The sequence below is a fragment of the Devosia ginsengisoli genome, assembly GCF_024707105.1.
In the GTDB taxonomy this organism is placed as follows: Bacteria; Pseudomonadota; Alphaproteobacteria; order Rhizobiales; family Devosiaceae; genus Devosia; species Devosia ginsengisoli_A.
This window is the reverse complement of sequence record NZ_JANQAJ010000009.1, coordinates 620,452-674,482: the sequence shown is the minus strand read 5'-3', so window position 1 is coordinate 674,482 and position 54,031 is coordinate 620,452. Positions and strand designations below refer to the sequence as shown.

Genomic DNA, 54,031 nt, shown 5'->3' with positions numbered 1-54,031 from the left:
GCCCAGGATGCCGTGCCGGCGCAGCAGGCTCCTGCCGGCGAAGCCACGCCACCACCGCCCTGCGGCACCCAGCCGATCAGTATTGCCCGCATGAGCTGGCCTTCGGCCGAATTGCTCGCTGAAATCCATGCCCGAATACTGGCGCGCGCCTATGGCTGCGATACGCGGGTCACCCCGGGCGATCTGGCCGCCACGGGTTCCTCCATGGGGTCCACCGGCCAGCCGGCCGTGGCGCCCGAAATGTGGGTCACGCGCATTGCCGATGTGTGGAATTCCGGCATCGACGCGCAGATGCTGCGTCCGGCCGCGCCCACCTATGTCGAAACCGCGTTCGAAGGCTGGTTCATGCCCGACTATCTGGCGGCGGTGCACCCTGAACTGGTCGGTATCGATGGGCTCGCCGCGGCGCTGCCGCTGCTCAATGGCGGGGTGAAGGTGCGGTTCATCTCCTGTCCCGCCGACTGGGCCTGCGCCCTGATCAACCGCAATCTGATCGCCGCTCTGGGATTGGCCGGCATGGTGGACCTGATCGAGCCCGGCAACCGGTTCGAAATGGATACGCTGATCGCCGAGGCGGTGAGCCGGAAGGAACCCATCCTGTTCTATTACTGGCAGCCCAATGCGGTGCTGTCGCAATTCAATTTCGTCTCGCTCGATATGGGCAACTATGACGAGGAAGCTGCCAAGTGCCTGGCCCGGCTGGCCTGCCCGTCGCCGTCGGCCAGCGCTTTTCCTGGCGAAACGGTGGTGGTGGCGCTGGCCGAATGGGTTTTTACCGACATCCCCGCCATCGCGGCCTATTTCCAGCGCAGCAGCATGCCGCTTGCCGATATGAACGGGTTGTTGGCGCAGCTCAACGAGCCCGGCGCCACGGTCGAAGGCGTCGCCGACCGCTTCGTGGCGGAGCGAGAAGATATCTGGCGGGGCTGGGTCGGTACGACGGTGCCATAAGGCGTTGAAAACCGGGCGATTTGACGGCCAAAAGTTGACCGACCAATTTTTTTGTTTTCGTGTCAATTTAATCCCGCATCATTCAGCTCTTGCGTGAGCAAGTTTTGCCAATGTGACAGTTGTTTTGAAGTCATGATTAGTTGATCTCTCAAATCAAGACTGCAGCCAATTACAGTTAGTCATCAAGTATACGTCGATTTGACATGGATGTATTGCGGCATATAGGGTTGCCGCATCACATAAATCCAGGAGACGACCTGATGATATTGAAGTCCGGTGGCATTGCCGCCGCGATGGCCGTTGCGCTATTGTCCGCGATGAGCCTTCCCGCCACTGCCCAGGAAGCCGACGCCGCCGCTTGCGGCACAGATCGAACCATTGATATTGCCGAAATGACGTGGCCGTCAGCGGCTGCTCTGGCCCATATTCACGCCACCATTCTCGAAGCCGGCTTTGGCTGCGATGTCGAGATCGTCACTGGCGATACCGTTCCCACCTCATCCTCCATGCTGACGCGCGGCACCCCTGCGGTTGCCCCGGAGCTGTGGACCAGCGCCATCGAAGAGCCCTGGGCCGAAGGCATTGCGGCCGGTGACGTGGTGAACCTTTCCGACGCCATTACCGACGGTACCGTCGAGGGCTGGTTCATTCCCCGCTATCTCCAGGAAGAGCATCCGGAGCTGACCTCTGCCGAGGCGGTGATCGCCCGGCCCGACCTGTTTGCCGATCCCGAAGAGCCCGACCAGGGGCGCCTTTATTCCTGCCCGCCAGGCTGGGCCTGCGAGCTTTCCACCTCGGCGCTGTTCGAAGCCTTCGACATGGAAGAGACCTGGAACCTGTTCTCCCCCGGTTCGGGTGGTGCGCTCGATGCGTCGATTGCGCGCGCCTTTACCCGCGAAGAGCCGATCCTGTTCTACTATTGGGGTCCCACGGCCATCCTTGGCAAGTATGACGCGGTGCAGCTCGACCTGGGCGAGACCAAGCCGGAAGTCTATGTCTGCAATACCGACCCGGATTGCGACGAGCCGGCCGGTGTGACCGCTTACCCATCCTCGCCGGCAATCGTGGGTGCGGCCGCCTGGGTTCAGGAAGAGGCTCCTGAAGTGGCCGAGTATTTCTCCAAGGTGGGTCTCACCAATGCCGAGATCAGCGAATTGCTGGTCTATGGCGACGAGAACCAGGCCGACGCTGCCGATACTGCGGTGAACTTCCTCAAGACCAAGGAAGACCTGTGGACCAGCTGGGTTTCTCCCGAGGTGGCCGAGAAGGTCAAGGCAAGCCTTAGCTGATCGTTGCCTCACAGCGAAAAGCCGATACGGCCGGGTTTCGACCCGGCCGTTTTCCGCGTGATGCCCGAATGCGATTTGCCCTTTTTTCGTTTCCCGCCGGAAACGCCTCTGGGACCGCCTTCCGGCATCGCGCGCCAAACTTCCAGGAGAAGAATGACGTGTTTCCCGAACTGATCGACACCCGCCCGTTGCGTCGGGCCATCGACGATGGCCTCAACTGGGTCGTGCGCAACTGGGGCGATGAATTCGAGGCGGCGGCCTATCCGCTGCTGATGCTGCTCAAGGCCATCGAAGACCTGCTGATCGCCACGCCATGGTGGCTGATCATGGCAATTCTGGTGGGCATTGCCTGGCTCGCCACGCGCAACTGGAAGCTGCCTGTTGTCGTGCTGGTCTCGCTGCTCTTCCTGGGGATGATGGACCTCTGGAAAGATGCGATGACCACAATGGCGCTGATGATCGCCGCAACGATCACGGCCATCGTCATCTCCATCCCGGTGGGTGTGTGGATGAGCCGGTCGCTCACGGTGCGCAATGTCATCACACCGGTACTCGACCTCATGCAGACGCTGCCGAGCTTCGTCTATCTCATTCCGACGGTCATGATTTTCGGACCGGGCAAGATTCCGGCGCTGATCGCCACCATCGTCTATGCGGCGCCGCCGCTGGTGCGCCTCACCGATCTGGGCCTGCGCTCGGTCGACCCGGCGGTGATGGAGGCCAGCCGTGCCTTCGGCACCAATCCGCGCCAGCGCCTGCTGGGCGTGCAGATTCCCTTGGCCCTGCCGACGATCCTGGCCGGTATCAACCAGACCACGATGATGGCGCTGGCCATGGTGGTCATCGCCTCGATGATCGGTGCGGGCGGGCTGGGCTATCAGGTACTGCAGGGCATCGGGCGGCTCGAGGTCAGTCGCGGGCTGTTTGCCGGGCTGGGCATCGTGGTGCTGGCGATCATCTTCGACCGCATTACCCAATCCTTCGGCAAACAATTGCAGGGCCGTATCGGCCTGGCGGAGGCACGCTCATGAACGCCATCGATATCCAGGCTGATACGCGCAGCGATCTGGCCATTGCCATGCGCGGCGTCACCAAGATTTTCGGCGAGAAGCCGCAGGAGGCGTTGGCTCTGCTGCAATCGGGCCGCTCCAAGGCCGAAGTGCAGGCCGAGACCAATCATGTGGTGGGGCTCGACAATGTGTCGCTCGATATCGCCCGCGGCCAGATTTTCGTGGTCATGGGCCTGTCCGGTTCCGGCAAGTCGACGCTGATCCGCCACGTCAACCGGCTGATCGAGCCGACTGCCGGCGAAATCGTCGTCAATGGCACGGATGTGCTCAAGATGAGCCTCGACGAATTGCGGATCTATCGGCGCACCCAGGTGGCCATGGTGTTCCAGAAGTTCGGCCTGCTGCCGCATCGTTCGGTGATCGACAATGTCGCCTATGGGCTGGAGGTCCGCGGCGTCGGCCGGCAAGAGCGTCTGACCGAGGCGGCCAAGTGGATCGAGACCGTCGGGCTGGCCGGCTACGAGCAAAGCCAGCCGCGCCAGTTGTCGGGCGGCCAGCAACAGCGCGTGGGTCTTGCCCGGGCGCTGGCGCTCGATACCGATATCATCCTGATGGACGAAGCCTTCTCGGCCCTCGATCCGCTGATCCGCTCGGGCATGCAGGACCAGTTGATCGACCTGCAGAAGTCGCTGGGCAAGACCATCCTCTTCATCACCCATGACTTCGATGAAGCGCTCAAGATCGGCGACCGCATCGCGGTGCTCAAGGACGGGGCGGTGCAGCAGGAAGGCAAGCCCGAGGACATCGTGCTGCGGCCGGCCAATGAGCATATCGAGGAATTCGTGCGCGAGGTGAACAAGGCCCGCGCCATCCATGTGCGCTCGATCATGGAAAAGGGCGAGCATGAGCTCTGCGAGCAAGCGGTATCCAAGGACGCGCGCTGCGAGGATGTGCTGCCGCTGTTTGCCGAGCACCAATGGGTGGGTGTCGTGGACGAGAGTGGGCACCAGATCGGTCGGGTCACTGCCAAGCAGGTGATCAAGGCGCTGGCCCGCTATACGCCCGGTGTCGGCTGAACCCATGCCGGCAGGGCTCTGTTAACCCTGCCGGCAACGGTCCGCCGCCGTGTCGTGCCATTGTCATGCGGCAATCATAGGTTTTGCGATCGACCGGAGGCATGGTCGCTCTAACCCAATGTAAAACAACGGATTTCTCCGTTCGTTTACCCTGTGTTCAGACCTTTTCCACGATAGATGGGATACTGCGTCCGGAACTCAACCACCATGCGCCGCGATCCTGATTTTGCTTCTGTTCTCCGCGGCTATCGCCGTGCCGCGCTCGCGGTCGCTGTGCTGGTCATCGCCATCGTGATTGTCCGCTTCCTGGCTTTCTTCAGCCTGCTGGGGGCAGAGGTGCAGGCAGTTCTGCCTGCTATCGCACTGTTCGGCGGCGTCGTGCTCCTGGCCATTCTGGCCTATGGCCACCGCTGGCTGTCGCGGCAGTTGTCGACCATAGCCGAGCAGGCTCGTCAGGCCCGGACCAGGGCCAATCGCGACGCGCTGACCGGCGTGTTCAACCGGGCCTATTTCCTCGAAGCGCTGGCCGATGACGTGTTTCATGGCGCCGAGCGGTCGGTCGGCTACCTGCAGCTCGACATGGACAATCTCAAGGTGCTCAACGACAGCGCAGGCCATGCGGCGGGCGATGCGGCCCTGGTGCATCTGGCCCGCACCATCGAACAGGTCATTCCCGGCGGCATACTGGGCCGGCTGGGCGGTGACGAGTTCGGCATCATTATCCTCGGGCATGACAACAAGCCCGGCCTCCGCCGGCTTGGCGAGGAACTGCTGCGCCAGTTGGAACGCCCGGTCAACATCATGGGCCGCCCGGTGCGGCTTTCTGCCTCCATCGGCGTGGCCCTGGCGCCGCAGGATGCCGTCGATCCGACCGACCTGATCTCCAAGGCCGATCTGGCGCTTTACAAGGGCAAGCGGTCCGGCCGCCATAGCGTGCTCTGCTACGAGCCCGACATGCTGGGCGACGAGCGGCAGCGCCGCTTCGTCGAGCGCGAGCTGCGCGCCGCCCTGATGATGAACGAGCTGGAGCTGCATTATCAGCCGATTTTCGGCGCCGACCTGCAAATCCGCTCGCATGAGGCGCTGGTGCGCTGGCGCCATCAGGTGCGCGGCATGATTTCGCCGGCCCAGTTCATCCCCATCGCCGAAGAGAGCGATCTCATCGATAAATTGGGCGATTGGGTGTTGCGGCGCGTCTGCGCCGACCTCGAAAATCTGGGCGGCAAGCCGGTGGCCATCAATGTATCGCCGATGCAGCTACGCCATGCCGATTTCGCCGGCCGGTTCGCGGCGACCCTGGCAGAGACGGGTACGGACCCACGCCGCATCGTCGTCGAGATCACCGAGACGGTGCCGCTCAATGCCGGCGATGTGGAGCTGGAAAACCTGGCGGCCCTGCGTACGCTGGGCGTGCGCATCGCCATCGACGATTTCGGGGCCGGCCATGCGAGCCTGCAATATCTTCGAGGCTTCGCCTTTGACATCATCAAGATCGACCGGAGCTACGTCGCCAATCTCGGCGCCAGTCGTATCGACGGCATGATCGTCTCGGCCATCTGCGATATCGCCCGCTCGCTGCCGGTGGAGGTGGTGGCCGAGGGCGTCGAGACGCAGGAACAGTTCATGCAGTTGCGGCAGGCAGGCTGCACGGCATTTCAGGGATTCCTGCTCGGGCGGCCCAAGCCGCTGGCCAAGACCAGCGCCGCGGTGGCTGCCTGAATGGCCCGATCCATGACAGGTTCGTGACAGCTATCCTTCCGTCGTAGTTGCGTCGGGTGGGGCCCGGCGCATATAAGGAGACGGGGAAGCCGTCCATGGCAGCGGGAGTAGTGACTTGGATTTGAAGCGGATCAACGATCACGTCAGCGTTTCGGGGCAGATTCAGCCCGAGGACGTCGCAGCGCTCAAAGCCGCCGGTTTCGTCGCCATCGTCAATAATCGCCCGGACGGGGAATCGCCCGACCAGCCGGAGGGCGCCGTCATCGAAGCGGCCGCCAAAGCCGCCGGGCTCGACTATTATGCCATCCCTCTTGGCCGTGAAGGGGTTTCGCCCGACATGGTCGAAAAGACCAAATCCGTGCTCGAGGGGAGCGCGGGTCCGGTCTTCTGCTTCTGCCGTTCGGGGACGCGCTCCACTACTTTGTGGGCGCTGAGCCAGGCGGGAGAGATGGAGGCAAGCGAGATCATTCGTGAGGCGGCCGAGGCCGGCTACGACATGAGCCACCTCGCTGGCCACCTGAGCCGCAGCTAGACTATTTGTTTCGACGGTTGGACGGGCAACCGTCCCCAGCCGTCCGCATACCTGAGCCGGACCCGCCAGGGTCCCAAACCCCTCCTGCTCGGACGGACATTCATGCCCATCAAGAAAATCCTTGTCGCCAACAGAAGCGAAATCGCCATTCGCGTGTTCCGCGCCGCCAATGAGCTGGGACTCAAGACGGTCGCCGCCTATGCCGAAGAAGACAAGCTGGCACTGCACCGGTTCAAGGCCGACGAGGCCTATCTGATCGGCAAGGGCAAGGGTCCGGTCGAAGCCTACCTGCAGATCGATGAATATATCCGCATCGCGCGCATTTCAGGCGCCGATGCCATCCATCCCGGCTATGGGCTGCTGTCGGAAAGCCCGGAATTCGTCGATGCCTGCGAGGATGCCGGCCTGATCTTCATCGGTCCGCGCGCCCAGACCATGCGCGACCTCGGCAACAAGGTTGCCGCACGCAACATGGCGATATCAAGCAATGTGCCTGTCGTGCCGGCGACCGAGGCGCTGCCTGACGATCCCGAGCAGATCAAGCAACTGGCAGCCGGGATCGGCTATCCGCTGATGCTCAAGGCGAGCTGGGGCGGCGGCGGGCGCGGCATGCGCCGCATCATGGATGAGAAGTCGCTGCTGTCGGAAGTTTCCGAAGGCAAGCGCGAGGCCAAGGCAGCCTTCGGCAAGGACGAGATGTATCTCGAAAAGCTGGTCGAGCGGGCGCGCCATGTCGAAGTGCAACTGATCGGCGACGACCACGGCAATCTGGTGCATCTCTATGAACGCGACTGCTCGGTGCAGCGCCGCAACCAGAAGGTGGTGGAGCGCGCCCCAGCACCCTATCTCAGCGACGCCGTGCGCAAGGACCTGACCGATGCCGCCGTACGGCTGGGCAAGGCGGCCAATTATCGCGGCGCCGGTACGGTCGAATTCCTGATGGATGCCGATACCGACAAGTTCTACTTCATCGAAGTGAACCCGCGCATCCAGGTGGAACATACCGTCACCGAAGAGGTGACCGGCATCGATATCGTCAAGGCGCAGATCCACCTGCTCGATGGCGCTGTCATCGGCACGCCCGAATCCGGCGTGCCGAGCCAGGAAAATATCCGGCTCAACGGCAATGCCATCCAGTGCCGGGTAACCACCGAAGATCCCGAGCACAATTTCATTCCCGACTATGGCCGCATCACCGCCTATCGCGGCGCCACCGGCTTCGGCGTGCGGCTCGATGGCGGCACGGCCTATGCCGGCGCCGTCATCACCCGGTTCTACGATCCGCTGCTGGAAAAGGTTACCTGCTGGGCGCCATCGGCCGAGGAAGCCATTGCCCGGATGCATCGCGCCCTGCGTGAATTCCGCATTCGCGGCGTGGCCACCAATCTGGCCTTCCTCGAAAACATCATCACCCACCCGGACTTCGTCGAGAATCGCTATACGACGCGGTTCATCGATACGACGCCGGAACTGTTCAACTTCAAGCCGCGCAAGGATCGCGCGACCAAGCTGCTCAGCTACATCGCCGACGTCACGGTCAATGGGCATCCCGAAGTGCGTGACCGGCCCAGGCCGCCGGCCGAAGCCGCCGCGCCGATCGTGCCGGAATTCCCGGCGCTGGCCACGATTGAGGGCAGCCGGCAGATTCTCGACCGCGATGGTCCGATGGCGCTGGCGCAATGGATGAAGGCGCAGAAGCGGGTGCTGTTCACCGACACGACCATGCGTGACGCGCATCAGTCGCTGCTGGCGACCCGCATGCGCAGCTTCGACATCACCCGCATTGCCCAAGCCTATAGCCGTGGCCTGCCCAACCTGTTCAGTCTCGAATGCTGGGGCGGGGCAACCTTCGACGTTTCCATGCGCTTCCTCAACGAGGATCCGTGGGAGCGTCTGGCCAAGGTGCGCGAGGGTGCGCCCAATATCCTGACACAGATGCTGCTGCGCGGCAGCAATGGCGTCGGCTACACCAATTATGCCGACAATGTCGTCAAGTTCTTCGTGCGCCAGGCCGCGGTCGGCGGCGTCGATATCTTCCGCGTGTTCGATTGCCTGAACTGGGTCGAGAATATGCGTGTGTCGCTCGATGCCGTCATCGAGGAGGGCAAGGTCGCCGAGGGCGTCATCTGTTATACCGGCGACCTGTTCGATCCCGAACGGTCCAAGTATGACCTCAAATATTATGTGGGGCTGGCCAAGGAGCTCGAACAGGCCGGCGCGCATGTGCTGGGCCTCAAGGACATGGCGGGGCTGCTCAAGCCTGCCGCAGCCAGGACGCTCATTGCCACGCTGAAGCAGGAAGTGGGCCTGCCCATCCACCTGCATACCCACGATACGTCAGGCGCGGCTTCAGCCACGGTGCTGGCGGCGGTCGAGGCGGGTGTCGATGCGGTGGATGCGGCCATGGATGCGCTGAGCGGCACGACCAGCCAGCCGACGCTGGGCTCGCTGGTGGCCGCCATTGCCGGCAGCGAACGCGATCCTGAACTCGACGCCAAGGCGATCCGCCAGATCTCGTTCTATTGGGAAGCCGTGCGCACGCAGTATCGCGCCTTCGAGAGCGATCTCAAGGGCGGGGCGTCCGAGGTCTATCTGCATGAAATGCCGGGTGGCCAGTTCACCAATCTCAAGGAACAGGCGCGCTCGCTGGGGCTCGAAACCCGCTGGCACGAAGTCGCCCAGACCTATGCCGACGTCAACCAGATGTTCGGCGATATCGTCAAGGTCACACCCTCATCCAAGGTGGTCGGTGACATGGCCCTGGCCATGGTCTCGGCCGGCCTCAAGCGGGCCGATGTAGAAAATCCGGACAAGGATATCGCCTTCCCCGATTCCGTTGTCGGCTTCTTCGCCGGCGATCTGGGCCAGCCGCCGGGCGGCTTCCCCAAGGAACTGCAGAAGAAGGTGCTCAAGGGCAAGAAGCCGCTGACCGAGCGGCCGGGCTCCTATCTCAAGCCGGTCGATCTTGAAGCCGAGCGCAAGAAGGTGGCCGACGAGGTCGGGCACGAGATCGACGATTTCAGGCTGGCTTCATATCTCATGTATCCCAAGGTCTATTCGGATTTCGAAAAGACGCAGGATCGCTACGGCCCCACCGAAGTGCTGCCGACCCCGGTCTATTTCTATGGGCTGGATGAAGGCGACGAACTGCTGGTCGATATCGAGAAGGGCAAGACGCTGGTCGTCAACTATCTCGGCCGCGCCCCGACCAATGAAAAGGGCGAAGTGCGGGTGTTCTTCGATCTCAACGGCCAGCCGCGCACCATTGTGGTGCCCGACCGGCTCAAGGCCGGCGAGGTCAAGATACGGGCCAAGGCGGCGCCTGGCGATGCCAAGCAGGTCGGCGCGCCGATGCCGGGTGTTATCTCGACCCTGGCCGTCAAGGAAGGCCAGCATGTCACGGCGGGCGATGTGCTGTGTTCCATTGAAGCGATGAAGATGGAAACGGCGCTCCATGCCGAAGTGGATGGGGTGATCGCCGAATTGCTGATCAAGCCGGGCGATCAGATCGACGCCAAGGACCTGCTGGTGCGGTTCGAATAAACACTAGGCCCGGAGCGATCCGGGCCTTTTTTGCTGCTAGAGCCGACGCGCCTGGCCGTCGACAGTCGGTCCATACTTGCCGGCATAGACCCGTGCGAGCACGGGCAGGCGGCTGACGATCCAGCTCACCATCAGTGGCACCAGGATCATGTCGTCGACCCAGCCAAGCAGGGGGATGACATCGGGGATGATGTCGAGCGGATTGACCAGGTAGAAGGCCACGAACAGCGTTGCGGCCTTGAGGTGGAGCGGGGTCTCGGGCGCCCAGAAAGCCTTCCAGAGCTGGACGACTTCCTTGCGGAAGAGGACGAGGCGGGGGAGGAGCATCTTGAACATGCCCTATAAATGGTTGCTGCCGGGGCCGGTTCAAGATGGCGCCGATCACCTTGCGCTGAATGGTTGGCAGGCCCGCGTCCGTTCGACACAATCGAGAAACATTGCGTCGCTACGCTAGCAGGCTTATTTCTCCCTCAGAACTCCAGAGGTGTTTTTCATGGCTGGCCCGGCAGAGCGCAGGCAATCGGTAGGTGTGGATGTCGGTGGCGTCATGGTCGGCGGCGGCGCGCCTGTTGTCGTGCAGTCGATGACCAATACCGATACCGCCGATATCGACGCCACGGTAAGGCAGGTCATGCAACTGGCCCGTGCCGGTTCGGAAATCGTGCGCATCACCGTGGACCGCGATGAATCCGCCGCTGCGGTGCCTGAAATCCGCGATCGACTGGCCTCCATGGGCTATGACGTGCCGCTGGTGGGCGACTTCCACTATATCGGCCACAAGCTGCTGACCGATCATCCGGCCTGCGCCGAGGCCTTGGCCAAATACCGCATCAATCCGGGTAATGTCGGCTTCAAGGCCAAGCGCGATACGCAATTCTCGACGCTGATCGACATTGCCAACAAATATGACAAGCCCGTCCGCATCGGGGTGAACTGGGGTTCGCTCGACGAGGAATTGCTGACCAAACTGATGGATGAGAACGCGGCCTCCGCGGTGCCGATTTCGGCGGCGGCGGTGCAGCGCGAGGCGATCATCCAGTCGGCCCTGCTTTCGGCCAGACGTGCCGAAGAACTGGGCATGGGCCGGGACAAGATCATCCTCTCGACCAAGGTCAGCGACGTCCAGCATCTGATCGCGGTCTATCAGGAGCTGGCCGCGCGCTGCGACTATGCGCTGCATCTCGGCCTCACCGAAGCCGGCATGGGCTCCAAGGGCATTGTCGCCTCGTCGGCCGCCCTGGGCATCCTGCTGCAGCAGGGCATTGGCGACACGATCCGTATTTCGCTGACGCCGGAGCCGGGCGGCGACCGCACCACCGAAGTCAAGGTAGCGCAGGAATTGCTGCAGACCATGGGCTTCCGCCAGTTCCTGCCCGTCGTGGCGGCCTGCCCCGGCTGCGGCCGCACCACCTCAACCACGTTCCAGACGCTGGCCAAGGATATCCAGGATCATCTCAACATCTCGATGCCGGAATGGCGCGAGCGCTATCCGGGGGTCGAGACGCTGTCGGTGGCTGTCATGGGCTGTATCGTCAACGGACCGGGCGAGAGCAAGCATGCCAATATCGGCATTTCGCTGCCGGGTACGGGGGAAACCCCGGCCGCGCCGGTTTTCGTCGATGGCGAGAAGGTCGCTACTTTGCGCGGGGCCGACGTAGCCGACCAGTTCAAGGTAATGGTGGCCGACTATATCGAACGCAAGTTCGGCACCGGGCAGAAGACGGCGGCGGAATGAAAGAGTTTTTCCGCCGGTTGTTCACGCCCTTCCAATCCTCGCCCCGCCGCTGGTTCTGGGTCGGCATGCTGCTGCTGGTTCTGGCGGCGCTGGCGCTGACCGGGAACCTCGCATGACCGGTTGGGAGATTGCCGGGCTTGTCGTGCCGGTAGTGCTGCTGGTGGCGCTGGTCACCGGGCTCATCTGGCATCGACAATGGAAGCGCGATCCCGAGCGGTTCAAGGCCGGGTTCAGGAACCTGACCCGCGGCTTTCATAATTCGGGCAGCGGGCGCCGCTAGGCGTCGACGGGCGGCACGCAGGCATCGGCCCATTTGTTGCCGCAGAGCTCGGCGAGCCGATCGACCGTCAGCCTGACCGAGGCATGGGTGGAGCCGCCGGCCGGGATCACCAGGTCATAGACCTTGAGTGAGACATCGAGATAGATCGGCAGCGGGGCCGGCAGGCCGAAGGGGCAGACGCCGCCCACCTGATGGCTGGTGAGGCGTAGCACGTCCTCGGCGCCCAACATGCGCGGGCGGCCGCCAAAGGCGGATTTGGATTTCTGGTTGTCCAGCCGCGCATCGCCCCGCGTCACCAGAAGGAATTCCTCGTCCTTGACGCGGATGCACAGCGTCTTGGCGATCTGGCCCGGCTCGACGCCATGGACCTCGGCCGCCAGTTGCACGGTGGCGGTCGAGGCATCGGTGACGATGACGGCAAGATCGGGGGCGCGGGTGGCGAGGTCGGCTTGGACGGAAGCAAGGCTCATGAAAAACTCGTTAGAACAGTCTGGCCAGTTTCTCTTCGAAATCGGCGCGCATCTTGTAGTGGACGGGTGCCAGGAGGGCACGGCGGAGAATGGCGGGGTCGGGCTCGCGCATGCCGTCGAGTGCCATCAATTCGGCGACCGTTATGCGCTCGCCGGCGAAGCGCGTGTAGCGCACCGGCTGGCCGGCATGCAGCATGCCCTCGGTGATCACCCGGCAATAGGCGCCGGGGCGTCCGGCCTTGTGGAAGCGGCGGATGAATTTCGGGTCGCCCATGCGCAGGGCAAAGACGTTGCAGGGCGTGCGGTGGGAGGTGACTTCGAGCACGAGCTTGTCGATGGTGAAGCGGTCGCCCACCGCGATCTGGCGCCCCTCGACGCCGCCAATGGTCAGGTTCTCGCCGAAAGTGCCGGGCGCGATCTCACGCCCCAGTTCGTTCGACCACCAGAGATAGTCGTCACTGAAATAGAGATAGACCGCCTGGTCCCGGCCGCCGTGATGCTTGCTGTCCATCACCGCATCGCCAGCCACGCCCTCGCGCGTGACGGCCACATCGCCCTCCACCGGGGTCTTGTAGATGCCGGTCTTGCCGCTCTTGCCGGGAATAGGCTGTGGCTTGCCGATATTGACGCTGGCGAGAATGGCCAAGCTCAGTACTCCCGGCTGGCAAAATAACGCACGGTGGCGCGCAGGCCGTCGGCCTTGCGGCCGAAGGTCCGCAGGGTGGACAATGCTTCGGTGACGGTCTGGTTCAATCTGGCGCGGGCGCCATCGAGCCCGAGGGTCGCCACCAGCGTCTGCTTGCCAAGCGCCGCATCCTTGCCGGTGGCCTTGCCCATGGCCTCCGGCGTGGCGGTGACGTCGAGAATGTCGTCGGCCAGTTGGAAGGCGCGGCCGGCCAGCTCGGCGTAGAGCGTCAGCACCGACAGCGCCCGCGCGTCGGCCCCGCCCAGCATGGCGCCCATGCGAACGCTGGCGCGGATCAGCGCGCCGGTCTTCATCGCCTGCATGGTGGAAATCTCGTCGGGGGAAAGGCCGCCGGCCTCGCCCTCGATATCGCGCATCTGCCCGCCCACCATGCCGCCGGCGCCGGACCCGGTGGCCAATTCGGCCACCAGCGCGACCCGCACTGCCGCATCGGGGTGACAAGCCGGGTCGGCGAGCAGCCCGAAAGCGTGGGTGAGGAGTGAGTCACCAGCCAGGATAGCCGTGGCGTCGTCATATTCCTTGTGCACGGTGGGCCGGCCACGGCGCAGGTCGTCATTGTCCATGGCGGGCAGGTCGTCATGAACAAGCGAATAGCAGTGGATCATTTCCACGGCGAGACCGGCTGTCAGCGCCTGCGCGGCGGGAATATTGAAGATCGCTGCGGCCTGCCGCACCAGCAATGGGCGCAGGCGCTTGCCACCGGCGAGGCTGCCATGGCGCATGGCCTGGATCAGCCTTGCGGGGGCCGGGCCCGGCCCGGACAGCGGCGCCGCATCGAGCTGCCGCGCCAGCGCTGCTTCCACGGCTTTGGCGCAATCGGCAATGTCGGCGGAGAAGTCGTACATGGCATGTTGCTAGCCGTTTGCCGATGCGGCGGCAAGGGGACGCGGCGCCGCGCCGGGGCTGGATGAACGGTCCCGCGGCGGTTATGGAGAGACATGGCAAGACGACGCAAATCCAAGGGCATTTGGCGCATCCTGCGCTGGCTGGGCCTTGCCGCGGCCGTGCTCGTCGCCATTCCCGTACTGTTGACACCGGTCTATCTCTTCGTCGATCCCGTCTCGGTTCCCATGCTGGAGCGCTACCTCACCGGCAGGCCGGTCGATCGCGAATGGCGCGATATCGGCGATATTTCCGACCGTCTCAAGGCCTCGGTCATTCTCTCCGAAGATGGCCAGTTCTGCCGCCACTGGGGCGTCGATCTGGGGGCGCTGCGCGACGAGGTCGATAATTTCATGGCTGGCAAGGATGCGCGGGGCGCTTCGACCATCACCATGCAGGTGGCGCGGAACCTGTTCCTGTGGAACGAGCAGAGCGTGGTGCGCAAGGCACTGGAAGTGCCGCTGGCCTTCTATATCGACCTCGTCCTGCCCAAACGGCGGATCATGGAAATCTATCTCAACATTGCCGAATGGGGTCCGGAAGGGCAGTTCGGCGTCGCGGCGGGGGCGCGAAGGGCCTTCGGCATCGCGCCGCAAAATCTCGATTGGCGGACGGCGACGCTGCTGGTGACGGCTCTGCCCAACCCCATGCTGCGGCAACCGGGGAGGCCGTCTCCGGGCATGTTGCGCATTGCCGGGATCATCGAAGCCCGCGTCATCGAATATGGCGACCGCGCCAGTTGCGTCGGCGAGAATGGGCGGCTGGCACTTTAGGCGGCGGTGGCGTCCTCGTGGGCCAGCAGGTCGGCCAGCGCCATCAACTGCCGGTCGCGAATGCCGAGCTCGCGCAGATGGCGGGCGGTATTGAGCACATAGTCGACATTGCGACCGGACAGGCCTACCCCTGATCGTACCATGGCCAGTTGCTGGTCGAGGCTCAGCCGGCCGGCAAATTGTTCGTGGTGCTCATCCACGAGAAAGGCCAGCGCACCGACCATGCGGCCATCGGCGAGATGCACCGGACGGGTGACATCGCGATAGACCGAGGTCACCTGTTCGCGCTCCTGCAGATAGGCATAGACCTGCGCCCAATCGGCATCGGCCACTTCGAACACCATGCCGCGGCAGGAGCCGCCGCGCGTCAGCCCGAAGACCAGGCCAGGCTGCTCCACCGTGCCACGATGGTGATGGGACACAATGGAAAGGCTGCGATGCGCGCCCTTGAGCAGGCCCTGTTGCGCCGAGACATGGGCAAATCCCGGATTCCAGATCAGGGAACCGTAGCCGAAGACCCAGTGGGTCGCTGTATTGTCCGTACCGTGCATCGCCATAACCTGAACAGAAACCTAGGCAAGCTTGCCGCGCGAGGCAATTGCGCAGTCTCGATAGAAGCCATGCAATCCTATGGCGACCCGGATTTACCGCCGATGAACGCCGGAGGTTGCGAAGGTGCTTCAGTCCGCCGGCCCGCGCAGGTAAGAGTGCCGCCATGAAGAAGCGAATCATCATTCTTGGCAGTGTCGTGGTGGCGGTCATTGTGCTGTGGAGCGCGGCATGGCTGGTGCTGGCTGGCGTCGTGAAGCAGAATGTCGATGCGCTGGCATTGACCGATGGCGTGACGGAACCCAATCTCACCTGCGGCACGCTGGACGTCGGCGGCTTCCCCTTCCGTTTCGACGTCGATTGCGAAACCGCCCGTATCGTCAGCGGCGATATCGTCGTCGATGTCCCCGGCATCCGCGCCAGTATTCGCGTCTATGCGCCGTTCCATGTGCTGGCCTCGGCAAAGGGGCCGCTGCAGTTGAGCGACAACTTTACCGGCACGCGCAATGGCGTGGCCTGGTCCAGCCTTGAAGCCAGCGTGCGGCTCGACAATTGGCGCATTGCCCGCGCCTCGCTATCGGGCAAGGACCTGGTCTGGTCGGACACGCTGTTCGGCGATGCGGTGATCGCGCAGAGCCCGCTCACCGAAATTCACCTGTTCGACATTCCCGAGCAATATGACGCCGAGCGGCATGTGGCGGCTTTGGCGCTTTATGCCCGGGCCGACAATCTCGCCTGGCCCGGCCTGACGCTGACCGACACCAATGCCGAAGTGCAGCTCGAGCTTTCAGGCCTGCCCGACGACGTGCGCAACTGGGGCGACCCGATGCTGCTGCCTTCCATGCAGCAGGCCGGCGGTGCGCTCAAGATCGTCGCCATTCACGCCACCGATGCGGCTTCAGTGCTCGATGCCGAGGGCCAACTCGGGCTCGACGAGCAGGGCATGGTCGACGGTCAGATCGCCATCACCTCGACCGGTGTTGCCGAGCGTATCGGACCCCTGTTGCAGGAGCCCTGGCGCACGCTGGTGCTGGGCACACCGGGTGCCGATGGCGCACATGTCAACCAGATCAATTTCCGTGCCGGCGGCATCTTCTCCGGCCTGGTGCCGATCGCCAGCCTGCCGCCTCTGTTCTAGGCGTCGTCTCCGCCGCCGTGTTCGCGGATGAACGGCACTTCGGGTGCCGGTGGGGCTTCGTGCTGGCGGCCGAAGTCCGGTGCGGCCGTTTCCTGCCCGGCCGAGATGATCGAACGGCGGATGGCGCGGGTGCGGGTGAAGAGGGCCTCCAAAGCCGGACCATCGCCCATGCGCACCGAGCGCTGCAAAGCCGACAGGTCTTCAAGGAAGCGGCCAAGCATTTCCAGCACCGCATCGCGATTGGTCAGGAACACGTCGCGCCACATGACCGGGTCGGAGGCGGCGATGCGGGTGAAATCGCGGAAGCCCGAGGCCGAGAACTTGATGACTTCGGACTGGGTGGCCGCCTCGAGGTCAGCCACCGTGCCCACGATATTGTAGGCGACCAGGTGGGGGATGTGGCTGGTAATGGCCAGCACCATATCGTGGTGGGCGGCGTCCATGCTCTCGACCTGGCTGCCCATGGCCCGCCAGAAACCGGCGAGCTTTTCGGTCTTGATCGGGTCGACTTCCGGGCCGGGGGTCAGTACGCACCAGCGCCCGGCGAACAATTCGGCAAAGCCGGCTGCCGGGCCGGAATGTTCGGTGCCGGCCAGCGGATGGCCGGGAATGAAGCTCACGCCATCAGGAATCAGTGGCGCCAAAGTCTTGACGACATGGCCTTTGACCGAACCGACATCGGAGAGAATCGCGCCCGGCTCCAGCGCCGGGGCGATGGCCTCCATCACGCTTTCATAGGCGCCTACGGGCGTGCAGATGATGACCAGATCGGCGCCGCGCACGGCTTCGGCCGCATCGAGCGTATAGATGTCGCCCAGCCCGAGTTCACGGGCTTCGTCCAGCGTTTCCTGCTTGCGGGTGGCAATGGAGATGACTTCGACCAGCCCCTGCCGCCGCGCCGCCAGCGCGATGGAGGAGCCGATCAGACCGATGCCGATCAAGGCGAGTTTGCGGAAGTGAACGCTCATGAGATCTTGACCAATGCCTTGAGAATGCCGGCGACGCCGATCATGGCCTGCTCGGAGCCGATGGAAATGCGCAAGCCGTTGGGAATGCCGTAGGAAGGGCCGATTTCGCGCACGATCAAGCCGCGCTCGCGCAGGGTCTCGAAGGCCTTGGCGGCGAATTCGGCGTCGGGAAACAGCACCATGATGAAATTGGCCTGGCTGGGCACGACGCGCATATAATTGGAATGCAGCTCCGCCGTCAGCCAGTCACGCCACCTGGCGTTGTGTTCCCTAAGGCGGGCGTTGAATTCCACGTCGCGCGTCGCCGCGGCCCCGGCCAGTTGCGCCGGCAGGTTGACGTTGAACGGGCCGCGGATGCGGTTGATGGCGTCGACCACATGTGCCGGCCCCACCATCCAGCCGATACGGGCAGCGGCCAGTCCCATCTTGGAGAAGGTACGGACCATGACGACATTGCTCGCCTCGCCCACCAGCTCAAGGCCCACCGAATAGTCGGCTGCGGTGACATATTCGGCATAGGCGCTGTCGATGACGAGCAGGATATCGGGGCGCAGCCCGGCATGCAGCCGCCGCACCTCGGCATCGCTGAGATAGGTGCCGGTCGGATTGTTGGGATTGGCCAGCCAGATGACCTTGGTCTTTTCGGTCACGGCGGCCAGCAGGGCGTCCACGTCTGCCGTGTAGTCGGTCTCCTCGACCATGACGATGCTGGCGCCGGCGGCCTTGGTGATGATCGGATAGACCGAGAAGCCATAGCGGTTCATCACCGCCTCGTCGCCTTCGCCGAGATAGGTCTGGGCCAGCAGGTGCAGCAGATCGTCCGAGCCATTGCCGCAGACGATCCTGTCCGGATCTATCCCATGCACTTCGGCCAAGGCCGTGCGCAGGATTTTCGAAGAGCCTTCGGGGTAGAGTTCCAGATGCTCCGCCGCGGCGCGAAAGGCTTCCATGGCCTTGGGGCTGGCGCCCAGCGGGCTTTCATTGGCCGAGAGCTTGATGGCATTGCTGCCCGGCGCGCCGGACTTGCCGGGCAGGTAGGGCGCAATGTCGAGAATGCCGGGCTGCGGAACGGGTCGGATAGTGTCGTCGGACATGATGCCAATCTGGGGCGGAAAAACCGCGCGGACCATAGTCAAAGCAGGCCCGGAAGGCAAAGGCTAGTCGTCGTCTTCCCGACCGAACAGGGTGCGCAATTCGTCCTTGGCATCCTCCAGCACCTTTTTCTGCTTATCGGGCAGGTTCTTGCCGGCGCGGTTGATATAGAAGGTCAGCATGGACATGGCCGAGCGGTAGGGCTCAGACTTGCGGCGATGGCTGGCCTCCGCCGAGCGCTTCAGGGACTTGGCGATTTCCCTGGAGTCATGGGATTCGAAGATATGCTCTTCGAGGTCCAGCGCATCGCTGTGTTCGGTAACGTCCTGCGACCATTTCCTTGCATTGGCCATGGCGGTTTTCCTTTTCCGGCTAACCGTCGAGACACCGCCTGCGTTGCATCACCCTTGTCGTGCCGTGGCCGTATTCAGTCCCGGCACGCGCACGAAGCGTTCCTCGCGTTTGCGGCGCGGCACGGCGGGAAAGGCTTCCTTGCGGGCGCGGACGCAGATGACTCCGCTCATGGCCGGACCTAACAGGCGGCCCACCCGCTCGAAGAGCCGGGTCGATTTCAACACCAGCGAAGACTGGAAGGGCGGCAGGAAGAGGCCATCGCGCCAGGCTTCGGGCACGAAACTGTGGTCGCGCAACAGCTTGTCGATCTGTCCGCCGGAATAGGGATTGCCCGAGCCGAAGGGCGTGTTGTCGCGCTGCGCCCAGATGCCCCTGCGGCGCGGCACGACGAGGAGCAGGTGCCCGTTGGGCGCGGTGATGCGCCAGAGTTCGCGCATCAGCTCCTCGGCATCGGCCACATGCTCCAGCGCGTGGATGGCGATGGTCAGGTCGATCGCCGCATCGGTCAGCGGCATTTCCAGCGGATCGCAGAGCACCGTGTGCGACGGGCCTTCGCGGGGCCAGGCCGAAGCGCCCTGGCGGGCCGGCATGAAGGCCAGCACGCGTTCGGCCTTGTCGAGTGTGAAGCGCATATAGGGCGTGGCGAAGCCCAGCCCCAGCACGCGCTTGCCGGTCACGTCCTCGGCCAACCCGGTCACCTGTTCGCGCACCAAGGCGCGCGAAATGCGCCCCAGTGGGGACTTGTAATAGGCGATGAGGCGGGTCACATCGGCGGTCATGCGCGCAACTCTGCCGCTTTCCCAAGGACTTGTCCAACGGACCGGTTGTCATGTGGCGCCGGTATCCCTAGCTTTCAGGTTTCCCTGCTTCGGAGTGCTGCCATGAGTCTGATCGTCGATGTGTTTCCCGCCCGGAGCGACAATTTCGGCTATCTGGTGCATGACACGGCCAGCGGCCGCACCGCGGCCATCGACGCGCCGGAAGCCGCGGCGATCCGCAACGCGCTGGTGCATCGCGGCTGGACGCTGACCGATATCTTCATCACCCACCACCATATTGACCATGTCGAAGCCATTCCCGAGCTCAAGGCAGCCTTTGGCACCCGGGTCGTGGGCCCGCGCGGCGAGGCCGACAAGATTGCCGATCTCGATGAGCTGGTAGGCGGCGGCGACACCCTGGCGCTGGGCGAGACCGTGTTCCACGTCTATGACGCGCCGGGGCATACGCTGGGCCACATCGTTTTTCACGACAAGGCGGGCAAGCATCTCTTCACCGCCGATGCGCTGTTCTCGCTCGGCGTCGGCCGCATGTTCGAGGGCACGCCGGGGCCGATGTGGGAAGGGGTCAGGGCCCTGCGCGAATTGCCTGACGATACGCTGGTCTATTGCGGCCACGAATATACCGCCAGCAACGCCAAATTCGCCCTCTCCATCGATCCGGACAATGCGGCGCTGCAGAAGCGGGCGGCCGAGGTGAAGGCCTTGCAGGCGTCCGGGCGGGCGACCATTCCGTTCCTGCTCGGCGAGGACAAGGCAGCCAATCCCTTCCTGCGGGCCGATGACCCGGTTCTGGCCAGGCATTATGGCCTCGAAGGGGCCGATCCGGCCGAGGTTTTTGCCGCGATCCGCAAGGGCAGGGACAATTTCTGACCATGGCGGCCAAGCTGACATTCAAGCCGGTGACCACGGCTAATGTCGGCGACTTCGAAACGCTGTTCGGCGCGCCCGGTGCGCCGAAATATTGCTGGTGCATGGCCTGGCGCGCCACCAGCGAAGAGCTCAAGGATACCAAGAGCGCCAGCCGCCACCGGCAGATGCTGGGGCGCATCGCGGACAAGGTGCAGGTGGGCCTGCTGGCCTATCGGGACGGAGCGCCGGTGGGCTGGGTGTCGGTGGCGCCCAAGGCGAATTTCCGCGGGCTTGGCGGCCCCGAAGATGACGAAGGGCCGGTGTGGTCGCTGACCTGCATGTTCGTCGCCAAGGCGCAGCGCAAGACGGGGCTCAGCGCCGAGCTGATCGGCGCCGCAGCCTCCCATGCACGGCAGGCAGGCGCGACGGTGCTCGAGGCCTATCCGGTCGATCCGGATTCGCCCAGCTATCGCTTCATGGGCTTCGTTCCGGCCTTCGAACGCCTCGGTTTCAAGGCAGTCGGGCGGGAGGGCAAGAGGCGGCATGTCATGCACCTGCCGCTTTAACCATCCTTCGCTTTAGCAGCGGAAATCGTTAACAGACTGTTAGCATTTGGCACGCCGATTGCGTTTAGTACCGCATAGGGCCAGATGCGTTGTGTCAATTCGAGACAGGCTGGCCCGCTTTGAGACAAGCGAGGCAAAATTGGCCAGTTCTGACACAAAGCAAGCCGGACTTCCGATGCTGATCGGTGCGCCGCGTCCGCGCCCGTCGCTGCGCCGCAGCGAAACCACTGCCGCCTTTGTCAGCCAGCTGCTGGCGGCGCGCGCGAACCTGGTGCCGCAACGCGCCCGCCGGCGCGGCAATGCGGACGGCGCCATCGGGGCTTATGCCGATGGCGCCAGTGTTGCCGTGAAGCGCATGCCGATGGGCTACCGGACGAGCATCGTCGCCTAGTGGGCCCCCATGCTCATGTCGCGCGTGGCTGATGTGATGGACATGGTGAAACCGGCCACGACATCGATCAGCGACATGACAAGCAGGATGAAGAAGACCGAGCTCGACGCCGCGCCGATCAGCAGGAACTCGACCAGAATCACCACGAAGACGATCATCGACAGCATGTGCTCGAGGATGGAGACCGTGCCGATGCGGGTGGATTTCAGCAGTTCGAAAAATAACAGGATCAGCGAACCGACGACCAGCAGGTCGCCGATGGAGACGGCCCATGGCACGCCCGAGACCATGGGAATGGAAAAGGCGGTATTGCTCCAGCCCGCTGGGTTGCCGCCCAGGAAGATGAAGACGACCAGGTTGTAGACCAGGAACGGTATGATCAGCAGAGGCGGAATGAACGGGCCGGTGCGGCGCGGTGCGGCACCGGTCGGTGGCACATAGACATGTTCGACCAAGTTGGCTCTCCTTGTTCCCTCGGCGGACCATGCCAGATTGGCGGTCCGCCGCAAAGAGTGCCTAATGGGTCGCAGATGAATGCAGGCTGAGTGGGGTGGCGGTTAACCGGGTATCGGGCTAAACACCCCCACCCTCATTCCCTCCCCACAAGGGGGAGGGAAGCCCGGACGGTGGATGAGAGAACTATTAGACCACTGACGCCGCCCATGCGCCTCCCTCCCCTTGATGGGGAGGGATTGAGGGTGGGGTGACGTCGCGAGCTGGGAGGTCGAAGTGGACATTCCCACCGAGTATCGAGCGGATCTCAGCGCTTCAGCTTGAGCGGGCCGACCATCTGTTCGGGCTTAACTTCGGCGTCGAATTCCTCGCCTGACAGCAGGCCCAGCTTGACCGCTTCCTCGCGCAGGGTGGTGCCGTTCTTGTGGGCGGTCTTGGCGATCTTGGCGGCATTGTCGTAGCCGATCCGGCGGTTGAGGGCGGTGACCAGCATCAGCGACTGGTCGACCAGTTGTTTGATGCGTTTGCGGTCGGGCTCGATGCCGACGGCGCAATTGTCGTTGAAGCTCTTGGCGCTGTCGGCCAGCAGCCGAACGGCCTGCAGGAAATTGTAGGCGATGACGGGCTTGAAGACGTTGAGTTCGAAATTGCCCTGGCTGGCAGCGAAACCAATCGCGGCGTCATTGCCCATGACATGGGCGACGACCATGGTCATGGCTTCGGACTGGGTCGGGTTGACCTTGCCCGGCATGATGGAGGAGCCGGGCTCGTTTTCCGGAATGGTGATCTCGCCCAGGCCCGAGCGGGGCCCGGAGGCCAGCCAGCGTACGTCATTGGCGATCTTCATGAAGGCGACGGCGAGTTGCTTGAGGGCGCCCGAGGTGCCGACAAAGGCGTCGTGGCCGGCCAGCAGAGCGAACTTGTTCGGCCCGGTGACGAAGCCATGGCCGGTCAGGGTGGCGATTTCCCTGGCGACGGCCACGGCATAATCGGGATGGGCATTGAGGCCGGTGCCGACGGCGGTGCCGCCCAAAGCCAGTTCCTTGAGCTGGGGCAGGGTGGCCTTGATGGCCGCGACGGCATAGTCGATCTGGGCGACCCAGCCGGAGATTTCCTGGCCCAGGGTCAGGGGCGTCGCATCCTGCAAGTGGGTGCGGCCGATCTTGACTACGTCCATGAACGCCTCGGATTTGGCGTGGAGCGTGTCGCGCAGCAGTTGCACGCGCGGGAAAAGATAGTTTTCCAGCGCCTCGACGGCGGCGATATGCATGGCCGTGGGATAGGTGTCGTTGGACGACTGGCTCATATTGACGTGGTCATTGGGATGCACGGGCTTCTTGGAGCCCATGGTGCCGCCAGCCATTTCGATGGCGCGGTTGGAGATGACCTCGTTGACATTCATGTTGGACTGGGTGCCCGAGCCGGTCTGCCAGACGACGAGCGGGAAATGATCGGCCAGCTTGCCCGCGATCACCTCGTCGGCGGCGGCCACGATCAGGTCGCGGGTGGTTTCATCGAGCAGGCCCAGCTTGTGGTTGGCGAGGGCAGCGGCCTTTTTCAGCACGCCGAAGGCGGTGACGATCTCGGTCGGCATCTTCTCGCCGCCGATGTCGAAGTTCATCAGGCTGCGAGCGGTCTGCGCGCCGTAATACTTGTCGGAGGGGACCTCGATGGTGCCCATCGTATCCGATTCAACGCGCATGCTCATGGCTTAACTCCGAGAAAAGTTGGCCGCTCTTGCTGGCGGCGGAAAAGCAAAACGGCCGACCCCGAGGAGGGCCGGCCGTTGCATAACAGAAACGAGCGCAAGGCGCGCCTCGTCTTTCGTTTACTTCTTGGCGTCGAGAATCTGCCGGCCGCGATACATGCCGGTCTTGAGGTCGACGTGATGCGGACGGCGCAGCTCGCCCGAATCCTTGTCTTCGACATAGGAAGGGGCGGCAAGGGCGTCGGCCGAGCGGCGGAAGCCGCGCTTCATCGGCGAGGTCTTGCGTTTTGGCACTGCCATGGTCGGTACTCCGAATTCAATATCGTTGCGCCGCCAGAGCGGCCCAGAGAGGTCATCTCTGAAAGGGATTGGTCGGCTCTATAGAGCAAGTGTGCGGGCTTGGCTAGGGGGTTTGCGCGGAGTCTTGGGTGGGATTTTGCCGGATGGTTCAGTCGTCTCCCTCCCCCTTGTGGGGAGGGACCAAGGGTGGGGTGATCTCTCAACCATCGCCTATGCGGCGGCATACCCCCACCCTGCTCGATCACGGACTTAGCAAGGGCTAAGTCCTATCTCGCTTCCCTCCCCACAAGGGGGAGGATGGATCCGGTGGGCGTGGCGATGACGTTAAGCCGCCTGCATGCCCTGGGCCGGTTCGGCGCCTTCGAGGTCCCAGATAGTGGTGAGGCGTTCGGCGGCGGCGCCAGGGGTGAGCAGGCGGTAGGCGCGGTCGGCACAATCGAGCGCCAGACGGAAGCGCGTGCGGCTCATCGGATCGGCGACCAGTTCGCCGGTCGAGCCGACCCAAAGCACATGATTGCCCTTGGCGATGAGATAGAGATCGGCATCGGTCATGGCGAAGCGTTCGAGATTTTCGCTGACCAGGCCATAGGCCCGCCCGGACCGGCCGCGCCAGTCGCTCTGCCGGCCGAAGCCGTGGACCACTACCCTGTTCTCGCCATAGCCAGCCATCACGCTATCCCCGCAGCGGGTATCAAACAAGAACAAAAATAGAACAAAATGCAGGGCATGTCAAGCGCCTCTGCATCCGATGACTATATGTATGTGGGTGTTTGCGGATTTCGTCAATATGTAGTGGTCAGGCGCTCGCGCTGCTGTTCTGTCTGATTGCATCGAGGCGTGCACGCAATTCGGGTCCGACGGGGCGGGAGAGGCCGAGGTCATCGGCCTTGAGGATGAGGGCGTTGGATTCCGATTCGATGGCTTTTTTGAGTCGGTCGAGGAAGACGTCTGCCGACAGGCCCGCCTCGATGGGCGGCAGGAATTTCGCCTCGGCCGTGCCCGGCCAGATGACGAGGCTGTTTCGGCCCCAGAACAGCCCTGAATTCAGCGCCACCGGCACGACGGGCACGTTGAGCTCGAGATAGAGCCGCACGATGCCCTGGCGATAGTCGGGCGGCGCCAGCGGCGCCTTGCGGGTGCCCTCGGGAAAGATGACGATGCGGCAGCCGCGGTCGATGGCGGCATGGGCCTGGCGCATCATGGATGGAATGGCCTCGGCGCCGCGCTTGCGGTCGACTTCTATACAGTCGAGCGAACGTGCTGCCCAACCGAAGAAGGGAATGCGCATCAGCTCCTTCTTGACGATATAGGCGGGCCGGCCGGTATGGGGGAAGATCGAGAAGACGTCCCAGTCGCTCTGGTGCTTGGCGGCGATGATGCAGCCGCCGGGCGGGATGTTTTCCATGCCCGTCACCCGGGTTTTCACACCGGTCAGCACGCGGAGATAGGCCAGGTTCGAGCGGCACCAGAATACGGCCAGGTTCCAGCTCAGCGGCGTGCGGCCACTGACCAGGGCAATGGTGCCGATAATGAAGGCGACGATTGCCGTCTGGCCGATAAAGACGAAATAGAACAGCGCGGTGCGCAGGGCCTGGATGATCGTCATGCTGCCTGCCGGCCTCCCGTTACGCGCCGACCCCGACCAGCGCGCGACGCAGGCTTGCCTGCTGGTCGGCCGTCAGGACCCTTTTCGGTATCATCCTATACAGCCGGTCGGACTCGAAGAGAAGGAAAGTACGGTCGTCTTCGGCCCAGCGGATGAAATGGCTCCATGGCATGGCGAAAGCGCCATATTCGCTCTCGACATGCAGACCGGTATCCGTCCAGGCATAGACCAGTTGGCCCTGCAGGGATTTCTGCTGGCGGAACATGCGTCGCGCCGAGATCGGCCCCAGAATCCAGACCAGCAGAAGGATGGCCAGGAAGGGCAGGAGCGAAATCCCGAGCAGCATGGGCCATCGAGCAAGGGCCCGATCCATTCCATTGACGAAAGCCAGAAAGACCAGGAAACCCAGCCAGAGGCAGGTCCAGGCGATCCATACTTTCCTCTGTCTGAGGCCGGTGAGGGAATACAGCCGGCTGCCGGCGACCACGTCATCGACGACAAGGGCGAATGGTTCGGTCCGATCCGCCATGTGTCAGGACGTCTCGGCGAGGAAGCGCCGGACGGTGACGCGCGAGGTGATGGCAGTCAGCGCGGCGATGACCGGCACCACGGCCAGAATGCCGATTATGCCGTCCAGGCCCAGCGCAAAGCGGCCGAACAATACGCCGACCTGGGCGCCGGCTTCGCTCGACAGCATATTGCCGGCCGCCGTGCCGATCAGCGCGAAGAACAGCATGGCCGCGACCGTGCCCAACAGCCCGCCCTGCAGCCCGATGGAGAGGAACCGCCCCTGGAATTCGCCGGCAATGAACTTGTTGGAGGCCCCGATATAGTGGAGCACATCGACGATTTCGCGATTGGTCGCCATGGCGCCGCGGGTGGCGAAGACAATGGCGAGCACGGTGGCGGCGCCGATCAGGATGAGCACGAGCAGGCCCGAGAGCACGATAGTGCCGGCCATGGTGTTGAGCTGCTGCCGCCAGGCGGCATGGGTGTCGAGGCTCGCGCCCTTGACCGCGGCGAGGTTGCGCCCCAGCCCTTCGATATCGGCATCGGTAGGATCGGCCAGTTGCACCACGACGAGGCGAGGGATTTCGATGGCGGTGAGATCGAGCCCGGTGCCGAGCCAAGGCTCGAGCAATTGCTGGCTTTCGGCGATGGTCAGCGCACGGGCCGAGGCGACGCCGGGGGTCGATTCGGCCAGGGATACGGCCGTGCGCAGATTGCTCTCCATCACCTCGCCCTCGACCGGGCGAATCTGGATGGTGACTTCGCGGCCGACATCGGCCGACCAGGCAATGGCCGATTTCTGCACCAGCACCACGCCGCCCAGGGTCACGGCGGAGAGGAAGCTCATGATGGTGATGAGCAGCAGCAGGGTGCGGCCGGCGACGCTCTTTTCGGGAACGATGGGGGCCGCGCCCTTGCGGGAAGGCCAGAAGCGCAGGATGCGTTCAATCATGGATCACCAGCTCGCCCTTGCTGAGCAGCATGCGCGGATAGTTGAACTGATCCAGCAGCGGCAATTCGTGGGTGGCCAGGATGATGGTCATGCCCAAGGTCCGGTTGAGTTCGGCGAAGAGATGCACCAGCCGGCTCGACAGGTCCGGATCGACATTGCCGGTGGGTTCGTCGGCCAGCAGCACCTTTGGCCGCGCGATGACGGCGCGGGCGATGGCGGCGCGCTGCTTTTCGCCGCCCGACAGCAGCGAGGGCAGAGCATTCATGCGCTCGCCCAGGCCGACCCATTCGAGCAGTTCGGTGACATTGGGCCGATATTCGCTTTCCGGCTGGCCCAATACGCGCAAAGGCAAAGCGACATTCTCGAAAGTGGTCAGGTGGTCGAGCAGGCGGAATTCCTGGAACACGATGCCGATATGGCGGCGCATCTGCAGCAGGCGATCCTGGGTGAGATTGCTCACATCCTCGCCGAACATGGTGACGCGGCCCCTGGAGGGCTTGAGCGAAAGCAGCAGCAGGCGGAGCAGGCTGGTCTTGCCGGAACCGGATGGGCCGGTAAGGAAATGGAACGAGCCCGGCTCGACCGAAAAGGTCAGGTCCCGCAGAATCTCGGGACCATTGCCGTAGCGCAGCCCGACATTGGAAAACTCGATCAAGAACAGAGGCTCCGCAATTGGTGCGCAGATCAAGGCGAATCAGGTGTCGGGCGCATCATAACAGCCATGAGTGCCGTATGCGCAGACCAGCGTCCATGCGAGTAGCAAAGCGGCACAAATGTGGTGGATTGCCGAGATATCAGGATTGGTTTGAGGAGTTTTAACCCCCGCCCGCTAGGGTCGGGCTGACTTATTCCGTCCTCCGTTCCGTCTGGCCCGATGATCATCACCTGTCCGCATTGCCAGACCAAGTACCAGGTGACCTACGAGGCCATTGGCTCGGCAGGTCGCAAGGTGCAGTGCGCCCATTGCCGGCGGGACTGGCAGCAGCAGCCGCTGGAGAAGGAAGAGGAAGCCACGCCCGAGCAGAAACAGGCTTTCGCGGTCATGGAGGAAGACGGGCTCGACGAGGTCATGTCGGCCGAGGAACGGGCAGTGGCGGCCGAAGTGGCGCAACGGCTGGAGCTGGAACGGCAGGCCGAGGCCTTGAGCGCCGCCAAGGCCGATGCGGCGATCCTGCGCCGGCGGCAGCGTGCCTTCACGCGCCGGCAGACCGCCATGGCGGCCGACCTGCCGCTGGCCCGGCTGCGGCGGACTTTGCGCATTGCCGGCTTCGTGCTGCTCGGCGCGATCCTCCTCACCGCCTATTTCGGCCGGGTGCAGGTGGTCGAGCGCTTCCCGGCCATGGCCGGCGTCTATGGCGCTGTCGGGCTCGGCGTCAACGTCGTGGGGCTCGATTTTTCCAATGTGTCCAGCCTGCGCACGCTGCGCGACGGCAAGGAAGTGCTTGTTGTCTCGGCCCAGATCGTCGGCAAGCTGCCCGAGCCGGTCACCGTGCCGCCTGTCGTGGTGACACTGGTCGATGAGCAGGGAAACGGCATCTACGAATGGAGCGTCACCCCTTCGGTGCGCGACCTGATGGCCGGCGAGCGCGCGACCTTCGACACCCAGTTGACCCTGCCGCCGGGCGAGGCGGCGCGGGTTCGCCTCAGCTTTGCCGGCGGGCAGAGCACGCCCATCGTCGCGGCCGAAACCAGGGCCGCCGAAACGCCGGCCGCGGCCGGTTCAGACAATTCCATTCTACCGGAGCAGCATTGATGGCCCGCATATTGGTTGCCGAAGACGATCCCTCGGTGCGCGCCTTCGTGGTGAGCGCCCTGACCATGAAGGGGCATGAGGTCGTCGCCGAGGAAGATGGCGGCCTGGCCGCCGAAACGGTCGACAGCGAAGAGGGCCGCTTCGACCTGCTGCTGTCGGATATCAAGATGCCGATCATGGACGGCATCGGGCTGGCTTTGCATGTGGCGGCCAAATATCCCGATATCACCATCGTGCTGATGACCGGCTTTGCCGACCAGCGCGAGCGGGCGCATGGGCTCGAGGCGCTGATCTACGACGTCATCACCAAGCCGTTCACCCTGGCCGACCTGATCCAGAAGGTCGATGACGCGCTTGAAGGCAGGCCGGTGGAAGTGGTGTCGCTGGGCCGGCAGGCGCAGCAGCAGTAGCGACGGAGCCTTTCGCACGAACCATTCGTGGTTTACAGACGGCGCCACCAGCCAGACGAAAGACCGTGCTCGTGACCATCAGACCAGACATATTGCAGCCGGCGCTGCTCCAGGCCGCCCTCCAGGCTGCGCAGAATGTGGGAACGCCTTTCTGGCTCTATGAGGCCGAGCCGATCCGCCAGCGTGTGGCGCAGCTCGCGGCATTCGATTGCGTTCGCTATGCGCAGAAGGCCAACAGCAATACCCATATATTGCGGCTGCTGCGAAGCCTGGGCGTGATGGTCGATGCGGTGTCGCTGGGGGAGATCGAGCGGGCGCTTCATGCGGGCTACCAGCCGGGCACGGCGGATCACGAAATCGTCTTTACCGCCGACATCATCGACGAGGCGACGCTGCGTCGGGTCGTGGAACTCGATATTCCGGTCAATTGCGGCTCGCCCGACATGATCAGGCAGGTGGGCACGGCCCGGCGCGGCCATCCGGTCTGGCTCAGGATCAATCCCGGTTTCGGGCATGGCCATAGCCGCAAGACCAATACGGGCGGTCCTTCCAGCAAGCACGGCATCTGGTATGACGAGCTGGAAGATTGCCTGCGCCTGATCGACGAATTGGGCCTGTCGCTGGTCGGGCTGCATATGCATATCGGCTCGGGCGTGGACTACAAGCACCTGCACCAGGTCTGCGACAGCATGCTCGACTGCGTGCGGCGGGCTAACCGGCCGCTCGCGGCCATTTCGGCCGGTGGTGGCCTCTCCGTGCCGTATCGCGCGGGCGAGCCCGAGATCGACATTGCCGAATATCATGCGGCCTGGGATCAGGCGCGGAAGGAAGCCGAGCGGATCACCGGCGGCAAGATCCGGCTGGAACTCGAACCGGGCCGGTTCCTGGTGGCCAATGCCGGTGTGCTGGTCTCTGAAGTGCGTGCCGTCAAGAAGGTGGCGAACAACCACTTCGTCATCGTGGATGCGGGCTTCAGCGACCTGGCCCGGCCGGCCATGTATGGCAGCCATCACGATATCGTCTTCGTCACCCGAGAGGGCATCCCGGTAACGGGGGATGTCGGGCCGACGGCCGTGGCGGGGCCGCTTTGCGAATCGGGGGATGTGTTCACCCAGGCCGATGGCGGCTATGTCGAATTCCGCGACCTGGCTTTGCCCAACGTGGGCGACCTGGCCATCCTGCGGGATGCCGGCGCCTATGGGGCGAGCATGTCGTCCAACTACAATTCCCGCCCGCTGGCGCCGGAAGTCCTGCTCGATGGCGGGGAATTGAAGGTCATCCGCAAGCGGCAGACGATCGCGGCTCTGCTCGATCTCGAAGCCTAGCCTCTATCGGGCTCATAGGCCGCTTCGATGCGGTCGGCGACAAGCGATTGCAACTGCCAGAGATGGGGATCGTGGATGCCCACATCTTCGAGATGCCGCACGGTGGCGAAGAGATATTCGGCCATGGAGCCACGCGAGCCCACGGCTTTCGATAGCACGTCGGCGATTTCCTCCACGGAGAGACCCGAGACATAGCGGCCGGAATTGCGGTCGATGCAGAAGGTGAGGGCGCGGATCATGCGGTCGCCGCTACGCGCATTGACCCAGCGCGGCGGAAAGGGCGAGGGGAACCAGCCCATTTCGCGCTCCAGCAACTGGGTCATGGCCTCGTCGATCTGGTCCGGCGGCAGGCGGTAGAGCACGCCATTGCAGGCGCCGCCGCGGTCGAGGGCCAGCATGAGGCCGGGATTGGCGTCGCTGCCGCGAAAGCGGTTGTTCCAGCCCAGGCAGAAGGCGCGATGCCAGCCACGGACCAGCCCGGTGCGCATCTCGACGAAGTCGCAGGCCGGTTTCCAGATCAGCGAGCCATAGGCGAAGATCCAGACCTCGTCATGGTCCCGGTCAGGCCCGAGCAGCATGTCGATGGTGCGGGCATGGTCCTCCGGGGTGGCCGCGCGCATGCCCGAGGGCGGTGGCGGCAAATCCTCGGAGGGGTTTTCGGGCTTGAGGTAGCCGACATGGCGCTCGGTGAGGCGCATCTGTCGGGGTGGTTGTGACATACACCGCTCTCCATTCCCCTTCTCCCCTCGTGGGAGAAGGTGGCGCGTAGCGCCGGATGAGGGGGTTGCGATGGTGAAGAGACCCCCTCACCCACCCTTTCGGGCACCCTCTCCCACGAGGGGAGAGGGGGGAACCGTGCCAAATCAACCCCTTAGCCATTCGAGCGTAGCTCTCATGGCCTTCTCACCTAAAATCGCTCCACTGGAGCGATTTTGCCAGAGGCCGGTTCGAAGTTATTCAACCCCGCCATCGCCATGGGTGCCATGCTTCTTCTTGCCAAGCGGGCGAGGGTCATGCGGCTGGCCGGTCAGTTCGGTCTTCCAGCGGGCGGCCTGAACAAGCACATTGGCCGGGGCCGTGCCGCCATAGCTCTGCCGCGCGGCGACCGAGGCCTCGACTGTCAGCACCTTGTGGATGCGGCTGTCGATGCGCTGGTCGATGAACTTGAAGTCCTCGATGGTCAGCCCTTCGAGACCGCAATTCTTCTGCTCGGCCAGAGCCACGATCTGCCCGGTAATATGATGGGCGTCGCGGAAGGGGATGTTCAGCTCGCGTACCAGCCAGTCGGCAATGTCGGTGGCGGTGGAAAAGCCCGCCGAGGCCGAGGCACGCATGCGTTCGCGGTTGGGCACGAGGTCGCCCACCATGCCGGTCATGGCGGCCAGCGACAGGCTGAGCGAGTCGAGCGCGTCGAAGGCGACTTCCTTGTCTTCCTGCATATCCTTGGAATAGGCGAGCGGCAGGCCTTTCATCACCACGAGGAGGCTGGTGAGGGCGCCCAGGATGCGGCCGATCTTGGCGCGGACCAGTTCGGCGGCGTCCGGGTTGCGCTTCTGCGGCATGATAGAGGAGCCGGTAGTGAACTTGTCGCTCAGGCGCACGAAGCCGAACTGGGCAGAACTCCAGATCACCATTTCCTCGGCAAAGCGGGACAGGTGCATGGCGCAGATGGACGCCGCGGCCAGGGTTTCGAGGATGAAATCGCGGTCGGAAACGGCGTCGAGGCTGTTGGCGGTCGGGCGGTCGAAGCCGAGTTCGTCGGCGGTCATGTTCCGGTCGATGGAATAGGGCGTGCCGGCCAAAGCCGCCGAGCCCAGCGGGCTTTCATTGAGGCGCTTGCGCGCGTCCAGCAGCCGCCCGGCATCGCGGCCGAGCATTTCGACATAGGCCAGCAGGTGGTGGCCGAAGGTCACCGGCTGGGCGCTCTGCAGGTGGGTGAAGCCGGGCATGATGGTTTCGGCTTCTTCCTCGGCGCGGTTGACCAGCGCCAGTTGCAGCGTATGCACCTGGGTTACCAGCGTATCTATGGTGTCGCGCACATAGAGCTTGAAATCGGTCGCCACCTGGTCGTTGCGCGAGCGGGCCGTATGCAGCCTGCCGGCGGCATCGCCGATCTTTTCGCGCAGCCGGCTTTCGACATTCATATGGATGTCTTCCAGCGCCCGCGAGAACGTGAAGCTGCCGCCCTCGATTTCAGCCAGCACCTCGGCTAGACCGGCGATGATGGCATCGCGGTCCGTATGCGTCAGAATGCCCGTCTCGGCGAGCATTGTCGCATGGGCTACCGATCCGGCAATATCCTGGCGAAACAGGCGCTGGTCGAATCCGATCGAGGCGTTGATTTCTTCCATGATGGCGTCGGGGCCGGTGGCGAACCGTCCGCCCCACATCTTGTTGCTCATTGCTGGAGACCTCTATGACCGATACGCAAGCACCCCGCCGGGGAGAGACGAGCCGGGTCCGGCTGTGGGTCATCCTGGGCGTAGCGGGATTGGCGGTAGCTATAGCGGCGTGGGTGTGGCTCGGCAATGCCGGGCAGGCAAAGGAATGCCCCGTCCAGCGGGAAGCCGCCGAGGCCATCGACATGGCGGCGGTGGGGGAACTGGCGGCACTCAACGGCACCGGCGAGGGGCGCGGCTATGCCACCATGGCCTTCAAGAACGCCGAGGGCACGGACATGACCATCGGCGATTTCAAGGGCAAGGCGCTGCTGGTCAATTTCTGGGCCAGTTGGTGCGTGCCGTGCCGCGAGGAAATGCCCGCGCTCGACGCGCTGGCCACCAAATACAATTCGGACGCCTTCATGGTGCTGCCCATCAATCTCGATATCGGGGCCGGCGGCCAGGAAAAGGCGCAGGCCTTCCTCGACGAGAACAGCTTTGCCAACCTGCCGCTCTTTGCCGACGACACGTTCGCCGCTTTCGAGCGCCTCAAGCAGCAGGCAGTGGCCGTGGGCCTGCCGGCGACCCTGGTGCTGGACGAGAATGGGTGCGAACTGGCCGTGCTGCAGGGCCCGGCGCATTGGGACACGCCCGATGGTGAGGCCGTGGTGGAGAAGATGATCGAGCTGGTTTCCTAGACCAGCCGATCCACATCGGCGCCGGTATAGATCGCCGGGGGCGCGATATCGGCTTCCGGGTGCAGCAATGTCGCCTTGTCATGTTCGCGCTGCGCTGCCACGGTGAGATCGGCGCGCAGGCGGGCGACTTCGAGCAGGGCATTGCCCTGTCCGGCGGCTTGGTGAGCCTTGCGACTGATCATGATGGCGGGGCTGATGCCGATGGCGGCGCTCATGGAGGATCCTCCAGCGGCTAGGCCAGCTTGTCGACCCTGGCGCCCTGTCCGGGCGGGGGCGCCGAAAGCGCTGTCTGCATCAGGCTTTCGAGCAGGTCGGTCTGCATTTCATGCGCCTTCTTGAACACGGCGATCTGCACGCTGTTCTGCAGCTTCATCGAGTTCATCTGCAGCATCTGCATCGAGAGGTCGGTATTCATCGCGGACCTCCTTTCGCTGGCAGTCCACGGCCAACTCTAGGCAGCGGTTATGAACAAACCCTTGGGCAATCGTGGCAATTTCGTGAAATCTGTCTGGAACTAGCGCCCGCCCAGCAGCGCCACGTCGCGCCGTTTGAGCAGGGCCGCCAGCACCACGCCGGCGACAAACCCACCCAGATGCGCCCACCAGGCCACGGGTTCCTCCGAGCCGATCAGCACGTAGAACAGTTGCGTCGCCACCCAGAAGCCCAGCATCCAGAAGGCGGGGACCGGCAGGGGGATCGGGATGACGATGCGCGCCAGCACGAAGACCCGGGCATGGGGATAGAGCAGGATATAGGCGCCCATGACCCCGGCTACGGCGCCCGAAGCGCCGATCAGCGGGCCGTTGTCGTTGAGATTGAACACCAGATGCGCCAGGGCCGCGCAGACGCCGCAGGCGAGATAGAAGATCAGGAATTTGGCGTGACCCAGCGCGTCCTCGATATTGTCGCCGAAGACCCAGAGAAACAGCATGTTGCTGAGCAGGTGCAGCCAGTTGACGTGCAGGAACTGGTAAGTCAGCAGCGTCGCCCAATCGGGTAGCCAGGGTACCGGCTGGGGATAGACGTCGCGCACCACGATGGGGATCATGCCGAAATTGATGGTGGCCTGATCGAAGACGGCGGGCGGCAGCACCGCCTGCACCAGGAAGCAGAGCGTGGTGACGGCGATCAGGCCGTAATTCACGTAGGGGAAGCGGATGTGGCGGATGGTGTTGCTGTCATGCAGCGGCAGGAACATCAGCCGCCCTTCTTCACGTCGCCATGGTTGCCGGGGACCCAGAGCACGTCCTTGGTGCCATTGGCATTGGCTACGCGCGACAGCACGAAGAGCAGGTCAGAGAGGCGGTTGAGATAGCGCAGGGCTTCGGGGCTGGTATCGGGCTCGGCCGCGGCCAGTTCCACGGTGATGCGCTCGGCGCGGCGCGTCACGGTGCGGGCAACATGAAGGGAGGCCGCGAGCGGGGAACCGCCGGGCAGGATGAAGCTGCGGAGCGGCTCGAGTTCGGCATTGTAGTGGTCGATCTGCTTTTCGAGGAATTCGGTCTGCACCGGGCGGATGCGCAGCGATGGATATTCGGCATCGGGCGCGTCGGCGCCCGGTGTCGCCAGGTCAGAGCCCACATCGAACAGGTCGTTCTGGATGCGGCCCAGCAGCATGTCGATGCGGGGCATGGAGCCGGTATGCAGGCGCGCCATGCCGATCGTGGCATTGGCTTCCTCGACCGTGCCATAGGCGTCGATGCGCAGATCGTATTTCGCCCGGCGCGGGCCGCGCACCAGGCCCGTCGTGCCGTCGTCGCCGGTGCGCGTATAGATGCGGTTGAGCTTGATCATGGCTGGCGGCCCTAGCCGCGCCCGCTACCGAAGAAGAACAGCGCGCCCAGCAGCAGGATCAGGGCCACGGCCTGGCCGGCGACGCGCAGGCGCATCAGGCGCTGGCTGGTATTGCCCGGCCCGCCCTTCATCATGTTCCACAGGCCCATGCCGAGCACGATGACGACGAAGAGCAGCGCAAGGGCGATGGCGATATTGAGAGCGGTCTGCATGGGGTCCTACCGATTGGTCTGCTGGTCATTGATATAGGCGGTGAGTCCCTCGGCCAGCGCGTCATAGATGGCACGAATCCGGTGCGACGTGAACAATTCCCTGTGCGTGGTCAGCCAGATCGGCAGCGGCGGAATGCCCAGGTCCAGCGGCAGCGCCACCATGCCCGGCGTGCGTCGCACCAGGTTGAGCTGGCCGAAGCCGATGCCCAGCCCGGCCTTGATCAATTCCCACAGATGGGTCTGGTCGTCCGAGCGCAGCATGAAATGTTCGCGGGTGATGGAAAAGCCCAGCGCCCGTGCATGGGTCAGGATGGCGTCCGAGCGGTCGAAGCCGATGAGGTCGTGTTCCCACAGGTCGGCCAGTTCCAGCGGCCGGCCGCGGCGAGCGAGGTAGCTTTCATGCGCCACCGCCACCAGCGGAATATCGCCCAGATAGCGGGTGACCAGTTCGAGCTGGGTCGGCCGGAACATGCGAACGGCGATATCGGCCTCGCGCATCAGCAGGTTTTCTGCCGAATCGGAGGGCACGGTTTCGATGGCGATGCGCGGATGCAGGTCGCGGATGGGTACCAGCAGCTCGGGCAGCACATAGTTGGAGATCATGACGCTGGCGGTGAGCCGCACCGTGCCGCCGACATCTTCCTGCGCCCCCGCCGCGACGATGCCGGCCTCCGCCAAAGCCGCCTGGGCGCGGAACACCGGCTCATAGAGGCGGAGCGCGGTGGCATTGGGCTTGAGGCCGTTCATGGTCCGCTCGAACAGGTTCAGCCCAAGGTCGGCCTCCAGCGTTTCCACATGCCGGCCGATCGTGGGCTGGCTGAGCCCGATGGCCCGCGCCGCGCCCGAGAGCGAGCCTTCCACCACTACGGCGGCAAAACTGCGCCATAGTGCCCAATCCGGTTGCCTATTCATTCTTGAATGTTGAACCCACGATATCTGTCAATCGTCATACGATAACGTATCGAGCATGATGCTGTCATCAAGCAATCGAGGAACACATCATGAGCAAGGATAACGTCACCGTTCTGGGTAGCAATGGCCATCTGGGCAATGCCGCCATGGTCGCCTTTCACCAAGCCGGCTGGGCCGTCACGGGCCTGGGCCGAACCAATCGCCGTCCGGTCGCGGGCACGAATTTCATCGCTGGGGATGCCGACGACCTTGATGTGGTCAAGGCCGCCATCGCCGATGCCGACGTGGTCGTGCATGGCCTGCATCTGCGCTATGACCGCTGGGGCAATGGCCGGGCCGAGGCGCAGTTGCAGGTGGTGCTGGACGCCATGAAGGGCAGCGGCAAGACGCTGCTGTTTCCCGGCACCATCTACAACTACCGCGCCGGGGATCGCGTGGTCGGACCCGAGCTGCGGCAGGATGCCGAAGCGCCGCGCGGCGCCGTCCGCATCCGGCTCGAACAGATGCTGGCCAGGGCGGCGCGCGAGGACGGGTTCCAGGTCATCATCCTGCGGGCCGGCGATTTCTACGGGCCGGGCAATCGCGGCGAATGGTTCGAAGCGGCCATGCTGATGGATCACGCCAAGGGCAAGGTCTACCACATGGGCGATCTCGACCTGCGCCATAGCTGGGCCTATCTGCCCGATCTCGGCCGCGGCTTCGTGGCCCTGGCCGAGCAGCGGGCGCGCCTTGCCCGATTCGAGAATTTCCACTTTGCCGGCCATTGGGTGAGCCATCGCCAGATGCTGACGGCCATTCGCAAGGCTGCACCGAAGCCGCTGGAGCCGGCGCCGCTGGCCTGGTGGATGCTGCGCGCGGTGGGCCTGGTCAATCCGGTCATGCGCGATATCTACCGCATGCGCTATCTGTGGCTGAACGAGATGGAGCTCACCGACCAGCGGCTTGATGGGTTGCTGGGGCCAGATTTCGTAACGCCGTTCGAGCAGGCGGTTGCGGCGACGGTGACGGAACTGCTGGGCGAGCAAGGCCGGGTGGCGGCCTGACGGAATTGCCAAGACCTCATGGTGAGCTCGTCGAACCACGAGGTCGAGCGAGTGGAGCGCACCTGTACCACGCCCTCGTGGTTCGACAGGCTCACCATGAGGGGTACCGGGACTCATGACGCCACTTCGGCTAGAGCCCCACCGCCCGCCGCACGTCCTCCGGCGTCCAGCCCTTGTCCCGCAAATCCCGCAGGCTTTCCGACCCCCGCGACTTGGCCAGCTTCCTGCCCGCATCGTCCAGGATCAGCCGGTGGAAATTGTAGATCGGGGGACGGCAGGCCCAGCAGCATCTGCAGCAGGACATGAATATCGGTCGCGGCTTCCATGTCGCGGCCGCGCGTCACATGGGTGATGCCCTGCGCCGCATCATCCACCACCACGCTCAGGTGATAGCTCGATGGCGTACCCTTGCGCTGCAGCACCACATCGCTCCAGCGCTCGGGCCGGGCATGGCGGATCTGCGGCCGGTCGGTGACAACAGGGCCTACGACGGTGAAGGTCAGCATGCCGACCCGATCCATGGCCTTTGCGGTATCGAGCCGGAACTGCACCGGGTCGCCGCGTTCCAGCCGGGCGATCTGGGCGCCGCGGTCGAGATGCCGGCAGGTGCCGGGATAGAGCGGGGCGCCATCGGGATCGGTGCCCTCGGCGGCGGCGGCAATTTCGCTGCGCGAGCAGAAACAGGGATAGAGCAGGCCATGCTCGCGCAGCAGGTTGCCCGCCTCGACGTAAGCGTCCATATGCTGGGACTGGTGCAATACCGGCTCGGGCCAGTCGAGGCCGAGCCAATGCAGGTCATGTGATATCGCGGCGGTAAATTCGGGTTTACTGCGTTCGGTGTCGATGTCTTCGATCCGCAGCAGGGCGGTGCCGCCGAGCAGGCTGGCAGCCTGCCAGGTGTAAAGCGCGGAAAAGGCATGGCCGAGATGCAGCAGCCCATTGGGGCTGGGCGCGAAGCGAAGGACGGGACTGGATGACTGGTTTGACACGAGGCGTTTCTACATGAGCCTGCTTGCGCCGTCACCGCGCCTCGACAGCGTTGCGGCCATTGCCGGCCATATCGATGCCCTGGTGGAGATCGATCCGCGGCTCGGTCCGGTGCGCGATTTCGCCGGCGACGTGCAGCCGCGCGTGGCAAGGCGCGGCTTTGCCGGCATGGCCAAGGTCATAACCGGCCAGCAGGTTTCGGTCGCCAGCGCCAATGCCATCTGGACCCGCTTCGAAAACCTGGCCGGTGCGCTCGATCCGCTGACCTATCTCACCCTGACCGAAGAGCAGGTGCGTGGCACCGGCTTTTCCGGCAGCAAGTTCCGCACCGTGCGGGCCATTGCCGAGGCCATGGTTGCCGGCACGCTCGATTTCGACCATCTCGAAACCCTGCCGGCCGAAGAGGCGGTGCGCTATCTCGTTGCCCATAAGGGCATCGGGCCATGGACGGCCGAGGTCTATCTCATGTTCTGCGCCGGCCATCCGGATGTGTTTCCGGCGGGCGACCTGGCCCTGCTCAAGGCGGTGCAGCACGGGCTTAGGCTCGACACCCGCCCGGCCATCAAGGACATGATCGGCATTGCCGCCGGCTGGACGCCGCACAGGTCCGCCGCCGCCTTGCTGTTCTGGCGCTATTTTGCGGTCATGCGTGACCGCGAGGGAATCCTTCTGTGACATGCTGCGAGTGGGTCGAAGCAATCTCATTCATTTGAATGATAGGCAGGCCGGTGGTTGAGTGGCAGATTAGAGGCCAAGACCGCGAAAGTATTGCCATGGCTGGAGATCTTGTTGCCGAACTGGATGCCCTGAAGGTCCAGCTATACCAGGCAGTGCTGGAAACCGATGGTTGGGCGTCAGTGGCGTCGATGCTGCGTGACCTTGTCGGGTCCGATTTTGTGGCGCTGTCGTTGTTCGATCAGCGCTCGGGCGGCCATGTCCAGTTGCACGGCGATTGCGGACCCGAATACAAGCAGCTTTATACGGACCTTCTCGATCAGAACCCCTTTATCCCGGCAATATACCGATTGCGCCAGGGTGATATCCTGCTCGATGAAGCAGTGTCGGATCGGTTCGAGCAGACGTTGTTCTTCGATGCCTGGATGCGGCCGCAGGACCAGCACAGCGCGGCCGTCCACAGTCTCGTCGCGCGGGACGGGATTACCGGCTATTTCATGTTCAGTCGCGGCGGGCGCTCGGACAAATATAGTGGACGCGAGACCGTTCCGCTGTTGGCCCTCAACACCACATTGTCCCACGCGCTGGGTTTGCAGATACGGTTTGCGCGCGGCCAACTCGAGCAGACCGGGCGGATATTGAATGCGCAGGGCGTCGGCTGGATGGCGGTCGACCCTGGCGGCCGGCTGGTCTGGACCAACCAGGCCGCCGAGACCATGCTGGCGCAGCCGCAGCCGGCAGTCACGGCGCAGCACAATATGCTACGCTTCAGTCAGCCCGCCCAGGCGCGGCGGTTCATGACGGCTCTGCAACAGGCTTGTGTGGAAGAACCGATGCGCGGCAGCGGCGCCGACATGATCGCTACCCATCCCGAGAGCGGGCATGCCGTCGCGCTCTCGATCGTGCCTGCCGACAATCTCTTCTTGCAGGGATTGCCGGCGTTGCATGGGGCCTATGTCGGGCTGCAGGATCTTCTCGCAGCGGCTGACGCCGGGCTTCGAAGAGCGCATTCGGGCCATGTTCGATCTCACGCCCAGGGAAGCCCAGCTCGCGACCGCCCTGGCGACGGGGCAGACCCTGGCGGTGGCCGCGGCGGCACGCGGTATTTCGATGCCCACGGCGCGGACGCAATTGGTGCAATTGTTCCGCAAGACCGGCACGGGCCAGCAAAGCCAGTTGGTGTCACTACTGCTCTCGGTGTTGCCGATCCCCTATCTCACGGGCGACAAGCCGCCCCCCGCAGGAACGGCAAGCTTGAGCATCCTCGATCGGATTTATGAAGCCGCCTTTGTCCCCGAACTCTGGCCGGAGGTGCTGGGCCAGCTTGCCACCAGGGCCGGCGCGCATTCCGGCGCCATTCTGATCGTCGACCCGAGGCTGCCCCCCCTGTTCAGCGCAACGCCCAATGTGGTCGACACCCTGGCGGATTTCTCCCGTGGCCCCGTCTGGTATGAAAACGCTCCTGCGCTTCGCCTGCGCCGGATGAAATATCCCGGATTTCTCGAACGCGCCGACTTCTTCACCGAGGACGAGCGCAACGGAAGCAACCCTTACGACGATAACATGGTCAGGATCGGCGCCGACTGGCAGGTCGGCTCAGTGGTGGACATGCCGCATGGGGAATTCATCCTGTTCACCTTCGAGCGACAGCGCGGCCTGCCCGATTTCGACAAAAGCGACCTGGCCCTGCTGGATGGCTTCAGGCCGCATCTGGCGCGCGCCAGCCTGATGGCGTGGCGGCTTCAGTTGGAACGGGCCAATGCCGGTGTCGCTGCGCTGGAGGCCATTGGCATTCCCGCGGCGATCATCTCGGCCAGGGGGGTGGCGATCGCCAGCAATTCCACGTTCGAGGCGCTGACCGACGTGTTGCGCCCCGCCGCTTTCGGCCGGCTCGCCGCACGCGACCGATTTGCCGACCAGTTGCTGCAGGCCGCCCTGCCTGGACAGCAGGGCGAGCCCGTCCCCGAAGTGCGCTCGATTCCGATGCAACTGGTCGATTCCGACCGCGCCATCGTCGCCCATGTCATTCCGCTGCGCCGCTCCGCCAGCGATATCTTCGACCAGGGCGCCGCCATGGTCGCGGTGACTGGATATTCGGCCGACGGCAATGTGCCGACCGAACCCCTTTTGCGCGGGCTGTTCGATCTTTCGGTGGCCGAGGCCAGGATTGCGGCGGGGCTGGCGGCCGGCCTTACCCTGGCCGAAGTGGCCCAGCAGCGCGGCATTGGCATGGCCACGGCGCGCACGCATCTGGCGCAGGTGCTGCGCAAGACCGGGACGCGCCAGCAGGGCCAGCTCATCGCCCTGCTCAAAGGGGTCAGCGGCGCGCTGCCCTGACCTGTGTCCGGCGGGACACAGGCCGCCTTTCAGTCGCTCCGGCTCATTCAAATGACGGATGTGGCGACAATCGTGTTGCGCCAAGGCTTTCCCATCATGGATCACGGGAGAGAACCGGTGGGGAAAGCGACACTATCGAAGCTGGCGATTGGTGCCCTGGCATTGGGGCTGGGCACGAGCGGTGCTCTGGGGCAATCGACGACGGACTGGGCGGGCTTCTATGCCGGCATTTATGGCGGCTATGCACTCGATTCGGCTGGCGCATCCTCCTCCAGCATCGGGCCGGCCACGCTCGACCTGGGCGGTGGCGATGTGCTGTCGGGTACACTCGATTCGAGCAATGGCCGCATCAGTGGCCTGTTTGGCGGGGCGGCGGCCGGCTATAATTACCAGCGGGAGCAACTGGTGCTCGGTGTGGAGCTCGGCGGTGGCCTGGGCGGCTTCGGCAAGACCAACAGCACGGTGGCGGCGCTGAGCATGACCGACGGCGTCAACACCGCGACGATCGACTACAGCGATGTCACCACCTTCGGCCTCGACTGGTATACGACGCTGCAGGGCCGCGTCGGCTTCGCCCAGGACAACTGGATGTTCTACCTCAAGGGTGGTGCGGCGCTGGCGAATGTCACCATCACCAACAATTCGCGGGTAACGCTGGCCGATCCGGGCGGACTGATCGGCCTGCCGAATATCGACTTGCCCAGCTCGGGCTCGACCACCCAGTTGATCGTCGGCCCGACTTTCGGCGTCGGCATCGAGGCCATGGTGACGGATGCGGTCTCGGTATCGGCGGAATACAGCTATCTCAACCTGCCGAGCGCGATAGGACCATCGAGCTTGCTGGGCGGACTGCTCGGCGGGGGCGGCAGCACGTTCGATGCGGCTACGCACCAGCTCAAGGCGGGCGTCAACTACCACTTCTGACCCAACTGGAGTCCGGCTCACCTCCGGCCGGACTCATTTCTCGCCAGGGCAGGACGTTCATGCTAGGCGGAACCCATTGCAAGGTTCGAGGTCGCCATGTCCGTCAAACTCTCCGGCCCCATGCTGCCGCCCGCCTCCGGCGGTCTTCCCAAGCAGGCGGTGGTGCTGCTGCATGGCTATGGCAGCGATGGCAATGACCTGATCGGGCTGGCGCCGCATTGGCAGGGCGTATTGCCCGATGCGGCCTTCATCTCGCCCAATGCGCCCGAGCAATGCCGGCAACTGGCCTCGGGCTTTCAGTGGTTCGATATCGCCTTCGAAGGCGACCGGCTGGCCAGCCGCCAGCTCGGCGTGGCGCAGGCGCGGCCGGTGCTGGTCGAATTCCTCGAAGACCTGTGGCGCCAGAGCGGCATCGGGCCGGAAAACACCATTCTGGCCGGTTTCAGCCAGGGCGCCATGATGGCGCTGCATGTGGGGCTGTCGCTCGAAAAACCGCTCATGGGCATCATCTCCTTTTCCGGCGCCTTCGTGCCGCCGGAGGGTTTCGGCAGTGCGGCCCTGGCCAAAAGCCCGGTCTGCCTGGTGCATGGCGACCTGGACGAGGTGGTCGATCCCGAACTCAGCGCCGATGCCGATGTGGCTTTGCGGCTGGCCGGCTATGACGTGGCCTATCATGTCAGCGCAGGCGTCGGCCACGGCATCGCCCCGGACGGGCTGGCTTTCGCCACGGCCTTCATCCAGAGAATCGCGGCGACATAGGCGGCGGGGAACCCGGCCACCACTTTTTCCTGAAAACGCTCTGCTCCCCGCTTCACAGCCCTGACACAAAGGGCTTAGTATAAGGGAGCTATGGACTTACTCGATTCCCGTTCCGGGAGACTCAAGTGACGATCCACGTGTCGCCTGAGGCCTGTCCCGCCCTCGTGCTGAATGCCGATTTCCGGCCTCTCAGCTATTATCCATTATCGCTCTGGTCGTGGCAGGACGCCATCAAGGCCGTGTGCCTGGATCGCGTGAATATCGTCTCGCATTACGATACGGTCATCCACTCCCCCAGCTTCGAGATGCAACTGCCCAGCGTGGTCTCGCTGCGGGACTATGTGAAGCCGGCGCGCCATCCCGCCTTTACCCGGTTCAACGTGTTCCTGCGCGACCGCTTCCAGTGCCAGTATTGCGGCTCAAAGGATGACCTGACCTTCGACCACGTCATTCCGCGCTCCAAGGGCGGCCAGACCACGTGGGAAAATGTCGTGGCCGCCTGCGCGCCCTGCAACCTGCGCAAGGCCAATCGCCTGCCCAGCGAAATCCGCATGTTCCCGCACCAGAAGCCGTACCATCCCACCGTGCATGACCTGCACAACAATGGTCGCGCCTTCCCGCCCAACCACCTGCACCAGAGCTGGCTGGACTATCTCTACTGGGATATTGAGCTGGAGCCGTAAGGCTTGCAGGCTTGTGGTCCAATAACTATTATTGGCTTGTCTCAAGCGGAGAGAAGCTATGGCCATCAGCGCCGAACTGGGTGACACCCTCGAAAAAGTTGTAGCCGACCTGGTCGAAAACGGCCGCTACAACTCCAAGAGCGAAGTCTTGCGCGAAGGCGTAAGGCTGGTGCAGGAGCGCGAGGCGCGACTGCGGGCGGCGCTTGAACGTGGGATGAAGGATGTCGAGGAAGGGCGCGTCAAGCCGCTCGATGAGGTGGCCGATCGCCTGATCGCCAAGTACCAGCGCATGGCGGATGAGCAGTCGTCATGACGGTAACGATTGCTGCCGAGGCGGAGGCGGACCTCGAAGCGATTGCCGGCTACATCGCTGCCGATAACCCGCTGCGCGCCGTGTCATTCGTTCAGGAATTGGTAGCCAATTGCCACGTCCTTGCCGGGCAGCCGCTTCGTCACCCTATTGTCGCCGACTACGGACAGCGCTTGCGGCGATTTCCGTATAAAGGTTATTCAATCTACTATCAGGTTAGCAGCGCCAACGATGTCGTGGTGGTTCACATCCTGAACGACGCCATGGATCATCGCAGAATTCTGGATAGCTAGTTGCGATCTGACAGTCAGAGCCTCGCCTACTAACTCCGCCTATGCCGCATCTGCGCTGCAATCGAAATGCCCAGCAGCGCCACGATGGCCACCGAGACCAGTGCATTATAACCCGCCAGGGAAATGCCGAGGAAGCGGAACTGGACCACGTCGCAGCCGATGACCGGGGTCAGGTTGCTCAGCGCGTCGAAATCCATGGTCTCACCGATGCCGGTGCAGGCGGTGGGTCCCGGCCAGAAGCCCCATTCGACGCCGGCATGGTATCCGCCCATATAGGCGCCCCAGACGAAGATGGCGGTGACAATGGCCATGGCGATGTACCAAACGGTCAACGGCAGGCGGTTCCAGGTCAGCAGCACGACCAGCAGGATGGGCAGGCCCCAGTAATAGGCCAGGCGCTGTTCGAGGCAGAGCTCGCAGGGTACCAGCCCGCCGATGAATTGGCTGGCGAGCGCGCCCAGGATCGCCACCAGCCCGAGCACGAAGGCAAGGCCGGCCGATTTCTTGTCGAGCGGGTGAAGGATGGATGCAGCCATGCTGGGAACTCTTGGGTGACGCTGAAACAGGGGCCGGAATAGACCGTGATTGCGGCAAATTCCAGCGGGGAACAGGCTTGTGATCAGTCGCCCGGCAGGCTGATGCCGGCAGCCTGCCGGAGGGCGATGGCATTGGCCGGGGCGTGCAATTTGTCCTCGTGCACGAAATAGGCAAACACGTCCTTGCCGGCCTCGGCCCAGGCTTTGACGATCGTGGCCCAATCGTCGATATCGGCCTGCTGATAGCCGTCGCCGCGTATCGGGCCCTGCAAGCGGCAATAGGCGAAATCGGCGGTCAGCTCGCGCGCGGGGTTTTCTTCCGTGTCGGCAATGACGCGGGCCACATTGTGCTCGGCCAGCAACGCATTGACCTCGGGCATATCGAAGCTGGCATTGCGCATCTCGATGGCGTGGCGGATGGGGCCGACGCCGTCGGTGGTGAGGAAGGGCGCCGATTTGAGCCGCTCGTCGGCCTTGCTGGCCAGCGCGACATAGTCGGCGGTGGTGCGCGGCAGCAGCTTGAGGAAGGCGCTCAATACGTCGCCGTTATAGCTGACATTGGGCGGAAGCTGCCAGATGAAGGGGCCGAGCTTGGCACCCAGCGCCAGGGGGCCGGAGGCGAAGAAATTGGCCAGCTCCTGCTCGCAATTCTTCAGCCGCTTGATATGGGTGACGAGCTGCGGCCCCTTGATGGAAAAGACGAAACCCTCGCGCGCCTCGCCGGCCCATTTGGCGAAACTCTCCGGCTTCTGATTGGCGCGGAATGTGGCGTTGATCTCGATGCTGCCGAGGCGGGAGCTGGCATAGGCCAGCTCCTTTTTCTGCACGAGGCCATCAGGAAAGAAGGTGCCGCGCCAGGGTGCGAATACCCAGCCGGCCGTTCCCGTGCGTATTGCGCCTTGCATTGTCATGCCAATGGTCCTCCGCCGCCCGAGCTTTGCCCGGAGCGGCGGTGCTTGGCAACCGGCAGGTTGCTAGAACTTGTAGTTGATGCCGGCGCGAACCACGCTGAAGCGTTGCGAGACGTCGATATTGCCGACCGGGGCCGGCAGGTTGTTATAGGTCTGGGTGCCCAGATCGACGTAAAGATATTCGGCCTTGATCGTGATATTCTCGGTTGCCTGGGCCTCGAGGCCGATGCCGGCGGTCCAGCCCATATGGGTGGCCGATTGCGTGGTGACCACGCCATTGTCCAGGCTGGCCGTGCCGCGCCCGGCGGCAAGGCCGCCGGTCACATAGGGCATGACCTGGCCGAAGGCCATGCCGGCGCGGCCGCGCAGGGTGCCGTAGAAGTCGATGCCGGTGCGGAATGTATCGGCGCCCAGGGCTTCGGAATAGCCGACATTGGCCCATTGCAGGTCGCCTTCGGCGCCGATGATGAAGCCGCCCATATCCATGTTGTAGCCAACCTGGCCGCCGAGGTTCCAGCCGCCGGTATTGTTCGTTGCCGCTGCGCCGGGGGCGGGCTGCACGGTCTGGGAACCGAAGCCATAGCCGCCGCTGACGCCGGCATAAAAGCCCGACCAGCCGGAGGCCGGGGTGGGCGAATAGATCGGGCTGGCGCCGCTGTTCCAGCCGAGATCGGCGGCATGGCCGGCTGATGTCAGCAGGGCGATCGCGGAAAGCATGATGCCAAGGCGCTTCATGGATGTCCTCGTCTGAAGGGTCTGATGTCTTTCCGCAAAATGCGACGGAAAAAATTAACACCCCGGTAAGGAACAAGGTTAACGCCATGCAGTAGCGCCATGGCTGGGCGTCACCTCTGCGTGAGGTGCATGAAGCGCCAGATTTTCGATAGGTCTAGAAGTTGGGGCGCGGCCGGGGGAAGGGCACGGCGCCCGGCATGGCCGCCGGCAGGCCGGGCCGCAGGTCGCCGTCGAGCGCCGCCTCGGTGGTCGGTTCGCTGAAAATCGGCAGATGGGCGGGGCGCGGCCGCGGCAGGCTGACGCCGACCGCGATGCGGCCCAGATCGGTCGCCACGTAGGAGCTGGTCAGCACCGTGTCGGTGAGGAAGCTCGGCTGGCCCTTGAGGCCCATGGGGAAGGCCGCTTCCTGGCTTGCTACATAGGCCTTGGCTTCCTTGCCACAGATCTGCGACCGCATGTCGACGGGCAGTGCGCCCGGATTGTTGCCCAGCGTCAGCACGGTCTGCCCGGTGGGCGTGGCCGCGCCGCTCAGCCCGCGCAGGATCAGTTCGGCGGTGCGCTCGTTGCGGTCGCGCGCCGAGGCGCCGCCCAGGATCACGGCGAGCAGGCGGCGGCCATTGCGATCCACTGTCGCCACCATGTTGAGTCCCGAGGCGCAGATGAAGCCGGTCTTCATGCCGGTCGTGCCGGCAAAGGTTTCCAGCAGCTTGTTTTCCGATTCCAGCTTCTTGCCGTTGAGCATCACTGTGGCGGTGCCGAAGATGGGCATATATTGCGGGAAGGTCTGACGGATATAGAGCGAGAGAATGGCCAGGTCTCGCGCCGAGGTGACCTGGGCCGGGTCGTGCAGGCCATTGGCATTGGCGTAATGGGTTGCCGTCAGGCCCATGCGCGCGGCGGTGTCGTTCATCAGCGCCACATAGCTGGCTTCGTCGCCGGCAATGGTTTCGGCAATGGCCACGGCCACGTCATTGGCCGACTTCACCAGCAGGAGATAGAGCGCGTCCTGCAGGGTGACGGCGCTGCCGACGGCCAGGCCCGACTTGGATGGCGCCTGGTTGAAGGCCTTGCGGGAAATGACCACGGGCGTATCGAGACTCACCTTGCCCAGGGCGATCTGGTCGAAGGCGACATAGGCCGTCATCAGCTTGGTGAGCGAGGCCGGATGCCAGGGCTGGCCGGCGTCCTCGGCATAGAGCACGGCGAAATTGTCCATATCCACCAGCAGCATCGGATTGGCGCGGGCCGGCGCCAGGCTCAGCAGCGCCAGCATGAGGACAAGGACGAAACGACGGGCGAACAGCAAGGGGCAACGGCTCCGATACGGTGGGGAAGGCGGCATCCTCTTAGCAGCGCGGGCGTTTCATCTCAATGCGCGCCGGCCCGCCTGACGGGCTTTTGAACCTGCTGACACGATCTGTCATATGCCGGCGGCAGGCTGGGTTCACCAACAGGAGCTATCAGATGACCACGATCGTCACCATTCTCACCGAAGGCTATGCCGATTGGGAAACCGCCTTGCTCAACGCGGCGGCACGCTCCTATTTCCATATCGACACAAGGTTCGCGACGCCGGATGGCAAGCCGGTCACCTCCTCGGGCGGGCTCAAGGTCACGCCGGACATGGCGGTGGATGACATCGATGTCGGCGCCATCGATGCGCTGGTGGTCAATGGCGGCGCGGCGTGGAGCCAGGCAGATGCGCCCGATATCGGCAAGGCACTGATCGCCGCACGCGACGCGGGCAAGACGGTGGCCGGCATCTGCGACGGCACGCTGGCACTGGCCCGAGCCGGACTGCTCGACGATGTCGCCCACACATCCAACTCGACCGACAACCTCACACCGACCGGCTACAAGGGCGCGCCGCATTATCGCGACCAGCCCGATGCCGTGGTGGCCGGGAGGATCGTCACGGCGCCCGGCACGGCGCCGGTCAGCTTCATGGGCGGTGTGCTGGAAACGCTGGGGCTGCGGGACGATAATCTGAACTACTATCTTGGCCTCTACGGCGCCGAGCACAAGGCAGCTTGAGAGTGACTTGATCTTCCTTCCCCTCTCCCCTGGTGGGAGAGGGGTGACCTGACGCGTTCAGCGGAAGGTCAGGGTGAGGGGGAGCTGCGTTGGACGGATGGATCCGGGCGAAAGCTCAGCGGGGGCTGATCGGCGCCTTGCGCTCGCGGCCCCACAGCACGAAGAGCGACAGAGCCAGCAGTACCAGGTTCATCGGCAGCACCATGAATTCGCCGCGCGAGATATGCACGCCCATGGCCAGTACCTGGATGACCGAGAAGCCCAGGGCCGCCAGCGGCGTCAGCCGCGGCATGATGCGGGTCAGTGCCGGCAGGATGATGCCGATGGCGCCCAGGATTTCCATCGTACCGATGAAGCGGGTCAAAAGTTCGGGGAAATCCACGGCATAGCCCATGCCCATGGCGGCCAGGCCCTCCATGGACTGGGTTACCTTGTTGAAGCCAGCAAAGCCATACATCACGGCCAGCACCACCTGCGCTACCCAGAGCCCGATATTCCACCCGCTGCGGCCGGTGGCGCCGTTGGTCACGTCGGTCATTTGTTCCTCCTCGAACCGATCTGACTTTTGTACCCTAGGCACATTAGAGAACTGTGTTTATATTTGTGCCTGAGTTACGCACAAGAAGGTACAGCCATGTCACTGCATGACACATCCAAATCCGCCAATTGCACCGCGATGTCCGATGTCCTCAATCGCATCGGCGACAAGTGGAGCGTGATGGTGGTGGGCATGCTCGGGCGCAACGGCACCCTGCGCTTCAACGAGCTCAAGCGCATGATCAACGGCGTTTCCCAGCGCATGCTGACCCTGACGCTACGCAATCTGGAGCGCGATGGGCTGGTCACCCGCACCATCTATCCGGAAGTGCCGCCGCGCGTCGAATATGGCCTCACCGAAATGGGCAAGACGCTGGATGGTCCCATCAGCAAGCTGTGGGACTGGTCGGCCGAGCACCATGCCGCCATCATCGATGCCCGCGCCGTCTACGATGCGCGCGAAAGCGCCGTGGCGGCGGCCGAGCCGCGCAAGGTCGCCTACGCCCGCGGCTGAGCCATGCCTGGTATCTGGACCCGCGCGGCGCTGGCCGAACACCTGTCGGCGCTCGGCCTTGTAAGGGGCGATGCCGTGCTGGTGCATGCCGGCCTGCGCTCGGTCGGCCCGATGCTGGGCGGTCCGGATGCGCTGATCGACGCCCTGCGCGATGCGGTCGGACCCGAAGGCACGATCCTGGGCTATTGCGACTGGAACTATGATGATCGCGACCTGGCCGATCCCGCCTTGCGGGTGCATGTGCCGCCCTTCGATCCGGCCCGTTCCCGCGCCACGCGCGACAATGGCGCCTTTCCTGAACTGCTGCGCACCACGCCCGGCGCATGCCGCAGCGGCAATCCCGGCGCGTCCTTTGCTGCCCTGGGCGGCAAGGCCGACTGGTTCACCGCCGATCATGCGATGGACTACGGCTATGGCCCGCAATCGCCGCTCGGCAAGCTGGTCGCATCGGGCGGCAAGACGCTGCTGGTCGGCGCTCCACTCGATACGATGACCCTGCTGCATCACGCCGAGCATCTGGCCGATATCCCCGGCAAGCGCCTGCGGCGCTATCAGTCTCCCATCTTGGTCGACGGGAAGACGGTGTGGCGCGATTTCGAGGAATTCGACACGTCCGACCCGGTCGTCGAAGGGCTGGCAGACGATTATTTCGAGGAAGTGGTCGAAGATTTCCTCGCCACCGACCAGGGCCGGCGCGGCCTCATCGGCCACGCCCCCTCGGTATTGGTCGACGCCCCAGCCGTCGTCGCCTTCGCGGTCGACTGGCTGGAGCGCCGGTTCCCAGCCTGACCTAAGCGTTGAAGCCGCTATCGACCAGGATGGAGCTGCCGGTAATGCTGCGGCCGCCCGGTCCTGCCAGATGCAATACGGCCGCTGCCACATCCTCCGCCGCGCCGAAACGGCCCAATGCGTTATGCTTCAACTGCTCGCTGGCGTAAGGGCTGTCGGCCGGGTTCATCTCCGTGTCGGTCGAGCCGGGATCGACCGTGTTGACGGTGATGCCCTGCGGCCCCAATTCGCGCGCCAGCGCCCGCGTCATGCCGATCAGTGCCGATTTGCTGGACACGTAGAGCGCCAGCCCTGGCTCGGCCACGCGGGTCGACAGGTTGGTGCCGATGCTGATGATGCGGCCGCCATTGAGCATATGCCTTGCCGCCGCCTGCGCCGCAAAGAAGGGCGCGCGGGCATGGATGGCGAATAACCGGTCGAAATCGGCGCGGGAGACATCGGCGAAGGCGCCGCCATCGCCCACACCAGCATTGTTGACCAGGATGTCGAGCCGGCCGAAATGCTCGACCGTGCGTTCCACGGCCGCGGTCACCGCATCCGGGTCGGCCGAATCGGCCTGGAAGGCGAGCGCCTTGCGGCCGAGCTGGGTGATCTGCTTGCTTACTGCCTCGGCACGGGCGCCATTGCTGGCAAAGGTGAAGGCTACATTGGCGCCTGATCGGGCCAGGACGACGGCAATGGCAGCGCCGATGCCGCGGCTGCCGCCGGTTACGAGGGCCACCTGGTCGAGAAGTTCGGGCCTGGATCGCATGTCTGTCTCCTATTTTGTAATGATCGGTACACAATTGCTAGACCGGCTTGCGATTGCCGGTCAAGGATTTTATACTGATCGGTATAGATTGCATTGGACACCCGGTTTTGGCAGGACGACCCCGCGAATTCGATCGCACCGAAGCCTTGCAGAAGGCGATGCTGCTGTTCTGGGAACGCGGCTATGAAGGCACGTCGATCGGTGACCTGTCCGAGGCGCTGGCCATCGGCAAGCCCAGCCTCTATGCGGCCTTCGGCAACAAGGAAGACCTGTTCCTCGAGGCGCTGCAGCTTTACGAGGATACCTATGGCTGCTTCTCGCAGGCCGACCTCGACGACGCGCCCACCGCTCAGGCAGCTTTCGTCACGACCCTGCGCCGCAATGCGGCTTGCCAGCTCAATGCCGGTGCTCCTCCGGGCTGCTTCATCGTGCTGTCGGCCACTGTTGGCACGCCGCAAAATGCCGATGTCCGGGCGCATCTGACCCGCCGCCGCCAGGCGACGCGTGACCGGCTGGCGGCCCGGCTGGCCCGCGGCATTGCCGATGGCGACGTGCCCGATACGGCCGACCCGCAAGCGGTCGCCACTTTCTATGCCACCGTCATCAACGGGCTTGCCATCGAGGCGCGGGACGGCGCGGGGCAGGCCGAGCTCGACCGGATCGTCACCGCTGCGCTGGCCGCCTGGGATTCACTGGTCGGTCAATGAAAAGGGCGGCCCCGCAGGGCCGCCCTCAATCGCCTAGATCAGCGCGACGATCTTCTTTTTTCTTCCACACGAACTGATACCAGCTCGCCTGCAGCACCAGCATCATGGTGAAGCTCGCCGCATAGGCGATCCAGATGCCGGTCAGGCCCAGGCTGGTCTGGCTCAGCAGGACGGCGCCGGGCAGTTCGATGCAGAGGATACAGGCCAGCGAGAGGATCATCGGCGCATAGACCGTGCCGCTGGCGCGCATCATACCCGAGAAGACCACGCTCCAGCCGAAGCAGAGAATGCTCCACAGCACGACATGCAGCAGCGTCTCGGTGAGCTCGATCACTTCCGGGTCGGTGATGAACAGGGCCACCAGATGCTGGCTGAACAGATAAGCCAACACGATCAATCCGCCTGTGATCACCAGGTTCAGCCCCAAAGCCGTGCGGGTGATGGCCGAAAGCTGGTGCATCTGGCCGGCGCCGATGGCCTGTGCCCCGAAGATCGAGGCGGCGATGCCGATCGACATGGCGGGGAACTGCACATAGCTCATCACCTGTCCCAGCGCGCCATAGGCGGCCGTGGCGTCCGAGCCGAAGCGGTTGACCAGCCCGATGACGACGATGCCGGCGATGGAGGAAATCACCATCTGCAATCCGGCCGGCACGCCGAGCTTGAGGATCAGCCCGAGCAGCTTGAAGTCCGGTTTCAGCATGGCTCCGAGCAGCACGCGATCGGGCGCCAGCGGCATGTTGCGGGCGCGCATATAGACGAACAGGAAGATCAGCACGGTCAGGAAGCCGGCAATCATCGCCCAGGCAGCGGCATCGACGCCCAGTTGTGGCAGGCCGAACCAGCCCAGGATCAGCGCCGGGGTGACCAGCAGGCTCACCACCATGGACATGATCAGCGAGAAGAGCGGGGTGATGGTATCGCCCACGCCGCGCAGCACCGAGGTGACCACGAGGAAGAGGAAGAAACCGGGCATGCCGATCAGCACGATGCGGGCATAGCCCACCGCCAGCTCGCGGATATTTTCGGGCGCGCCGAGCAGGGTCATGATGCCTTCGGCAAAGAAACCGCCGAAAATGGCGACCAGCAGGCCGAGCACCAGGGTCGCGGCCAGGGTGGTGCCGGTCACCTGCTTGACCTTATCGACATTGCGGGCGCCCCAGGCCTGGCCGATCAGCACGGTCGAGCCGGCCGACAGCCCGATGATGAAGCTCATCAGGAAGAACATGATGGGGAAGAAAGTGGCGGTGGCCGCCAGCGCCTCGACGCCGATCAGCTGCCCGATATAGATCGAGTTCACCGTGCCCGACAGCGCCTGCAGGATGTTGGACGCCATGAGCGGCACGAGAAAGACAACGAACCGCTGCCAGAGCGGCTTGGATTGGGGGTTCATTTGAACAGTCCTGATAACCTCGACAAAATTCGCGTCACGTCGCTGGCCCCGAAAACAGCGGAGGCACTGAGCAATATTTCAGGCCGCTGCAGGGACCGATTCACACCCCGAAGGCGGGGCGCAGGCTGGACGGGCGCTGGAGGCATGGAAATGACACGGCCGGTTGTGTACGCCGGAGGTGTTGGGGCGTCAATCTGGCTTCTCTTTGGGCTGCCTCCTGTTGCGCCAATGCCAACCATCGCCGCGCGGCCCCACCCCACCCTCGGTCCCTCCCCATCGAGGGGAGGGAGGCGCTAGATCCAATGCCAGTGTTCATCGTCTCCCTCCCCCTTGTGGGGAGGGATCAAGGGTGGGGGTGGGCCACACGCGCCGTCTTTTCTGCTCCTGCGCACATCACCCCCGCGAATACCCACCATCACCACTTGTCATCGCCAGGCCGCAAATTCC

The 54,031-nt window shown here is 64.0% G+C and carries 63 protein-coding genes and 1 pseudogene (1 of these 64 cut by a window edge); 31 read left to right on the top strand and 33 right to left on the bottom strand.

Going from position 1 to position 54,031, the window contains the following annotated elements; translation table 11 throughout:
• The 7 genes from NVV79_RS13355 to pyc all read left to right on the top strand — a co-directional run.
• Positions 1-951, top strand: the 3' portion of a protein-coding gene (locus NVV79_RS13355) for a glycine betaine ABC transporter substrate-binding protein (protein WP_303990276.1). The gene continues 90 nt to the left of window position 1, outside the view; only the last 951 of its 1,041 coding nucleotides appear in the window; the start codon falls outside the window, past its left edge; the stop codon is at positions 949-951.
• 260 nt (positions 952-1,211) lie between these two features.
• Positions 1,212-2,240: an ABC transporter substrate-binding protein gene (locus NVV79_RS13350; RefSeq protein ID WP_303990273.1), complete on the top strand. Its 1,029-nt coding sequence runs from the start codon at positions 1,212-1,214 to the stop codon at positions 2,238-2,240.
• A gap of 158 nt (positions 2,241-2,398) precedes the next feature.
• Positions 2,399-3,271, top strand: a complete 873-nt coding sequence (locus NVV79_RS13345) for a proline/glycine betaine ABC transporter permease (protein WP_303990271.1) — start codon at positions 2,399-2,401, stop codon at positions 3,269-3,271.
• Complete coding sequence (locus NVV79_RS13340; RefSeq protein ID WP_303990268.1) at positions 3,268-4,326, top strand: glycine betaine/L-proline ABC transporter ATP-binding protein; 1,059 nt, start codon at positions 3,268-3,270, stop codon at positions 4,324-4,326. The genes NVV79_RS13345 and NVV79_RS13340 overlap by 4 nt, the downstream gene beginning before the upstream one ends.
• Before the next feature lie 207 nt (positions 4,327-4,533).
• Positions 4,534-6,045: a bifunctional diguanylate cyclase/phosphodiesterase gene (locus tag NVV79_RS13335; RefSeq protein WP_303990265.1), complete on the top strand. Its 1,512-nt coding sequence runs from the start codon at positions 4,534-4,536 to the stop codon at positions 6,043-6,045.
• Between the two features lie 115 nt (positions 6,046-6,160).
• Positions 6,161-6,577 carry a TIGR01244 family sulfur transferase gene (locus tag NVV79_RS13330; RefSeq protein ID WP_303990262.1) on the top strand — a complete coding sequence of 139 codons (417 nt, stop codon included), beginning with the start codon at positions 6,161-6,163 and terminating at the stop codon, positions 6,575-6,577.
• Positions 6,578-6,679: 102 nt separating this feature from the next.
• The gene (gene pyc, locus NVV79_RS13325; RefSeq protein ID WP_303990259.1) at positions 6,680-10,120 is read left to right on the top strand and encodes a pyruvate carboxylase; all 3,441 of its coding nucleotides are present in this window, start codon (positions 6,680-6,682) and stop codon (positions 10,118-10,120) included.
• 36 nt (positions 10,121-10,156) lie between these two features.
• On the opposite strand, the gene NVV79_RS13320 is transcribed toward pyc, so the two are convergent.
• A complete protein-coding gene (locus tag NVV79_RS13320; RefSeq protein ID WP_303990256.1) occupies positions 10,157-10,456 on the bottom strand; it encodes a YkvA family protein in 300 nt (99 codons plus the stop codon).
• A 157-nt stretch (positions 10,457-10,613) separates the two neighbouring features.
• Here NVV79_RS13320 and ispG point away from each other — a divergent pair, with 157 nt between their 5' ends.
• Together ispG and NVV79_RS13310 are read left to right on the top strand one after the other, a co-directional pair.
• Positions 10,614-11,855, top strand: a complete 1,242-nt coding sequence (gene ispG, locus NVV79_RS13315) for a flavodoxin-dependent (E)-4-hydroxy-3-methylbut-2-enyl-diphosphate synthase (RefSeq protein ID WP_303990253.1) — start codon at positions 10,614-10,616, stop codon at positions 11,853-11,855.
• A 112-nt stretch (positions 11,856-11,967) separates the two neighbouring features.
• Entirely contained in the window at positions 11,968-12,135 is a 168-nt protein-coding gene (locus NVV79_RS13310; RefSeq protein WP_303990250.1) for a hypothetical protein, read from the top strand.
• Here NVV79_RS13310 and NVV79_RS13305 read toward each other — a convergent pair.
• From NVV79_RS13305 to NVV79_RS13295, 3 genes are read right to left on the bottom strand one after another with little or no spacing between them, the layout of a single operon-like run.
• A complete protein-coding gene (locus NVV79_RS13305; protein WP_303990246.1) occupies positions 12,132-12,605 on the bottom strand; it encodes a YbaK/EbsC family protein in 474 nt (157 codons plus the stop codon). The two genes, NVV79_RS13310 and NVV79_RS13305, sit on opposite strands and share 4 nt — an antisense overlap.
• A gap of 10 nt (positions 12,606-12,615) precedes the next feature.
• Positions 12,616-13,251 carry an MOSC domain-containing protein gene (locus NVV79_RS13300; protein ID WP_303990243.1) on the bottom strand — a complete coding sequence of 212 codons (636 nt, stop codon included), beginning with the start codon at positions 13,249-13,251 and terminating at the stop codon, positions 12,616-12,618.
• Between the two features lie 2 nt (positions 13,252-13,253).
• Positions 13,254-14,156 (bottom strand): polyprenyl synthetase family protein, encoded by a 903-nt coding sequence (locus NVV79_RS13295; protein WP_303990241.1) that lies wholly within the window; start codon positions 14,154-14,156, stop codon positions 13,254-13,256.
• 93 nt (positions 14,157-14,249) lie between these two features.
• On the opposite strand from NVV79_RS13295, the gene NVV79_RS13290 reads away from it, so the two are divergent.
• Complete coding sequence (locus tag NVV79_RS13290) at positions 14,250-14,966, top strand: transglycosylase domain-containing protein (RefSeq protein WP_303990239.1); 717 nt, start codon at positions 14,250-14,252, stop codon at positions 14,964-14,966.
• Here the strand turns inward: NVV79_RS13290 and NVV79_RS13285 are convergent.
• Positions 14,963-15,517 (bottom strand): gamma-glutamylcyclotransferase, encoded by a 555-nt coding sequence (locus NVV79_RS13285; RefSeq protein ID WP_303990236.1) that lies wholly within the window; start codon positions 15,515-15,517, stop codon positions 14,963-14,965. The genes NVV79_RS13290 and NVV79_RS13285 overlap by 4 nt on opposite strands.
• Positions 15,518-15,681: 164 nt before the next feature.
• On the opposite strand from NVV79_RS13285, the gene NVV79_RS13280 reads away from it, so the two are divergent.
• A complete protein-coding gene (locus NVV79_RS13280; protein WP_303990233.1) occupies positions 15,682-16,653 on the top strand; it encodes a DUF2125 domain-containing protein in 972 nt (323 codons plus the stop codon).
• On the opposite strand, the gene NVV79_RS13275 is transcribed toward NVV79_RS13280, so the two are convergent.
• From NVV79_RS13275 to NVV79_RS13260, 4 genes are all read right to left on the bottom strand, one after another.
• Positions 16,650-17,621: a prephenate/arogenate dehydrogenase family protein gene (locus tag NVV79_RS13275; protein WP_303990230.1), complete on the bottom strand. Its 972-nt coding sequence runs from the start codon at positions 17,619-17,621 to the stop codon at positions 16,650-16,652. The two genes, NVV79_RS13280 and NVV79_RS13275, sit on opposite strands and share 4 nt — an antisense overlap.
• A complete protein-coding gene (gene hisC, locus NVV79_RS13270) occupies positions 17,618-18,715 on the bottom strand; it encodes a histidinol-phosphate transaminase (protein WP_303990228.1) in 1,098 nt (365 codons plus the stop codon). Before hisC ends, NVV79_RS13275 begins: the two co-directional genes overlap by 4 nt.
• A 63-nt stretch (positions 18,716-18,778) precedes the next feature.
• A complete protein-coding gene (locus tag NVV79_RS13265; RefSeq protein ID WP_303990226.1) occupies positions 18,779-19,066 on the bottom strand; it encodes a DUF3175 domain-containing protein in 288 nt (95 codons plus the stop codon).
• 48 nt (positions 19,067-19,114) lie between these two features.
• Positions 19,115-19,846: a methyltransferase domain-containing protein gene (locus tag NVV79_RS13260; RefSeq protein WP_303990224.1), complete on the bottom strand. Its 732-nt coding sequence runs from the start codon at positions 19,844-19,846 to the stop codon at positions 19,115-19,117.
• Between the two features lie 102 nt (positions 19,847-19,948).
• On the opposite strand from NVV79_RS13260, the gene gloB reads away from it, so the two are divergent.
• The 3 genes from gloB to NVV79_RS13245 all read left to right on the top strand — a co-directional run bounded on the left by gloB (position 19,949) and on the right by NVV79_RS13245 (position 21,652).
• Complete coding sequence (gene gloB / locus NVV79_RS13255; protein ID WP_303990222.1) at positions 19,949-20,716, top strand: hydroxyacylglutathione hydrolase; 768 nt, start codon at positions 19,949-19,951, stop codon at positions 20,714-20,716.
• A 2-nt stretch (positions 20,717-20,718) separates the two neighbouring features.
• The gene (locus NVV79_RS13250) at positions 20,719-21,261 is read left to right on the top strand and encodes a GNAT family N-acetyltransferase (RefSeq protein WP_303990219.1); all 543 of its coding nucleotides are present in this window, start codon (positions 20,719-20,721) and stop codon (positions 21,259-21,261) included.
• 139 nt (positions 21,262-21,400) lie between these two features.
• Positions 21,401-21,652 carry a hypothetical protein gene (locus tag NVV79_RS13245; RefSeq protein ID WP_303990216.1) on the top strand — a complete coding sequence of 84 codons (252 nt, stop codon included), beginning with the start codon at positions 21,401-21,403 and terminating at the stop codon, positions 21,650-21,652.
• On the opposite strand, the gene NVV79_RS13240 is transcribed toward NVV79_RS13245, so the two are convergent.
• The 8 genes from NVV79_RS13240 to ftsE all read right to left on the bottom strand — a co-directional run bounded on the left by NVV79_RS13240 (position 21,649) and on the right by ftsE (position 27,836).
• Positions 21,649-22,107 carry a hypothetical protein gene (locus tag NVV79_RS13240; RefSeq protein ID WP_303990215.1) on the bottom strand — a complete coding sequence of 153 codons (459 nt, stop codon included), beginning with the start codon at positions 22,105-22,107 and terminating at the stop codon, positions 21,649-21,651. The genes NVV79_RS13245 and NVV79_RS13240 overlap by 4 nt on opposite strands.
• Positions 22,108-22,412: 305 nt before the next feature.
• Positions 22,413-23,813, bottom strand: a complete 1,401-nt coding sequence (gene fumC / locus NVV79_RS13235) for a class II fumarate hydratase (protein ID WP_303990213.1) — start codon at positions 23,811-23,813, stop codon at positions 22,413-22,415.
• Positions 23,814-23,933: 120 nt separating this feature from the next.
• On the bottom strand, positions 23,934-24,113 hold the full coding sequence (rpmF, locus tag NVV79_RS13230; protein ID WP_146290592.1) for a 50S ribosomal protein L32: 180 nt from the start codon (positions 24,111-24,113) through the stop codon (positions 23,934-23,936).
• A gap of 324 nt (positions 24,114-24,437) precedes the next feature.
• Positions 24,438-24,782 carry a hypothetical protein gene (locus NVV79_RS13225; protein WP_303990208.1) on the bottom strand — a complete coding sequence of 115 codons (345 nt, stop codon included), beginning with the start codon at positions 24,780-24,782 and terminating at the stop codon, positions 24,438-24,440.
• A gap of 127 nt (positions 24,783-24,909) precedes the next feature.
• The gene (locus tag NVV79_RS13220; protein ID WP_303990205.1) at positions 24,910-25,719 is read right to left on the bottom strand and encodes a 1-acyl-sn-glycerol-3-phosphate acyltransferase; all 810 of its coding nucleotides are present in this window, start codon (positions 25,717-25,719) and stop codon (positions 24,910-24,912) included.
• Between the two features lie 19 nt (positions 25,720-25,738).
• On the bottom strand, positions 25,739-26,248 hold the full coding sequence (locus tag NVV79_RS13215; protein ID WP_303990202.1) for a YcxB family protein: 510 nt from the start codon (positions 26,246-26,248) through the stop codon (positions 25,739-25,741).
• 3 nt (positions 26,249-26,251) lie between these two features.
• Positions 26,252-27,181, bottom strand: a complete 930-nt coding sequence (locus tag NVV79_RS13210; RefSeq protein ID WP_303990199.1) for an ABC transporter permease — start codon at positions 27,179-27,181, stop codon at positions 26,252-26,254.
• Positions 27,174-27,836 carry a cell division ATP-binding protein FtsE gene (gene ftsE, locus NVV79_RS13205; protein ID WP_056258285.1) on the bottom strand — a complete coding sequence of 221 codons (663 nt, stop codon included), beginning with the start codon at positions 27,834-27,836 and terminating at the stop codon, positions 27,174-27,176. The genes NVV79_RS13210 and ftsE overlap by 8 nt, the downstream gene beginning before the upstream one ends.
• 219 nt (positions 27,837-28,055) lie before the next feature.
• Here ftsE and NVV79_RS13200 point away from each other — a divergent pair, with 219 nt between their 5' ends.
• The 3 genes from NVV79_RS13200 (at position 28,056) to lysA (ending at position 30,669) form a co-directional block, all read left to right on the top strand.
• A complete protein-coding gene (locus NVV79_RS13200; protein WP_303990196.1) occupies positions 28,056-28,934 on the top strand; it encodes a zinc-ribbon domain-containing protein in 879 nt (292 codons plus the stop codon).
• A complete protein-coding gene (locus tag NVV79_RS13195; protein ID WP_303990195.1) occupies positions 28,934-29,344 on the top strand; it encodes a response regulator in 411 nt (136 codons plus the stop codon). Before NVV79_RS13200 ends, NVV79_RS13195 begins: the two co-directional genes overlap by 1 nt.
• A 71-nt stretch (positions 29,345-29,415) precedes the next feature.
• Complete coding sequence (lysA, locus tag NVV79_RS13190; protein WP_303990192.1) at positions 29,416-30,669, top strand: diaminopimelate decarboxylase; 1,254 nt, start codon at positions 29,416-29,418, stop codon at positions 30,667-30,669.
• Here the strand turns inward: lysA and NVV79_RS13185 are convergent.
• On the bottom strand, positions 30,666-31,388 hold the full coding sequence (locus NVV79_RS13185) for a gamma-glutamylcyclotransferase (protein ID WP_303990189.1): 723 nt from the start codon (positions 31,386-31,388) through the stop codon (positions 30,666-30,668). The two genes, lysA and NVV79_RS13185, sit on opposite strands and share 4 nt — an antisense overlap.
• A gap of 234 nt (positions 31,389-31,622) precedes the next feature.
• Entirely contained in the window at positions 31,623-33,071 is a 1,449-nt protein-coding gene (gene argH / locus NVV79_RS13180; RefSeq protein ID WP_303990187.1) for an argininosuccinate lyase, read from the bottom strand.
• Between the two features lie 14 nt (positions 33,072-33,085).
• Here argH and NVV79_RS13175 point away from each other — a divergent pair, with 14 nt between their 5' ends.
• Entirely contained in the window at positions 33,086-33,748 is a 663-nt protein-coding gene (locus tag NVV79_RS13175) for a redoxin domain-containing protein (RefSeq protein WP_303990185.1), read from the top strand.
• Here NVV79_RS13175 and NVV79_RS13170 read toward each other — a convergent pair.
• From NVV79_RS13170 to NVV79_RS13145, 6 genes are all read right to left on the bottom strand, one after another.
• Positions 33,745-33,963: a hypothetical protein gene (locus NVV79_RS13170; protein WP_303990184.1), complete on the bottom strand. Its 219-nt coding sequence runs from the start codon at positions 33,961-33,963 to the stop codon at positions 33,745-33,747. The two genes, NVV79_RS13175 and NVV79_RS13170, sit on opposite strands and share 4 nt — an antisense overlap.
• Positions 33,964-33,980: 17 nt before the next feature.
• Positions 33,981-34,163, bottom strand: a complete 183-nt coding sequence (locus tag NVV79_RS13165) for a putative motility protein (protein ID WP_303990182.1) — start codon at positions 34,161-34,163, stop codon at positions 33,981-33,983.
• A gap of 99 nt (positions 34,164-34,262) precedes the next feature.
• A complete protein-coding gene (locus NVV79_RS13160; protein WP_303990180.1) occupies positions 34,263-34,946 on the bottom strand; it encodes a rhomboid family intramembrane serine protease in 684 nt (227 codons plus the stop codon).
• A complete protein-coding gene (locus tag NVV79_RS13155) occupies positions 34,946-35,542 on the bottom strand; it encodes a cob(I)yrinic acid a,c-diamide adenosyltransferase (protein ID WP_303990177.1) in 597 nt (198 codons plus the stop codon). Before NVV79_RS13155 ends, NVV79_RS13160 begins: the two co-directional genes overlap by 1 nt.
• Before the next feature lie 11 nt (positions 35,543-35,553).
• Positions 35,554-35,754, bottom strand: a complete 201-nt coding sequence (locus NVV79_RS13150) for a twin transmembrane helix small protein (protein WP_303990174.1) — start codon at positions 35,752-35,754, stop codon at positions 35,554-35,556.
• 6 nt (positions 35,755-35,760) lie between these two features.
• Positions 35,761-36,666 (bottom strand): LysR family transcriptional regulator, encoded by a 906-nt coding sequence (locus tag NVV79_RS13145; RefSeq protein ID WP_303990171.1) that lies wholly within the window; start codon positions 36,664-36,666, stop codon positions 35,761-35,763.
• A gap of 89 nt (positions 36,667-36,755) precedes the next feature.
• Between NVV79_RS13145 and NVV79_RS13140 the strand changes: the two genes are divergently transcribed.
• Positions 36,756-37,709 carry an NAD-dependent epimerase/dehydratase family protein gene (locus NVV79_RS13140; RefSeq protein WP_303990169.1) on the top strand — a complete coding sequence of 318 codons (954 nt, stop codon included), beginning with the start codon at positions 36,756-36,758 and terminating at the stop codon, positions 37,707-37,709.
• Between the two features lie 130 nt (positions 37,710-37,839).
• Here the strand turns inward: NVV79_RS13140 and gluQRS are convergent.
• Positions 37,840-38,698 (bottom strand): annotated as a pseudogene (gluQRS, locus tag NVV79_RS13135) (tRNA glutamyl-Q(34) synthetase GluQRS).
• Between the two features lie 13 nt (positions 38,699-38,711).
• Here gluQRS and NVV79_RS13130 point away from each other — a divergent pair.
• From NVV79_RS13130 to NVV79_RS13095, 8 genes are all read left to right on the top strand, one after another.
• The gene (locus tag NVV79_RS13130) at positions 38,712-39,371 is read left to right on the top strand and encodes a DNA-3-methyladenine glycosylase (protein ID WP_303990167.1); all 660 of its coding nucleotides are present in this window, start codon (positions 38,712-38,714) and stop codon (positions 39,369-39,371) included.
• A 98-nt stretch (positions 39,372-39,469) separates the two neighbouring features.
• The gene (locus NVV79_RS13125) at positions 39,470-40,651 is read left to right on the top strand and encodes a PAS domain-containing protein (RefSeq protein WP_303990165.1); all 1,182 of its coding nucleotides are present in this window, start codon (positions 39,470-39,472) and stop codon (positions 40,649-40,651) included.
• Positions 40,626-41,708, top strand: a complete 1,083-nt coding sequence (locus NVV79_RS13120; protein WP_303990162.1) for a helix-turn-helix transcriptional regulator — start codon at positions 40,626-40,628, stop codon at positions 41,706-41,708. Before NVV79_RS13125 ends, NVV79_RS13120 begins: the two co-directional genes overlap by 26 nt.
• 117 nt (positions 41,709-41,825) lie before the next feature.
• Positions 41,826-42,632, top strand: coding sequence for an outer membrane protein (locus NVV79_RS13115; RefSeq protein WP_303990159.1), 807 nt, complete (start codon positions 41,826-41,828; stop codon positions 42,630-42,632).
• Positions 42,633-42,728: 96 nt separating this feature from the next.
• On the top strand, positions 42,729-43,391 hold the full coding sequence (locus NVV79_RS13110; RefSeq protein WP_303990156.1) for an alpha/beta hydrolase: 663 nt from the start codon (positions 42,729-42,731) through the stop codon (positions 43,389-43,391).
• Between the two features lie 125 nt (positions 43,392-43,516).
• The gene (locus NVV79_RS13105; RefSeq protein ID WP_056232976.1) at positions 43,517-44,074 is read left to right on the top strand and encodes an HNH endonuclease; all 558 of its coding nucleotides are present in this window, start codon (positions 43,517-43,519) and stop codon (positions 44,072-44,074) included.
• A 58-nt stretch (positions 44,075-44,132) separates the two neighbouring features.
• A complete protein-coding gene (locus tag NVV79_RS13100; RefSeq protein ID WP_303990146.1) occupies positions 44,133-44,387 on the top strand; it encodes a type II toxin-antitoxin system ParD family antitoxin in 255 nt (84 codons plus the stop codon).
• Positions 44,384-44,677 (top strand): type II toxin-antitoxin system RelE/ParE family toxin, encoded by a 294-nt coding sequence (locus NVV79_RS13095; protein WP_303990144.1) that lies wholly within the window; start codon positions 44,384-44,386, stop codon positions 44,675-44,677. The genes NVV79_RS13100 and NVV79_RS13095 overlap by 4 nt, the downstream gene beginning before the upstream one ends.
• A gap of 29 nt (positions 44,678-44,706) precedes the next feature.
• Here NVV79_RS13095 and NVV79_RS13090 read toward each other — a convergent pair whose 3' ends face one another.
• From NVV79_RS13090 to NVV79_RS13075, 4 genes are all read right to left on the bottom strand, one after another.
• Positions 44,707-45,213 carry a disulfide bond formation protein B gene (locus NVV79_RS13090; protein ID WP_303990143.1) on the bottom strand — a complete coding sequence of 169 codons (507 nt, stop codon included), beginning with the start codon at positions 45,211-45,213 and terminating at the stop codon, positions 44,707-44,709.
• Between the two features lie 83 nt (positions 45,214-45,296).
• Positions 45,297-46,124: a DUF72 domain-containing protein gene (locus tag NVV79_RS13085; RefSeq protein WP_303990140.1), complete on the bottom strand. Its 828-nt coding sequence runs from the start codon at positions 46,122-46,124 to the stop codon at positions 45,297-45,299.
• A 63-nt stretch (positions 46,125-46,187) separates the two neighbouring features.
• Positions 46,188-46,859, bottom strand: coding sequence for an outer membrane protein (locus tag NVV79_RS13080; RefSeq protein ID WP_303990137.1), 672 nt, complete (start codon positions 46,857-46,859; stop codon positions 46,188-46,190).
• Positions 46,860-47,013: 154 nt separating this feature from the next.
• Positions 47,014-48,165: a D-alanyl-D-alanine carboxypeptidase family protein gene (locus tag NVV79_RS13075; protein WP_303990135.1), complete on the bottom strand. Its 1,152-nt coding sequence runs from the start codon at positions 48,163-48,165 to the stop codon at positions 47,014-47,016.
• 158 nt (positions 48,166-48,323) lie between these two features.
• On the opposite strand from NVV79_RS13075, the gene NVV79_RS13070 reads away from it, so the two are divergent.
• Positions 48,324-48,893 (top strand): DJ-1/PfpI family protein, encoded by a 570-nt coding sequence (locus NVV79_RS13070; protein WP_303990132.1) that lies wholly within the window; start codon positions 48,324-48,326, stop codon positions 48,891-48,893.
• A gap of 115 nt (positions 48,894-49,008) precedes the next feature.
• On the opposite strand, the gene NVV79_RS13065 is transcribed toward NVV79_RS13070, so the two are convergent.
• Positions 49,009-49,431, bottom strand: a complete 423-nt coding sequence (locus tag NVV79_RS13065; RefSeq protein WP_303990129.1) for a DoxX family protein — start codon at positions 49,429-49,431, stop codon at positions 49,009-49,011.
• A gap of 96 nt (positions 49,432-49,527) precedes the next feature.
• Between NVV79_RS13065 and NVV79_RS13060 the strand changes: the two genes are divergently transcribed.
• Positions 49,528-49,944, top strand: coding sequence for a helix-turn-helix domain-containing protein (locus tag NVV79_RS13060; RefSeq protein ID WP_146290559.1), 417 nt, complete (start codon positions 49,528-49,530; stop codon positions 49,942-49,944).
• A 3-nt stretch (positions 49,945-49,947) separates the two neighbouring features.
• Positions 49,948-50,733 (top strand): aminoglycoside 3-N-acetyltransferase, encoded by a 786-nt coding sequence (aac(3), locus tag NVV79_RS13055; RefSeq protein WP_303990125.1) that lies wholly within the window; start codon positions 49,948-49,950, stop codon positions 50,731-50,733.
• Between the two features lies 1 nt (position 50,734).
• On the opposite strand, the gene NVV79_RS13050 is transcribed toward aac(3), so the two are convergent.
• Positions 50,735-51,484, bottom strand: coding sequence for an SDR family NAD(P)-dependent oxidoreductase (locus NVV79_RS13050; RefSeq protein WP_303990121.1), 750 nt, complete (start codon positions 51,482-51,484; stop codon positions 50,735-50,737).
• A 107-nt stretch (positions 51,485-51,591) separates the two neighbouring features.
• Here NVV79_RS13050 and NVV79_RS13045 point away from each other — a divergent pair, with 107 nt between their 5' ends.
• A complete protein-coding gene (locus tag NVV79_RS13045) occupies positions 51,592-52,191 on the top strand; it encodes a TetR/AcrR family transcriptional regulator (protein ID WP_303990119.1) in 600 nt (199 codons plus the stop codon).
• Positions 52,192-52,216: 25 nt separating this feature from the next.
• Here the strand turns inward: NVV79_RS13045 and NVV79_RS13040 are convergent, their stop codons facing one another.
• On the bottom strand, positions 52,217-53,584 hold the full coding sequence (locus tag NVV79_RS13040) for an MATE family efflux transporter (RefSeq protein ID WP_303990117.1): 1,368 nt from the start codon (positions 53,582-53,584) through the stop codon (positions 52,217-52,219).
• Between the last annotated feature and the right edge of the window lie 447 nt (positions 53,585-54,031).

Bases quoted from the DNA above. Each gene is read 5' to 3' on its own strand.
- NVV79_RS13170 (WP_303990184.1), bottom strand. From the start codon at position 33,963: ATGAGCGCCGCCATCGGCATCAGCCCCGCCATCATGATCAGTCGCAAG.
- NVV79_RS13225 (WP_303990208.1), bottom strand. From the start codon at position 24,782: ATGGCTGGCTATGGCGAGAACAGGGTAGTGGTCCACGGCTTCGGCCGG.
- NVV79_RS13125 (WP_303990165.1), top strand. From the start codon at position 39,470: ATGGCTGGAGATCTTGTTGCCGAACTGGATGCCCTGAAGGTCCAGCTA.
- NVV79_RS13155 (WP_303990177.1), bottom strand. From the start codon at position 35,542: ATGATCAAGCTCAACCGCATCTATACGCGCACCGGCGACGACGGCACG.
- NVV79_RS13085 (WP_303990140.1), bottom strand. From the start codon at position 46,124: ATGACAATGCAAGGCGCAATACGCACGGGAACGGCCGGCTGGGTATTC.
- NVV79_RS13350 (WP_303990273.1), top strand. From the start codon at position 1,212: ATGATATTGAAGTCCGGTGGCATTGCCGCCGCGATGGCCGTTGCGCTA.
- NVV79_RS13320 (WP_303990256.1), bottom strand. From the start codon at position 10,456: ATGTTCAAGATGCTCCTCCCCCGCCTCGTCCTCTTCCGCAAGGAAGTC.
- gloB (WP_303990222.1), top strand. From the start codon at position 19,949: ATGAGTCTGATCGTCGATGTGTTTCCCGCCCGGAGCGACAATTTCGGC.
- NVV79_RS13140 (WP_303990169.1), top strand. From the start codon at position 36,756: ATGAGCAAGGATAACGTCACCGTTCTGGGTAGCAATGGCCATCTGGGC.
- NVV79_RS13175 (WP_303990185.1), top strand. From the start codon at position 33,086: ATGACCGATACGCAAGCACCCCGCCGGGGAGAGACGAGCCGGGTCCGG.
- NVV79_RS13195 (WP_303990195.1), top strand. From the start codon at position 28,934: ATGGCCCGCATATTGGTTGCCGAAGACGATCCCTCGGTGCGCGCCTTC.
- NVV79_RS13275 (WP_303990230.1), bottom strand. From the start codon at position 17,621: ATGAGCGTTCACTTCCGCAAACTCGCCTTGATCGGCATCGGTCTGATC.
- NVV79_RS13145 (WP_303990171.1), bottom strand. From the start codon at position 36,666: ATGAATAGGCAACCGGATTGGGCACTATGGCGCAGTTTTGCCGCCGTA.
- NVV79_RS13280 (WP_303990233.1), top strand. From the start codon at position 15,682: ATGAAGAAGCGAATCATCATTCTTGGCAGTGTCGTGGTGGCGGTCATT.
- NVV79_RS13060 (WP_146290559.1), top strand. From the start codon at position 49,528: ATGTCACTGCATGACACATCCAAATCCGCCAATTGCACCGCGATGTCC.
- NVV79_RS13040 (WP_303990117.1), bottom strand. From the start codon at position 53,584: ATGAACCCCCAATCCAAGCCGCTCTGGCAGCGGTTCGTTGTCTTTCTC.
- NVV79_RS13100 (WP_303990146.1), top strand. From the start codon at position 44,133: ATGGCCATCAGCGCCGAACTGGGTGACACCCTCGAAAAAGTTGTAGCC.
- NVV79_RS13285 (WP_303990236.1), bottom strand. From the start codon at position 15,517: ATGCACGGTACGGACAATACAGCGACCCACTGGGTCTTCGGCTACGGT.
- NVV79_RS13260 (WP_303990224.1), bottom strand. From the start codon at position 19,846: ATGACCGCCGATGTGACCCGCCTCATCGCCTATTACAAGTCCCCACTG.
- NVV79_RS13160 (WP_303990180.1), bottom strand. From the start codon at position 34,946: ATGTTCCTGCCGCTGCATGACAGCAACACCATCCGCCACATCCGCTTC.
- NVV79_RS13265 (WP_303990226.1), bottom strand. From the start codon at position 19,066: ATGGCCAATGCAAGGAAATGGTCGCAGGACGTTACCGAACACAGCGAT.
- ispG (WP_303990253.1), top strand. From the start codon at position 10,614: ATGGCTGGCCCGGCAGAGCGCAGGCAATCGGTAGGTGTGGATGTCGGT.
- rpmF (WP_146290592.1), bottom strand. From the start codon at position 24,113: ATGGCAGTGCCAAAACGCAAGACCTCGCCGATGAAGCGCGGCTTCCGC.
- hisC (WP_303990228.1), bottom strand. From the start codon at position 18,715: ATGTCCGACGACACTATCCGACCCGTTCCGCAGCCCGGCATTCTCGAC.
- NVV79_RS13130 (WP_303990167.1), top strand. From the start codon at position 38,712: ATGAGCCTGCTTGCGCCGTCACCGCGCCTCGACAGCGTTGCGGCCATT.
- NVV79_RS13210 (WP_303990199.1), bottom strand. From the start codon at position 27,181: ATGATTGAACGCATCCTGCGCTTCTGGCCTTCCCGCAAGGGCGCGGCC.
- NVV79_RS13070 (WP_303990132.1), top strand. From the start codon at position 48,324: ATGACCACGATCGTCACCATTCTCACCGAAGGCTATGCCGATTGGGAA.
- fumC (WP_303990213.1), bottom strand. From the start codon at position 23,813: ATGAGCATGCGCGTTGAATCGGATACGATGGGCACCATCGAGGTCCCC.
- NVV79_RS13220 (WP_303990205.1), bottom strand. From the start codon at position 25,719: ATGACGATCATCCAGGCCCTGCGCACCGCGCTGTTCTATTTCGTCTTT.
- NVV79_RS13305 (WP_303990246.1), bottom strand. From the start codon at position 12,605: ATGAGCCTTGCTTCCGTCCAAGCCGACCTCGCCACCCGCGCCCCCGAT.
- NVV79_RS13095 (WP_303990144.1), top strand. From the start codon at position 44,384: ATGACGGTAACGATTGCTGCCGAGGCGGAGGCGGACCTCGAAGCGATT.
- pyc (WP_303990259.1), top strand. From the start codon at position 6,680: ATGCCCATCAAGAAAATCCTTGTCGCCAACAGAAGCGAAATCGCCATT.
- NVV79_RS13065 (WP_303990129.1), bottom strand. From the start codon at position 49,431: ATGACCGACGTGACCAACGGCGCCACCGGCCGCAGCGGGTGGAATATC.
- NVV79_RS13290 (WP_303990239.1), top strand. From the start codon at position 14,250: ATGGCAAGACGACGCAAATCCAAGGGCATTTGGCGCATCCTGCGCTGG.
- NVV79_RS13250 (WP_303990219.1), top strand. From the start codon at position 20,719: ATGGCGGCCAAGCTGACATTCAAGCCGGTGACCACGGCTAATGTCGGC.
- NVV79_RS13185 (WP_303990189.1), bottom strand. From the start codon at position 31,388: ATGTCACAACCACCCCGACAGATGCGCCTCACCGAGCGCCATGTCGGC.
- NVV79_RS13310 (WP_303990250.1), top strand. From the start codon at position 11,968: ATGACCGGTTGGGAGATTGCCGGGCTTGTCGTGCCGGTAGTGCTGCTG.
- argH (WP_303990187.1), bottom strand. From the start codon at position 33,071: ATGAGCAACAAGATGTGGGGCGGACGGTTCGCCACCGGCCCCGACGCC.
- NVV79_RS13150 (WP_303990174.1), bottom strand. From the start codon at position 35,754: ATGCAGACCGCTCTCAATATCGCCATCGCCCTTGCGCTGCTCTTCGTC.
- NVV79_RS13110 (WP_303990156.1), top strand. From the start codon at position 42,729: ATGTCCGTCAAACTCTCCGGCCCCATGCTGCCGCCCGCCTCCGGCGGT.
- NVV79_RS13080 (WP_303990137.1), bottom strand. From the start codon at position 46,859: ATGAAGCGCCTTGGCATCATGCTTTCCGCGATCGCCCTGCTGACATCA.
- NVV79_RS13050 (WP_303990121.1), bottom strand. From the start codon at position 51,484: ATGCGATCCAGGCCCGAACTTCTCGACCAGGTGGCCCTCGTAACCGGC.
- NVV79_RS13340 (WP_303990268.1), top strand. From the start codon at position 3,268: ATGAACGCCATCGATATCCAGGCTGATACGCGCAGCGATCTGGCCATT.
- NVV79_RS13335 (WP_303990265.1), top strand. From the start codon at position 4,534: ATGCGCCGCGATCCTGATTTTGCTTCTGTTCTCCGCGGCTATCGCCGT.
- NVV79_RS13295 (WP_303990241.1), bottom strand. From the start codon at position 14,156: ATGTACGACTTCTCCGCCGACATTGCCGATTGCGCCAAAGCCGTGGAA.
- NVV79_RS13090 (WP_303990143.1), bottom strand. From the start codon at position 45,213: ATGGCTGCATCCATCCTTCACCCGCTCGACAAGAAATCGGCCGGCCTT.
- NVV79_RS13215 (WP_303990202.1), bottom strand. From the start codon at position 26,248: ATGGCGGATCGGACCGAACCATTCGCCCTTGTCGTCGATGACGTGGTC.
- NVV79_RS13200 (WP_303990196.1), top strand. From the start codon at position 28,056: ATGATCATCACCTGTCCGCATTGCCAGACCAAGTACCAGGTGACCTAC.
- NVV79_RS13165 (WP_303990182.1), bottom strand. From the start codon at position 34,163: ATGAATACCGACCTCTCGATGCAGATGCTGCAGATGAACTCGATGAAG.